At 64.0% G+C, this 54,250-nt stretch carries 61 protein-coding genes and 1 riboswitch (2 of these 62 running past the window's edge); of the genes, 45 read left to right on the top strand and 16 right to left on the bottom strand.

Features of this window, described 5'->3' with window-relative positions:
• From R3C13_RS04150 to R3C13_RS04130, 5 genes are all read left to right on the top strand, one after another.
• Positions 1-89, top strand: partial view of a hypothetical protein gene (locus R3C13_RS04150; protein WP_371309530.1) — the 3' portion only. Its footprint begins 43 nt before the window's first position; 89 of the gene's 132 nt are visible here — the last part of the coding sequence; the start codon falls outside the window, past its left edge; the stop codon is at positions 87-89.
• A gap of 30 nt (positions 90-119) precedes the next feature.
• Positions 120-800 carry a phage shock protein PspA gene (gene pspA, locus R3C13_RS04145; RefSeq protein WP_371309529.1) on the top strand — a complete coding sequence of 227 codons (681 nt, stop codon included), beginning with the start codon at positions 120-122 and terminating at the stop codon, positions 798-800.
• Positions 801-913: 113 nt separating this feature from the next.
• Positions 914-1,171, top strand: coding sequence for an envelope stress response membrane protein PspB (gene pspB, locus R3C13_RS04140; protein WP_371309528.1), 258 nt, complete (start codon positions 914-916; stop codon positions 1,169-1,171).
• Positions 1,172-1,181: 10 nt separating this feature from the next.
• Complete coding sequence (gene pspC, locus R3C13_RS04135) at positions 1,182-1,628, top strand: envelope stress response membrane protein PspC (protein WP_371309527.1); 447 nt, start codon at positions 1,182-1,184, stop codon at positions 1,626-1,628.
• A gap of 46 nt (positions 1,629-1,674) precedes the next feature.
• A complete protein-coding gene (locus R3C13_RS04130; RefSeq protein WP_371309526.1) occupies positions 1,675-1,881 on the top strand; it encodes a hypothetical protein in 207 nt (68 codons plus the stop codon).
• Here the strand turns inward: R3C13_RS04130 and mnmD are convergent.
• Positions 1,861-3,717 (bottom strand): tRNA (5-methylaminomethyl-2-thiouridine)(34)-methyltransferase MnmD, encoded by a 1,857-nt coding sequence (mnmD, locus tag R3C13_RS04125; protein WP_371309525.1) that lies wholly within the window; start codon positions 3,715-3,717, stop codon positions 1,861-1,863. The genes R3C13_RS04130 and mnmD overlap by 21 nt on opposite strands.
• An 80-nt stretch (positions 3,718-3,797) precedes the next feature.
• On the opposite strand from mnmD, the gene R3C13_RS04120 reads away from it, so the two are divergent.
• The 8 genes from R3C13_RS04120 (at position 3,798) to R3C13_RS04085 (ending at position 8,989) form a co-directional block, all read left to right on the top strand.
• Entirely contained in the window at positions 3,798-4,085 is a 288-nt protein-coding gene (locus R3C13_RS04120; RefSeq protein WP_371309524.1) for a GNAT family N-acetyltransferase, read from the top strand.
• Complete coding sequence (locus tag R3C13_RS04115) at positions 4,082-4,357, top strand: GNAT family N-acetyltransferase (RefSeq protein ID WP_371309523.1); 276 nt, start codon at positions 4,082-4,084, stop codon at positions 4,355-4,357. Before R3C13_RS04120 ends, R3C13_RS04115 begins: the two co-directional genes overlap by 4 nt.
• Positions 4,336-4,803 (top strand): YcgN family cysteine cluster protein, encoded by a 468-nt coding sequence (locus tag R3C13_RS04110; protein ID WP_371309522.1) that lies wholly within the window; start codon positions 4,336-4,338, stop codon positions 4,801-4,803. The genes R3C13_RS04115 and R3C13_RS04110 overlap by 22 nt, the downstream gene beginning before the upstream one ends.
• 147 nt (positions 4,804-4,950) lie before the next feature.
• Complete coding sequence (locus R3C13_RS04105) at positions 4,951-5,850, top strand: tyrosine recombinase XerC (RefSeq protein WP_371309521.1); 900 nt, start codon at positions 4,951-4,953, stop codon at positions 5,848-5,850.
• A gap of 104 nt (positions 5,851-5,954) precedes the next feature.
• A complete protein-coding gene (locus R3C13_RS04100) occupies positions 5,955-6,485 on the top strand; it encodes a rhodanese-like domain-containing protein (RefSeq protein ID WP_371309520.1) in 531 nt (176 codons plus the stop codon).
• 121 nt (positions 6,486-6,606) lie between these two features.
• Positions 6,607-7,620: an NADP-dependent oxidoreductase gene (locus R3C13_RS04095; RefSeq protein ID WP_371309519.1), complete on the top strand. Its 1,014-nt coding sequence runs from the start codon at positions 6,607-6,609 to the stop codon at positions 7,618-7,620.
• Between the two features lie 97 nt (positions 7,621-7,717).
• A complete protein-coding gene (locus R3C13_RS04090) occupies positions 7,718-8,530 on the top strand; it encodes an enoyl-CoA hydratase/isomerase family protein (RefSeq protein WP_371309518.1) in 813 nt (270 codons plus the stop codon).
• A gap of 6 nt (positions 8,531-8,536) precedes the next feature.
• Positions 8,537-8,989, top strand: a complete 453-nt coding sequence (locus R3C13_RS04085; protein WP_371309517.1) for a GNAT family N-acetyltransferase — start codon at positions 8,537-8,539, stop codon at positions 8,987-8,989.
• 3 nt (positions 8,990-8,992) lie between these two features.
• Here the strand turns inward: R3C13_RS04085 and R3C13_RS04080 are convergent, their stop codons facing one another.
• The gene (locus R3C13_RS04080; RefSeq protein WP_371309516.1) at positions 8,993-10,036 is read right to left on the bottom strand and encodes a pyridoxal-phosphate dependent enzyme; all 1,044 of its coding nucleotides are present in this window, start codon (positions 10,034-10,036) and stop codon (positions 8,993-8,995) included.
• 276 nt (positions 10,037-10,312) lie between these two features.
• Positions 10,313-10,391, top strand: a riboswitch (SAM riboswitch).
• Between the two features lie 73 nt (positions 10,392-10,464).
• Between R3C13_RS04080 and metA the strand changes: the two genes are divergently transcribed.
• The 8 genes from metA (at position 10,465) to R3C13_RS04040 (ending at position 16,956) form a co-directional block, all read left to right on the top strand.
• The gene (metA, locus tag R3C13_RS04075) at positions 10,465-11,382 is read left to right on the top strand and encodes a homoserine O-succinyltransferase (RefSeq protein ID WP_371309515.1); all 918 of its coding nucleotides are present in this window, start codon (positions 10,465-10,467) and stop codon (positions 11,380-11,382) included.
• Positions 11,383-11,426: 44 nt separating this feature from the next.
• On the top strand, positions 11,427-12,593 hold the full coding sequence (locus R3C13_RS04070; protein WP_371309514.1) for an acyl-CoA dehydrogenase family protein: 1,167 nt from the start codon (positions 11,427-11,429) through the stop codon (positions 12,591-12,593).
• 125 nt (positions 12,594-12,718) lie between these two features.
• Positions 12,719-12,919: a hypothetical protein gene (locus R3C13_RS04065; RefSeq protein WP_371309513.1), complete on the top strand. Its 201-nt coding sequence runs from the start codon at positions 12,719-12,721 to the stop codon at positions 12,917-12,919.
• Positions 12,894-13,802: a lysophospholipid acyltransferase family protein gene (locus R3C13_RS04060; RefSeq protein WP_371309512.1), complete on the top strand. Its 909-nt coding sequence runs from the start codon at positions 12,894-12,896 to the stop codon at positions 13,800-13,802. The genes R3C13_RS04065 and R3C13_RS04060 overlap by 26 nt, the downstream gene beginning before the upstream one ends.
• A 13-nt stretch (positions 13,803-13,815) precedes the next feature.
• On the top strand, positions 13,816-14,931 hold the full coding sequence (locus R3C13_RS04055) for a DUF3667 domain-containing protein (RefSeq protein ID WP_371309511.1): 1,116 nt from the start codon (positions 13,816-13,818) through the stop codon (positions 14,929-14,931).
• Positions 14,932-14,941: 10 nt separating this feature from the next.
• Positions 14,942-15,289: an MmcQ/YjbR family DNA-binding protein gene (locus R3C13_RS04050; protein ID WP_371309510.1), complete on the top strand. Its 348-nt coding sequence runs from the start codon at positions 14,942-14,944 to the stop codon at positions 15,287-15,289.
• Between the two features lie 30 nt (positions 15,290-15,319).
• A complete protein-coding gene (locus tag R3C13_RS04045) occupies positions 15,320-16,489 on the top strand; it encodes an acyl-CoA dehydrogenase family protein (RefSeq protein ID WP_371309509.1) in 1,170 nt (389 codons plus the stop codon).
• 5 nt (positions 16,490-16,494) lie between these two features.
• Positions 16,495-16,956: a YaiI/YqxD family protein gene (locus tag R3C13_RS04040; RefSeq protein ID WP_371309644.1), complete on the top strand. Its 462-nt coding sequence runs from the start codon at positions 16,495-16,497 to the stop codon at positions 16,954-16,956.
• 19 nt (positions 16,957-16,975) lie between these two features.
• Here R3C13_RS04040 and R3C13_RS04035 read toward each other — a convergent pair whose 3' ends face one another.
• A complete protein-coding gene (locus R3C13_RS04035) occupies positions 16,976-19,534 on the bottom strand; it encodes an alpha/beta hydrolase fold domain-containing protein (RefSeq protein WP_371309508.1) in 2,559 nt (852 codons plus the stop codon).
• A 192-nt stretch (positions 19,535-19,726) separates the two neighbouring features.
• On the opposite strand from R3C13_RS04035, the gene R3C13_RS04030 reads away from it, so the two are divergent.
• Entirely contained in the window at positions 19,727-21,814 is a 2,088-nt protein-coding gene (locus R3C13_RS04030) for a M13 family metallopeptidase (RefSeq protein ID WP_371309507.1), read from the top strand.
• Positions 21,815-21,841: 27 nt separating this feature from the next.
• Here R3C13_RS04030 and R3C13_RS04025 read toward each other — a convergent pair whose 3' ends face one another.
• On the bottom strand, positions 21,842-22,243 hold the full coding sequence (locus tag R3C13_RS04025) for a PaaI family thioesterase (protein WP_371309506.1): 402 nt from the start codon (positions 22,241-22,243) through the stop codon (positions 21,842-21,844).
• A 207-nt stretch (positions 22,244-22,450) separates the two neighbouring features.
• Here R3C13_RS04025 and R3C13_RS04020 point away from each other — a divergent pair, with 207 nt between their 5' ends.
• The 5 genes from R3C13_RS04020 to rpoN all read left to right on the top strand — a co-directional run bounded on the left by R3C13_RS04020 (position 22,451) and on the right by rpoN (position 26,676).
• On the top strand, positions 22,451-23,065 hold the full coding sequence (locus tag R3C13_RS04020) for a ribonuclease D (RefSeq protein ID WP_371309505.1): 615 nt from the start codon (positions 22,451-22,453) through the stop codon (positions 23,063-23,065).
• A gap of 85 nt (positions 23,066-23,150) precedes the next feature.
• A complete protein-coding gene (lptC, locus tag R3C13_RS04015) occupies positions 23,151-23,825 on the top strand; it encodes an LPS export ABC transporter periplasmic protein LptC (RefSeq protein WP_371309504.1) in 675 nt (224 codons plus the stop codon).
• Positions 23,812-24,336 carry an LptA/OstA family protein gene (locus tag R3C13_RS04010; protein ID WP_371309503.1) on the top strand — a complete coding sequence of 175 codons (525 nt, stop codon included), beginning with the start codon at positions 23,812-23,814 and terminating at the stop codon, positions 24,334-24,336. The genes lptC and R3C13_RS04010 overlap by 14 nt, the downstream gene beginning before the upstream one ends.
• A gap of 93 nt (positions 24,337-24,429) precedes the next feature.
• Positions 24,430-25,164 (top strand): LPS export ABC transporter ATP-binding protein, encoded by a 735-nt coding sequence (lptB, locus tag R3C13_RS04005; protein ID WP_371309502.1) that lies wholly within the window; start codon positions 24,430-24,432, stop codon positions 25,162-25,164.
• A gap of 21 nt (positions 25,165-25,185) precedes the next feature.
• On the top strand, positions 25,186-26,676 hold the full coding sequence (rpoN, locus tag R3C13_RS04000) for an RNA polymerase factor sigma-54 (protein WP_371309501.1): 1,491 nt from the start codon (positions 25,186-25,188) through the stop codon (positions 26,674-26,676).
• On the opposite strand, the gene R3C13_RS03995 is transcribed toward rpoN, so the two are convergent.
• The 5 genes from R3C13_RS03995 to R3C13_RS03975 form a co-directional block, all read right to left on the bottom strand.
• The gene (locus R3C13_RS03995; RefSeq protein ID WP_371309500.1) at positions 26,669-27,481 is read right to left on the bottom strand and encodes a S1/P1 nuclease; all 813 of its coding nucleotides are present in this window, start codon (positions 27,479-27,481) and stop codon (positions 26,669-26,671) included. The two genes, rpoN and R3C13_RS03995, sit on opposite strands and share 8 nt — an antisense overlap.
• 26 nt (positions 27,482-27,507) lie before the next feature.
• Complete coding sequence (locus R3C13_RS03990; RefSeq protein WP_371309499.1) at positions 27,508-28,353, bottom strand: ribokinase; 846 nt, start codon at positions 28,351-28,353, stop codon at positions 27,508-27,510.
• Positions 28,350-29,255 (bottom strand): nucleoside hydrolase, encoded by a 906-nt coding sequence (locus tag R3C13_RS03985; protein ID WP_371309643.1) that lies wholly within the window; start codon positions 29,253-29,255, stop codon positions 28,350-28,352. Before R3C13_RS03985 ends, R3C13_RS03990 begins: the two co-directional genes overlap by 4 nt.
• Positions 29,256-29,278: 23 nt before the next feature.
• Positions 29,279-29,803 carry a thioesterase family protein gene (locus R3C13_RS03980; RefSeq protein ID WP_371309498.1) on the bottom strand — a complete coding sequence of 175 codons (525 nt, stop codon included), beginning with the start codon at positions 29,801-29,803 and terminating at the stop codon, positions 29,279-29,281.
• Positions 29,804-30,097: 294 nt separating this feature from the next.
• Positions 30,098-31,273, bottom strand: a complete 1,176-nt coding sequence (locus tag R3C13_RS03975) for a hypothetical protein (RefSeq protein ID WP_371309497.1) — start codon at positions 31,271-31,273, stop codon at positions 30,098-30,100.
• Between the two features lie 198 nt (positions 31,274-31,471).
• On the opposite strand from R3C13_RS03975, the gene R3C13_RS03970 reads away from it, so the two are divergent.
• From R3C13_RS03970 to R3C13_RS03935, 8 genes are all read left to right on the top strand, one after another.
• Complete coding sequence (locus R3C13_RS03970) at positions 31,472-32,365, top strand: acyl-CoA desaturase (RefSeq protein WP_371309496.1); 894 nt, start codon at positions 31,472-31,474, stop codon at positions 32,363-32,365.
• Positions 32,366-32,585: 220 nt separating this feature from the next.
• The gene (locus tag R3C13_RS03965) at positions 32,586-34,064 is read left to right on the top strand and encodes a hypothetical protein (protein WP_371309495.1); all 1,479 of its coding nucleotides are present in this window, start codon (positions 32,586-32,588) and stop codon (positions 34,062-34,064) included.
• Positions 34,048-34,386: a hypothetical protein gene (locus tag R3C13_RS03960; RefSeq protein WP_371309494.1), complete on the top strand. Its 339-nt coding sequence runs from the start codon at positions 34,048-34,050 to the stop codon at positions 34,384-34,386. The genes R3C13_RS03965 and R3C13_RS03960 overlap by 17 nt, the downstream gene beginning before the upstream one ends.
• A 145-nt stretch (positions 34,387-34,531) precedes the next feature.
• Positions 34,532-35,203, top strand: a complete 672-nt coding sequence (locus tag R3C13_RS03955) for a VWA domain-containing protein (RefSeq protein ID WP_371309493.1) — start codon at positions 34,532-34,534, stop codon at positions 35,201-35,203.
• A 144-nt stretch (positions 35,204-35,347) separates the two neighbouring features.
• Positions 35,348-36,115 (top strand): VWA domain-containing protein, encoded by a 768-nt coding sequence (locus R3C13_RS03950; RefSeq protein ID WP_371309492.1) that lies wholly within the window; start codon positions 35,348-35,350, stop codon positions 36,113-36,115.
• 215 nt (positions 36,116-36,330) lie between these two features.
• The gene (locus R3C13_RS03945) at positions 36,331-37,542 is read left to right on the top strand and encodes a PAS domain-containing protein (RefSeq protein WP_371309491.1); all 1,212 of its coding nucleotides are present in this window, start codon (positions 36,331-36,333) and stop codon (positions 37,540-37,542) included.
• Between the two features lie 51 nt (positions 37,543-37,593).
• Positions 37,594-37,719 (top strand): hypothetical protein, encoded by a 126-nt coding sequence (locus R3C13_RS03940; RefSeq protein WP_371309490.1) that lies wholly within the window; start codon positions 37,594-37,596, stop codon positions 37,717-37,719.
• Positions 37,716-38,213 carry a GFA family protein gene (locus R3C13_RS03935; RefSeq protein ID WP_371309489.1) on the top strand — a complete coding sequence of 166 codons (498 nt, stop codon included), beginning with the start codon at positions 37,716-37,718 and terminating at the stop codon, positions 38,211-38,213. The genes R3C13_RS03940 and R3C13_RS03935 overlap by 4 nt, the downstream gene beginning before the upstream one ends.
• Before the next feature lie 52 nt (positions 38,214-38,265).
• Here the strand turns inward: R3C13_RS03935 and R3C13_RS03930 are convergent, their stop codons facing one another.
• Positions 38,266-39,048, bottom strand: a complete 783-nt coding sequence (locus R3C13_RS03930) for an SDR family NAD(P)-dependent oxidoreductase (RefSeq protein ID WP_371309488.1) — start codon at positions 39,046-39,048, stop codon at positions 38,266-38,268.
• A 65-nt stretch (positions 39,049-39,113) separates the two neighbouring features.
• On the opposite strand from R3C13_RS03930, the gene R3C13_RS03925 reads away from it, so the two are divergent.
• Positions 39,114-39,512, top strand: a complete 399-nt coding sequence (locus tag R3C13_RS03925) for a YkvA family protein (protein ID WP_371309487.1) — start codon at positions 39,114-39,116, stop codon at positions 39,510-39,512.
• A 7-nt stretch (positions 39,513-39,519) separates the two neighbouring features.
• Positions 39,520-40,179, top strand: coding sequence for a lysoplasmalogenase (locus tag R3C13_RS03920; protein ID WP_371309486.1), 660 nt, complete (start codon positions 39,520-39,522; stop codon positions 40,177-40,179).
• On the opposite strand, the gene R3C13_RS03915 is transcribed toward R3C13_RS03920, so the two are convergent.
• Complete coding sequence (locus R3C13_RS03915) at positions 40,176-41,012, bottom strand: TauD/TfdA dioxygenase family protein (RefSeq protein WP_371309485.1); 837 nt, start codon at positions 41,010-41,012, stop codon at positions 40,176-40,178. The genes R3C13_RS03920 and R3C13_RS03915 overlap by 4 nt on opposite strands.
• Before the next feature lie 190 nt (positions 41,013-41,202).
• Here R3C13_RS03915 and R3C13_RS03910 point away from each other — a divergent pair, with 190 nt between their 5' ends.
• The 5 genes from R3C13_RS03910 (at position 41,203) to R3C13_RS03890 (ending at position 46,493) form a co-directional block, all read left to right on the top strand.
• The gene (locus R3C13_RS03910; RefSeq protein ID WP_371309484.1) at positions 41,203-42,366 is read left to right on the top strand and encodes a phosphoserine transaminase; all 1,164 of its coding nucleotides are present in this window, start codon (positions 41,203-41,205) and stop codon (positions 42,364-42,366) included.
• A 9-nt stretch (positions 42,367-42,375) separates the two neighbouring features.
• On the top strand, positions 42,376-42,768 hold the full coding sequence (locus R3C13_RS03905; RefSeq protein ID WP_371309483.1) for a contact-dependent growth inhibition system immunity protein: 393 nt from the start codon (positions 42,376-42,378) through the stop codon (positions 42,766-42,768).
• A 3-nt stretch (positions 42,769-42,771) separates the two neighbouring features.
• Entirely contained in the window at positions 42,772-44,367 is a 1,596-nt protein-coding gene (gene serA, locus R3C13_RS03900) for a phosphoglycerate dehydrogenase (RefSeq protein WP_371309482.1), read from the top strand.
• A gap of 179 nt (positions 44,368-44,546) precedes the next feature.
• Positions 44,547-45,125, top strand: coding sequence for an acyloxyacyl hydrolase (locus R3C13_RS03895; RefSeq protein WP_371309481.1), 579 nt, complete (start codon positions 44,547-44,549; stop codon positions 45,123-45,125).
• Between the two features lie 75 nt (positions 45,126-45,200).
• A complete protein-coding gene (locus R3C13_RS03890; RefSeq protein ID WP_371309480.1) occupies positions 45,201-46,493 on the top strand; it encodes an adenylosuccinate synthase in 1,293 nt (430 codons plus the stop codon).
• A 3-nt stretch (positions 46,494-46,496) separates the two neighbouring features.
• On the opposite strand, the gene R3C13_RS03885 is transcribed toward R3C13_RS03890, so the two are convergent.
• Positions 46,497-46,853 (bottom strand): nuclear transport factor 2 family protein, encoded by a 357-nt coding sequence (locus R3C13_RS03885; protein ID WP_371309479.1) that lies wholly within the window; start codon positions 46,851-46,853, stop codon positions 46,497-46,499.
• A gap of 2 nt (positions 46,854-46,855) precedes the next feature.
• Complete coding sequence (gene ccrA, locus R3C13_RS03880; protein WP_371309478.1) at positions 46,856-48,115, bottom strand: crotonyl-CoA carboxylase/reductase; 1,260 nt, start codon at positions 48,113-48,115, stop codon at positions 46,856-46,858.
• Between the two features lie 163 nt (positions 48,116-48,278).
• Here ccrA and R3C13_RS03875 point away from each other — a divergent pair, with 163 nt between their 5' ends.
• Positions 48,279-49,163, top strand: coding sequence for an aminotransferase class IV (locus tag R3C13_RS03875; RefSeq protein WP_371309477.1), 885 nt, complete (start codon positions 48,279-48,281; stop codon positions 49,161-49,163).
• On the opposite strand, the gene R3C13_RS03870 is transcribed toward R3C13_RS03875, so the two are convergent.
• Positions 49,109-49,426, bottom strand: coding sequence for a SemiSWEET transporter (locus R3C13_RS03870; protein WP_371309476.1), 318 nt, complete (start codon positions 49,424-49,426; stop codon positions 49,109-49,111). The genes R3C13_RS03875 and R3C13_RS03870 overlap by 55 nt on opposite strands.
• A 94-nt stretch (positions 49,427-49,520) precedes the next feature.
• The gene (locus R3C13_RS03865) at positions 49,521-50,087 is read right to left on the bottom strand and encodes a hypothetical protein (protein ID WP_371309475.1); all 567 of its coding nucleotides are present in this window, start codon (positions 50,085-50,087) and stop codon (positions 49,521-49,523) included.
• Between the two features lie 133 nt (positions 50,088-50,220).
• Between R3C13_RS03865 and R3C13_RS03860 the strand changes: the two genes are divergently transcribed.
• Both R3C13_RS03860 and rimK read left to right on the top strand, forming a co-directional pair.
• Complete coding sequence (locus tag R3C13_RS03860) at positions 50,221-52,215, top strand: methylmalonyl-CoA mutase family protein (RefSeq protein WP_371309474.1); 1,995 nt, start codon at positions 50,221-50,223, stop codon at positions 52,213-52,215.
• 57 nt (positions 52,216-52,272) lie between these two features.
• Positions 52,273-53,691 (top strand): 30S ribosomal protein S6--L-glutamate ligase, encoded by a 1,419-nt coding sequence (rimK, locus tag R3C13_RS03855; protein WP_371309473.1) that lies wholly within the window; start codon positions 52,273-52,275, stop codon positions 53,689-53,691.
• On the opposite strand, the gene R3C13_RS03850 is transcribed toward rimK, so the two are convergent.
• Positions 53,678-54,250 carry the 3' portion of a multidrug effflux MFS transporter gene (locus tag R3C13_RS03850; protein WP_371309472.1) on the bottom strand. Its footprint extends 675 nt past the window's final position, so the window shows 573 of its 1,248 coding nt (coding positions 676-1,248); the start codon falls outside the window, past its right edge; the stop codon is at positions 53,678-53,680. The two genes, rimK and R3C13_RS03850, sit on opposite strands and share 14 nt — an antisense overlap.

The following is a 54,250-nucleotide window of genomic DNA, read 5'->3' as shown; positions in this document are numbered from 1 at the left end:
GCCGCTTTGGCCGCTGGTTGTCGACGCGCCCGGCAGAGACCTGGATGTTCTTTGCTGTCGGCGTCTTCTTCGGCGGCTTCTTTTTCTAATCCCCCTCCCAGACACGAAAGGACACCAAAATGGGTCTGTTCTCCCGCCTCGGTGACATCATCAACTCGAACATCAATGCGATGCTCGACAGTGCCGAAAACCCCGAAAAAATCGCCCGCCTGATCATTCAGGAAATGGAAGACACGCTGGTCGAAGTCCGCACCGCGGCTGCCCGCGCCATGGCCGACAAGAAAGAGATGGAGCGCGACATCGTGCACTTCTCCTCGCTGCGTGACGACTGGGCCAACAAGGCCGAGCTCGCCATCGACAAGGGCCGCGAAGACCTCGCCCGCGGTGCCCTCGTCGCCAAGCAGAAGGCCGAAGCCGAAATCGAGCGCCGCCAGCATGCCATGGCGACCGCGGAAGAAGCCTTTGAAAAGCGCCAGGACGACCTGTCCAAGCTGCAGGCCAAGCTCGACGAAGCCAAGGCAAAGCACCGTGCCCTGATGATGCGCCGCGAGGCCGCCGAACAGCGCATCCGCATCCGCAGCCAGGTCTATGACGGCCGCGTCGACGAAGCGCTCGCCCGCTATGGCAACCTTGAGCGCAAGGTCGACGAGATGGAAGCCTATGCCGACCAGATCCGCGGCAACGAGCCGACCCTCGAAGCCCAGTTCGCTGCCCTTGAGCAGGACGAAAGCATCGAGAAGGAACTCGCGGCCCTCAAGGCGAAGCGTGCCAAGGTGTCCACCAAGAAGTCGGAGGGCTGATCCATGCTGGTTTCCTTCCTGATGCTCGTGGCCTTCCTGGTCCTGTTCTGTTCGCCGGGTCTCATCGCCATGTCGATCGAAGACCGTCGCGCCAAGCAGAATGAGGCTGCCTGATGCCAGAAGAGATTTTCATCCTGGCGATCGTGGCGACCACCTGTATCGGTCTGCCGGCGATGATCCTCCACTACGTCACGCTCTGGCGGAAGCAGAAGACCCTGCTGCCCGACGATGAGCGGATGATGGAAGACCTCTGGCGCTCGGCGCGCCAGATGGAACGCCGCATCGAGACGCTGGAACGCCTGCTCGATGGCTCCGAGGCTGAGGACCCCCGTCGTCCGCCTCGCAGCTCCCGCACCACTTTTGACGATTAGAGGAAACGATATGTCCCGCCACTCCCGCCGATTCCGCGATGCCGTCCATGGCGAGCGAATCTATGATTCTCCCAACCCAAAAAGGTTCTACCGCTCGCGGCAGGACAAGGTGGTCGCCGGCGTCTGCGGCGGCATTGCCGAACGCTTCGGCTGGGAGCCGGTCCTGGTCCGCATCCTATTTGTGCTCGGCACGCTGTTCGGCCTCGGCCCGATTGCGATCGTTGCCTATGTGACCGTCTGGATGATTACGCCGTATGCCCCGCTGGGCATGCCGGCCATGTCGCCGGATGAGGACGCCTTCTGGCGCGGTGTCTCCGACCGCCCGCGCGCCACGTTCGGAACCCTCAAATACACCTTCATGGATCTCGACGAGCGCCTGCGCGACATCGAGCGGAAGGTGACCTCCGACGAATGGCGCCTGCGCAAGGAATTCAGGGATCTCGAGCGCGGCAACTGATCTCTCCCACCCACCAAGATAAGAACTCCGGTAAAGGAACGGAAAAATGAGCAAGGGGACCCTACTGACGAACAACTGGCTGCTTGGCGCTGTCGCCGTGGCCATTCTGATCGGCATTGCGCTGGTTGCCAGCCTGCAGGGACATATGGCCGTCGAACTGGCCGGGCTCGAACTGTCGGTGGCACCGCATGAGGATGGCGGCCTGCGGGTCGCCCTCGCGCGGGCCGGCGGGTCAGGCCTCCTGCCGCTTTAAGGCGCGCAGGAGTAACCGGGCCGGGCTGACCGCTTCAAGGGCGGCCCTGGCCGCCGGGGCCGGTGCGCCGCAAAGGCGGGCGGCGAGGATCGACCCGGCCCACGGGCCCCAGGTGAACCCCCGGGCCCCGAAACCGGAAGATACAAAAATACCAGCAAGAAGAGGGGCGTCCGCATCTGCCGGGCGCCCTTTTCGCATTCCGGCAAACGTCTCCAGGAAGGCGTCATGGTCCGGCATGGCGCCGATCAGGGGCAGGCGGTCGCCGGTCGTCGCGCGCAGGCTGGCGCGGGACGCGACATCAGGCCCCCGCGCATCCCGCACCCAGTACGGCGACAGCGTCTCGACACCCTTGAGATTCTCTTCGCGCGCGGCATCTGACGTATACGGAACGGTCTCCGGTGGCACCTTGTCGAAGGTCGCCCCCCAGAGGCGCCGGTGGCCAAGGGCAAGGGCATAGGAGCCGCTCGCCATGGCGAAAGGCGGGGCATCGGCCGGGCCATCGCAGAAATCAACCTGGCCCATCCGTGCGTCCAGGCCGAGCCACGGAAACGCCATGCCTGCCGCCATGCCGTTCGCGAACACGATTGCATCGAAGGCCTCGCCATTGACCGTCCGGACACGGAGGTCGACCTCCGGCACCGATCCATAGCGCTGCGCGATCCCTTCCAGCAGGGAGGGGACCAGTTTCGCCGGCTCCACGATCAGCGCGCGCTTGTGCAGCAGGCCGCCTCCGGCGAGCGCTTCCAGGTCTTCCAGCGGCAAGGGCGGATCGGCGAGGAGTTTTTCAAACCGGGCCGCTTCGCCCACATCCTTCGGCACCTGCCGCACATCCGTTTCGCTCACGCCCGGCCGGCCGGCATAGGCGGCGCGTGCGGCTAGGTAGGCATCGACCAGCAGGCGGGCCTGCACCGTGTCGCCGGCATCGAGCCGGGGCATGACGAGGCCCATCGGATTGCCGCTGCCGCCGCTCGCCGGGCCCGGCGCCGGATCGAACACGACGGGTTCCGCGCCCAGCTGCTTCAGGGCGTGGGCTGTGCCGGCGCCAGCGACCCCTGCACCGAGGACCGCCACGCGGGGCGCGCGGGGCAGGGGCCCGGCGACGCCATATGGGTCCGGGCGTGCCGCGGGCGGCGTCGGCAGACGCGCTTCCAGCCGCTCTCGCTTTCGTCCATGGCCGGGCGCCTTCGCGACCTCGAAGCCCGCCTCGGCAAGCCCCCGGCGCACGGCGCCTGCGACCGTGAAAGTCGCCGCCCGCGCGCCCGGAACGCTGCGTTCAGAGATCAGGGGAAACAGGCTTTCGGCCCACATCGCCTCGTTCTTCGCCGGGCTGAACCCGTCGAGAAACCAGGCATCGGCATGGTAAATGCTGGCGGGCAGCGTCTCCGCAATGTCGCCGAGATGCAGGGTTAATGTCACCCCGTCGTCTGGCCACACGAACCGGCGAACACCCTTCACCGGGCCTGGCCATATGGCGACCAGCTTCCCGGCAAGTTCCGCCAGTTCCGGCCAGGCCGAGAGCGCCCGCGCCGCATCGTCGGCGGCGAGGGGAAATCCCTCGAAACTCACGAAATGCAGGACCGCCGCCGGGGAAGGCCTGCGCGCCCGCCACAGCTCCCAGGCGGCGAGGAAGTTCAGCCCGGTGCCAAACCCGGTCTCGGCAATCGTGAAGCTCTCGCGCCCGGCCCAGGCTTCCGGCAGGCCGCAGCCGGTGAGGAACACAGCCCGCGTTTCGCCGAGGCCATCGCCGGCCGTGAAATAGACGTCACCGGCCGCGCGGGCGACAGGCGTGCCGTCATCCTTCCAGTCGATCTCGGGCTGTGTCAGCAGGCGGGTCATGGCCCGCCCTGATAGCGGCGGCCCCGTGCTTTGAACAGCGCCCGCTTGCGCCGGAACGCCAGCCGGGCCACTTAAGCGGCATGAGCGACTTCGACATCCGCCGCGAAGACGCGCCCACCAATGGGCGCTACGTGTCCGTGGTGAACGGCCATGAGGCAGAGATGACGTTTTCCAAGGCCGGCGCGACGCGCATCATCATCGACCATACCGAAGTGCCCAAAGCGCTTGCCGGCCTGGGCGTCGGTGTCGCGCTTGTGCGCCGCGCCGTGGAAGATGCGAGGGCGGCGGGGATAAAGATCATTCCCTTGTGTCCCTTCGCGAAGGCGCAGATCGACAAACACCCCGAATGGCAGGACCTGCTGCAATGACTGACATCACCCATGACGAGAACCGCATGCGCTACAGCCTCTTCGAAGACGGGCTCGAGGGCTACCTCACCTATGAGCGGCCGCGTGAGGGCCACCGGCACATCACCCACACGATCGTGCCGGGACCACTCGGCGGGCGTGGCTATGGCCACCAGCTCGTCAAAGCGATCATGCAGGACATCATCCTCGCCGGTGAGACAGTCTCCTCCGAATGCTGGTTCGCCTCGGCCCTGATCGAGAAAAAGGCGGAATGGTCCGTCATGCAGGCATGAGCATGCCGTTCTGGAAACAGAAGACGCTGGCGGAGATGTCGCGCGAGGAATGGGAATCCCTCTGCGACGGCTGCGCCAAATGCTGCCTGTTGAAATTGGAAGACGAAGACACGGGCGAGATCGCTTACACCCGCCTGCATTGCCGGCTGCTGGACGCGCAGGCCTGCCGCTGCGCCGACTATAAGAACCGGAAAAAGATCGTCGAGGATTGCGTGATCCTGACGCCGCAGACCGTGGCGGAAATCAACTGGATGCCGCGCAGCTGCGCCTACCGGCTCTTGCTGGAAGGGCAGGACTTGCCGGACTGGCACCATCTCGTCTGCGGCGACCGCAACCGCGTGCACACGACCGGCCATTCCATCCGGGGCCGGACCGTCTCGGAAGACACCGTCTTCGATGAAGACCCCGAAGACTGGATCGTCGACTGGGAAGGCAATGAGCCCTAGGCTTGTGCCCGGCCAACTCATCCTTCGACTTCGCTCAGGATGAGTTCCGCTCCTGCCGCGTGCAACGCAGCTCATGCTGAGCGAAGTCGAAGCATGGCCAGACGGGAGAGAACCTCTCCTTAAGCCTGTCCATGCCACTCTGCTGCGATGGACACGCTCGCCGCCTTCACCTCCTATCTCACCGATGAGCGCCGGATGGCGGAGAAGACGGTGGAGGCCTACCGCTCTGATCTGGCCGGCTTCTTCGGTTTCCTGCGCCTGCACCTTGGCGAGGAACCGACCCTGAAGGCGCTCGGCCGCCTGCGGGCGCGCGACATCCGCGCCCATCTCGCCCAGCGCCGCCGTGACGGGCTGTCGGATGCCTCGATTGCGCGGCTCTTGTCCTCCATCAAGGCGCTCTATCGCTGGCTCGGCCGGGCCTATGATATCCACAATGCGGAAGTGGCTTACCTTCAGGGCCCGAAACGGCCCCAGCGCTTGCCGCGCCCGGTGTCCATCGAGGCGGCGAAGGATCTGATCCAGGAAGCGGAAACGGACCCCGACGCCGAGCCCTGGGTCAATGCACGGGACGCCGCCGTCCTGTCGCTGCTCTATGGCGCGGGCCTGCGCATCTCCGAAGCGCTGAGCCTCACAGGTGCAGACGTGCCCGCGCCGGAGCGCCTGCGCGTCAGGGGCAAGGGCGGCAAGGTGCGCATCGTGCCGCTGATCCCGGCCGTGCGGGACGCGATCGAAGCCTATGCCGCGATCTGCCCCTATGCGCTGACAAAGTCCGGTCCGCTGTTTCGCGGGGTGAAGGGCGGCGCGCTCAGCCCGCGTATCATCCAGGGGCTCGTGCAGAAGCTGCGCGGATATCTCGGCCTGCCCGAAACGGCGACACCGCACGCCTTGCGCCACGCCTTCGCAACGCATCTTCTGGCGGCCGGGGCGGACCTGCGCGCCATCCAGACACTGCTCGGCCACGCCTCGCTCTCCACGACACAGGTCTATACCGGCGTCGACTCCAGCCGGCTGCGCGAGGTGCATGCGGCCGCACACCCGCGTGCATGATCGCCGAAAAGGCCCTCCAAACGCCCCATGAATCGCCATTCATGCCCATTTTCCTGCCTTAATCGCGCGTAATGATTCACATGAGCGCAACAGGGAGTCGCGTCATGGGCGCAAAGCGGAACACGATCCTCGGTATCCTGACCATCGCAGCTTTTATCGGCTGCGGCCTGATGGCCAATGCGCAGGAGCGGGACTCCTTTATCGACTATGACGGCTTTCTTGCCGTGAGCGGTGAGGTTCAGGCCTATCGCGCGGGCCGTCTCGTTTCCCTTGTCGACTTCAACGAGATGAAAGACGATCCGGACACGATCATTCTCGACAGCCGCAGCCCCGGCGCCTTTGCGCAGGGTCATATCGACGGCGCGATCAATGTGAACTTTTCGGACTTCACGGACGACAAGCTCGCCGCCGTGATTCCATCCAGGACGACGCGCATCCTCATCTACTGCAACAATAATTTCGAGGACAATGTCGCGCCCATCATGCTGAAGAGCGCACCGCTTGCCCTCAACGTGCCGACCTTCATCAATCTCTATGGCTACGGCTATACGAACATCTATGAGCTGAAAGGCATGCACTCGATCCAGGATCCGGAGATCAACTGGGTCTCCGACCTCGACCTCTCCGAGCACTAGCGCCCTTCGCTTTTCCCGCCCTGAAATTGCCTGCCTTGCGCGGCGTCAGCCGAAGGAAGGGAAGTGACACGCCCGCGTGTCGCGATAGGGTGGGGCAAAAGCGTGCAAGGGAGGCGCCGGCATGGCGGAGATGCAGCAGATCGTGCTGGCAAGGCATTGCGACGGCCCGCCCGTGCCGGAGGATTTCGCGCTGGAGGCGCTGCCCCTGCCGGAGCCGAAAGACGGCCAGTTCCGCCTGGCCCATGTCTGGAACTCGGTCGATCCCGGCACGCGTTCGCGTCTCTCCGGCGGCGATTCCTATGCTGCCGCCCTGCCGCTTGGAAAGCCGGTGGACGGTTTCAGCGTCGGCGTGGTGGAGGCAAGCCGGCATCCTGACTATCCCGATGGCACAAAGGTCTTCTGCGCCGCCGGCTGGCGCACCCATTCGATCCAGTCCGGCCGCGGCTTCATCGGAAAAGTGCCGGATGTGCCCGTGCCGCTGTCCGCGTGGATCGGCGTGCTCGGCGTGCCGGGGCTTACGGCCTGGTTCGGCCTGAAGGAGACCGCCCGTTTCAGGGAAGGGGACCGCGTGCTGGTCACCTCCGCGGCGGGCCCGGTCGGCGCAACGGCGGGCCAGCTCGCCAAAGCCTGGGGTGCCGCGCAGGTCGTCGGCATCGCGGGCAGCGACGAGAAATGCCGCTGGCTGACGGAAACCGCCGGCTTCGACGCCGCCATCAATTACAAGACGGCGCCGGACCTGAACGATGCGATCCACGCCGCGTTTCCCGAGGGCGTCGACGTGCTGTTCGACAATGTCGGCAATGCGATGGTGAACCGCGTCCTGCCGCAGATGGCGATGAACGGGCGCATCTGCATTTCAGGGCAGGTGGCCGATTACAATGTCCCGCCCGAGAAACGTACCGGTATCACGCACACCGCGCCGTTCATCACCCACCGCATCAATATGCAGGGCCTCGTCGTGTTCGATTTCATCAAAGGCTTTCCCGCCGCGCTGGCAGATATGGCCGGCATGCTGGCCAGCGGAAAATTGCAGGCGAAGGAAGACCGGTTCGACGGCATTGCGGCCATGCCGGAGGCCTTCTGCGGCCTGTTCCGGGGAGAGAATTTTGGCCGCAGGGTTGTGAAGGTGGGTTAGGAGTAGCGCTCATGCTGAGCGAAGTCGAAGCACGAGCGCGGCCGGGCAGATCGCCCTTCGACTTCGCTCAGGGTGAGCTGCCTTTCGGGAGGAAATAATGAGCACTGTATACGACATCACAAAGGACAAGTGGGAGCGCTTCACCTTCGAGCGGAAAGGCCGTGTGCTGACGGCATATATCACGTCGGATCATCCGGTGAACGGCGTCGACGAACAGATGCACACCGAACTGGCGCTCGTCTTCAACTGCCTGCAGCGCGACAGCGAAAGCGACCTCATCATCCTTTCGGCCAAGGGCCGCGCTTTCTGTGCGGGGGGGGATTTCGACTGGTTCGAGGAACAGATCGAGCGCCCGGAACGCTTCCGCGCCATCGGCTGGGACGCCAAGCAGATCGTTGTCACGCTGCTGCAGATGGAAAAGCCCATCATCTGCCGCATGAACGGGGCTGCTGCCGGGCTCGGTGCCACCATCGCGCTCTTGTGCGACATCATCGTCGCCGACGAGACCGCGAAGATCGGCGACCCGCATGTCAAGGTCGGCCTCGTCGCGGGCGATGGCGGCGCGCTGATCTGGCCGCAGCTGATCGGCTTTGCCAAGGCCAAGGAACTCCTGATGACGGGCGACCTTCTCTCTGCGAAAGAGGCCCAGCAACTCGGCCTCATCAATTATGCCGTTCCCGCCGCCGCGCTCGATGCGAAAGTCGAGGAACTTGCGGGGAAGATCCTTGCCAATCCGAAATGGGCCGTGCGCTGGACCAAGACGACCGCCAACATCCCCTTGCGCGCGCTTGCGGCGCAGCTGATGGATGCGAGCATTGGCTGGGAAAGTGTGTCGAACTATCTTGGCGACCGGCGCGAGGCGGTGATGGCCTTCAAGGAAAAACGCGCCCCGAACCTCACCGGAGACTGACCCAAGATGATCCTGCGCGAACCCAAACCGTCGGAACTGCGCAAGCTCTCCGGCCTCTGCTTCCGGTCGAAAGGCCATTGGGGCTATTCCGATGCCATGATGGATGCCTTCCGCAGTGAGCTGACGATCCGGAAGAAAGACCTGGAGACAGATGCCGTCATGCTGTCAGAGGACAAGCGCGGTGTCACCGGCGTGGTGCAGGTGTCGAAGCAGGGTGACGATGCCGTGCTCGAAAAGCTCTTCGTCGATCCGGAGCGGCTGGGGGAGGGGACGGGCTTCAACCTCTATGTCTGGGCCTGCCGGGTTGCGCGCAACAATGGCGCGAAGCGTCTGGTGATCGAGTCCGATCCCAATGCCGTGCCATTTTACACCGGGATGGGCGCCGTGCCGGATGGCGAGGTTGAGTCGCGTTCGATTCCCGGCCGCAAGCTGCCGCGGCTGGTGCATCCCCTTCAGTAGCGGTCAGGTGCCGGTTTTCTCGCGCACGGCGGTATTGGCCATGCGTTGCATCGTGCCGATGACCGGGCCGAGCCGCTCGCGCGCGGCGTCATAGTCGGCCCGTGCCACGGACGGCACATAGCGCGACTCGAATTCTTCCAGATAGCGCTCGTCGCCATCGGCGCAGATGCACACCGCGCTGCTCGGCCGCTCCTGCTGCGACAGCCAGTCGATGGCGCCGAGGATGACGCCGACGCTGGAAAGGCCCACCTGTGCCAGCTCGTGCTCATGCAGCAGGGCAAAGGCGGCAAGCGTCGACGGCTCGTCGATGCGGATCATGTTCGGGTCTGGCTTCATGCCTGAGAAGGACGAGCGCCGCTGGCTGCCATAGCCGGGGATTTTCAGCTTGTTGCCCGCGCCGGGGGCGGCATCGAGGAAGGCGCCGGAGGCGGCCGGCTCCACGAGGTAGAGTTTTGCTAGGCCCGGATGCGCCTTCAGATAGTCGGAAAAGCCGCGCGCCGTGCCGCCGGACGAGGAGGTCACGAAACAGGCATCGAACGGCCCTTCCGCGAAAACTTCCGGCGCGGTCCATGTTTCGTGCGCGGCCGGGTTCAGCGGATTGGAATATTGGTCAAGGAAAACAAGGTCTTCGGCTTCGGCGATTTCGCCCGCCACGCGAACCCGCGCCGCATTGGAGGACTCGCCCGGCTCGCCTTCCGCAATGATCAGGCGTGCGCCCGCCCGCTCGATCCCGGCAGCATTGTAGCCGCTGATGGAGGGCGACGAGACGATGGTGGCCGCGATGCCGAGCCGCTGGCAGATCGAGGCCAGCGCATAGCCATAATTGCCGGAAGAGGCATCGACCACGGCCTTGACCGGGCCGGTTTTCTTCAATGTCTGCGACAGGACATGCCAGGCGACACGATCCTTGACCGAGCCGAACTCGTTGCAGCGCTCTTCCTTGACCAGCAATTCATGGCGAAGGCCGTTCAGGACCAGTTCGTATCGGGTCAGCGGTGTCTTGCCGATCCGGAAGGGGCAATCGGTGAATGCGGTACGTGAGGGCATCGGCTGGTCCCGCCAATCCTTATGGTCGACCCCGCACGCCTAGCAGGCTCACACAAAATGAAAAGTGCGTGAACTGTTTTGCGGCAGTCGGTCGCTGGCGACGACTTTTTCCCCGTCAGCGACGCCACGGAAGGGGACAGTATGAAACGGAAGGGGTTTTTGCCCGGTATTCCGGCCGGAAGCGCCCGAAACTGACCGCGTCAGGTGGACAGCAATTAATCCTCTGGCGGCGCCGGGGGCTGGGGCCTCTTGCCCACGGCGCGTCCCGGCGCTACATGCGCTGTTCGTGGTGATTTGGCCGGCCGGCTTGCAGCCACGTAAAACAAGTCGCTAAAAGGGCCGCGCGAAGGAAGTGAGCACACGTCTCCCGCGTTCCTTTTTCCCGATTTGTTTTTGTCCTGAAGCTGGCCGAAGCGAGAGTAACAGCCGTGCCGATCAAGATTCCGGACACTTTACCTGCCCGTGAGACCCTCCTGAAAGAGGGTGTGGCGGTGATGCGCGAGTCCGACGCAACGCGACAGGACATCCGCCCGCTGCAGATCGGCCTGCTGAACCTCATGCCGAACAAGATCCGAACCGAGACGCAGATCGCCCGCCTGCTCGGCGCTTCGCCGCTGCAGGTGGAGCTGACGCTGGTGCGCATCGGCGGCCATTTGCCGAAGAATACGCCGCAGGAACACCTGATCAGTTTCTACCAGACCTGGGAGGAAGTGGCTGGCCGCAAGTTCGATGGGTTCCTTGTCACCGGCGCGCCGGTCGAACAGCTGCCGTTCGGAGACGTCACCTATTGGGACGAGCTTGCCCGCATTTTCGACTGGACACGGACGAATGTGCATTCGAACCTGTTTATCTGCTGGGGCGCGATGGCGGCGGCCTGGCATTTCCACGGCCTGCCGAAATACCAGCTGGAGCAAAAGGCCTTCGGCATCTACCGCCAGCGCAACCTCGCGCCCGCCTCGCCCTATCTGAACGGCTTTTCGGATGACTTTCTCATTCCGGTGTCCCGCTGGACGGAAGTGCACGCTGACGATGTGCGCGCCCGCCCGGAACTCGACCTGCTGGTCGATTGCCCGGTGACGGGGCCCAGCCTGCTGGAACATGCGCCGAGCCGCAGCCTCTTCATGTTCAACCATGTCGAATATGACAGCTTTTCCCTGAAGGAAGAGTATGAGCGCGATGTGGCGCAGGGCAGCGACATTGCCATCCCGCACAATTACTTCCCCGGCGACGACCCCAAACGCCCGCCGCTCAACCGCTGGCGCAGCCACGCCCACCTCCTCTTCGGCAACTGGGTGAACCAGGTCTACCAGTCGACGCCCTATGACCTGGCGGACATCGGTGCCTGATGGGCAGGATTGCGCGGGCTGGCGCATCGCGTAATTTGCGCGCCATGACACATGCCTTCGCCCCTGAGCCCGATCACGTCACCGAACTCCGCCGCCAGCTGTCCCGCTGGGTGGCGGAAAAGATGCCGCGCGAGAAGCGCCGCGAATGGGACAAGGCCCATACCTGGGACCGGGCCCTCTTCCGCGAACTCGCCGAAATGGGCCTCATCGGCCTCACGATTCCCGAAGACTATGGCGGGCAGGGGGAGGATATCTACGCCGCCGCCGCCGTGATCGAGGAACTCTGCCAGGGTGGCCCCAGCATGGCAGGGCCCTTCATCCATGCGGCCTTCTATGGCGGCCTCAATATTTCCGAGAACGGATCACCGGAACAGAAGGTGGCACTCTTGCCGAAGCTCGCGCGCGGCGAGATGTTCCTCTGCTATGGCCTCTCCGAACCGAATGTCGGCGGTGATCTGCCCAGCGTCGAGACGCGCGTGCGCCGCGAGGGTGGCGAGCTTGTCATCACCGGCGCCAAACGCTGGTGCACCGGCGCCGACTGGTCGGATTACATCTACTGCCTCTGCCGCTCGGATGGGGAGGCGGACAGCCGGCATGGCAACCTCACCTTCGTCCTTGTGCCGACCGATGCGCCGGGCGTCAGCATGCAACCCATCGAGCATGTGAACCTTCGCTACACCGCCTCCATGGATGTCTTCCTCGACGAGGTTCGCCTGCCGGAATCCGCCATCGTCGGCGGGCCGGACAACTGGAACAAGGGCTGGCAGATGCTGGCCGGACGGGCGCTGGACGTGGAAAAGATCGAGATCACCGCCGTCGCCTATGGCATCGCCCGCGCCGCCCTCGAAGAGGCCTGGACCTATGCGCAGGAGCGCGTCCAGTTCGGCAAGCCCATCGGCAAACACCAGGCCATCGCCCACAAGCTCGTCACCGCCCGCACAAAGCTCGCCGCCTGCCGCCACATGCTCTATCACGCCGCCTGGCTCGCCTCGCAGCACCAGCCCTGTTCCGCCGAAACCGCCATGGCCAAGCTGTTCGTCGCCGATACGGGCGTCGAAATCGCGCTTGCCTGCCAGCAGGTGATCGGCGCCTATGGCCTGTCGGACGCCTATGACATTGAGCGCAATGTGCGTGACCTGCTCGGCATGCCCATTGTCGGCGGTTCGTCCGACATGCAGAAGAACAATCTCGCCCGGATGTGGAGGCTCTAGCATGGCATGCGCCGCCCGCCTGACGCGCAGGGACGGAGAAATCCGGCCCTCGTGGAAATTCCGGATTGCGGCCGCGCCCGCCTGCCGCCAGAACGGCATGACTGACGGGAAGGGAGACAGGCGCCGTGTGGCAGGTGTTCAGGATCTTGCGCTGGGTCACGCCCGTGGCGGTCATCGCCATGGTCGGCGCGCATTATCTCTGGCCGGCCGCCTTTCTTCCGGTCTGGGCCTTTGTCATGACCCTTGTGCCGGCCAATCTCGCCCTGTCGGTGGGCGCGTGGATCGGCAGGCGGTGGCGCCGTGACGCCGCCCAAGTCCGCGCCTGAGATCGCCGCCGATCCGGAGCTGTCCTACGCCTCCTATTTCGAGGATCCCGTAAAGCGCCGCTTCATCCGCGCGATCGAACGCCTCTCCGGCCAGCCCAAGCTGAAACAGCTCTACGCCCATTACCGCCAGCACCTCGCTGACGACGTGCCTTTCTTCGAGGCGGCCATCCGCCTCCTGGATCTCGACGTGCAGTTCTCTGCCTCGCGCCTCTCCGAAATCCCGAAGGAGGGCCCGCTGGTCGTGGTGGCGAACCATCCCTTCGGCGTGCTCGACGGCCTTGTCATCTGCTGGCTCGTCAGCCTGCGCCGCACGGATTTCCGGGTGCTGACAAATTCCGCCCTCGACGGCGTGCCCGAGGCGCGGCCGTTCCTCCTGCCGGTGGATTTCTCCGGCACGCGCGCGGCCGTCGCCGCCAATGTCGCCATGCGCCGGGCCGCGCTTGAGCATGTGAAGGCGGGCGGCTGTGTCATCGTCTTCCCCTCGGGCGGCGTTGCCACCACGCCGCGGCCCTTCGATCCGACGGCGGTCGACGATGAGTGGAAGCCGTTTACGGCCAAGCTCATCACCCACGCCAATGCCAGCGTCACGCCGATCTTTTTCGACGGCCAGAATTCACGCCTCTTCCAGATTGCGAGCCATGTCTCGCTGGAGCTGCGCCTCGCGCTCGTCTTCCGCGAAGTCAGGCGCCGCATGGGAAAATCCCTGCGCGTTGAGATCGGCGAAACGCTCTCGCCTGATGATCTCGCGGCGGCGGGCAAGCGGCACAACCTGATGGTATTCCTGCGCGAAACCACCTACGGCCTTGCGCCGGGCCGCATGCCCCTGCGATACACCGAAGCGTCGCGGCGCTTCATGGAGCGCAAGCCTCGCATATTCCGGTAGGGCGGAGGGAAACATGGACACAGATCTCGGGTCGGGCCTCGACACGGCCATCGAACATGCTGGCGCCGATGCGGCTGCGGGCGCTGGCAAGCCTGGCGGTCCCGTCACCGACACGAACTGCCTGAATTGCGGCGAGCCACTTGCCGGCGAGTTCTGCCATGCCTGCGGCCAGAGCGCCCATAGCGTGCGCCGCCCGTTCTGGGCGCTGTTTGCCGAAAGCCTCGAGACCCTGTTCTCGATCGACGGGCGCATCGCCCGCACACTGCCGGACCTGCTGCTGAAGCCCGGCAAGATGACCCGCGCCTATCTCGACGGCCAGCGCGCGCGTTTCATCCCGCCTTTCCGGCTCTATGTCCTTGCCTCGCTCGTCTTCTTCGTCGCGATGCCGCTGCTGATGGGGCACGGCCTGTCCTTCCTCACCGGCACGAAAACCGCCGATTTCGATGAGGCCCGCGCCGAAATCGAGCGGGCGCATGATGCGGGCGACATGACGGATGAAGCGTATGAAGTCGCGCTCGAATCCGTCGCAGCGGCGGAAGATGGCTGGAAAGAGGGCATTCCGGGGCTCGTCACGCCGGATCAGCCCGAAGGCGAAGCGGATGCAACCGGCGAAACGGCCGAAACCCTGCCTGGTGGCGAATGGGAAGGCCCGATCCCCAAGGAAGCGGCGGATGCCATCCGCGAAGCCAGTGCCAACGGAAACAAGGACGCCGCCCGTCTCCAGAAAGTGATCGACAATCCCGAGGAGCTGGGCGAGCAGACCATGCGCTGGATCCCGCGCCTCATGTTCGTGATGTTGCCGGTCTACGCGGCCCTGCTGGCGCTGACCTATCTCTGGCGCAGCCAGTTCCTCTATTTCGACCATCTCATCGTGTCGCTGCACTTCCACTCCGCCCTGTTCTTCGCCATGGCGTTGGGGGGTGCCTTGTCGCCGCTTATCGGGCTCGGCTGGGTGATCTTCCTGCTGATCATCTATTCCAACTGGTATCTCTATCGCATGAACCGCGTCGTCTACGGACGCGGCGCAATCACGTCGATCCTGCGGGTCATGACGCTCGATACGGTCTATTTCTGCGCCCTGATGAGCGGCCTCCTGCTGGCCGTCATTCTCGGCGCCCTGTCGCTCTGAGGCGGCCACGATGATCACGGAAGCGAAATTTCGAAAGATCGCCCTTGCGCTGCCCCACGCGCTCGAAAAGCCGCACTTCGACCGGGCCGGCTTCCGCGTCGACGTGCCGAAGGGAAAGATGTTTGTAACGCTCGCCGGTGACGGCAAGAGCTGCAATGTCTTCCTCGCCGTGGACGAGCAGGCGATGCTGACGGGCGCAGAGCCGGCCATTTTTTCGAAGGTTCCCAACAAATGGGGGGACAAGGGCGCGACGACCATCAGGCTCGCCGCGTGCGACGAGGCAACGCTGCGATCGGCGCTCATCATGTCGTGGCGTCATGCCGCCCCGCCGAAATATCATGGCGAACTGACCGTTTGAGCGGACGCAGAAAAGGCGTAGGCTGGCAGCATGCCCGATACGATCCCGCCGATTGACCCCCTTGCCGCCGCCCGCGCCCTTGCGCCAGAACTTGCTGCGCGTGCTGCAGAGATGGAAGACGCCCGCCGCCTGCCGGCAGACCTTGCGCAGAAGATGGCCGAGGCCGGCCTCTTCCGCCTTGTCACACCTGCCCGCTTTGGCGGCCTGGAACTGGATCCCCGCACGCTGGTCGAAACCGTGGAAATTCTGGCCGCCGCGAATGCCAGCGCCGGCTGGTGCGCCATGATCGCGGCGACCACGGCGATGAATGCGGCCTGGATGGCACCGGAGCATGCCGAAGAAATCTATGCCGATCCGATGGCCATCACCGGCGGCGTCTTCGCGCCCATGGGCCGGGCCGTGGTGGAGGAGGGGGGCTATCGCGTCACCGGCCGCTGGCAATGGGGCTCGGGCTCGGCCAACTGCACCTGGCTCTGCGGCGGCTGCACCGTCTGGGAGAATGGCGAGATGCGCCGCATGGCCAACGGCGCACCGGAAACCCTGATGGCGGTCTTCCCGGCAGGCGAGGCCACGCTCAACGACACCTGGCACGTCATGGGCCTGAAAGGTACCGGCTCCGGCGACATCGAGGTGAAAGACGTCTTCGTGCCGGAGGGGCGCACCTTGCGCCTTGTCGGCGGCGCGCCGCTGGAAACGGGCCCGCTCTACAAATTCCCGGCCTTCGGCCTGCTCTCGCTCGGCGTCACCTCGGTCGCCCTCGGCAATGCGCGCGGCAGCCTCGACACATTCCGCGACCTTGCCATCGCCAAGAAAAACCAGGGCTCTGCCAAGACCCTCGCCGAGCGCGCCACGATCCAGGCCGCCTATGCCGAAGCGGAAGCCAGCTGGCGCGCCGCCCGTGCCTATCTCTTCGCCGAGATCGACCGTGTGTGGGAGATCGCACAGCAGCCGGGCGAAATCCCCATGGAAATCCGGGCCGATCTGCGCCTTGCGTGCACGCACATGGTGCGCACCTCCGCCAATATCTGCCGTACACTGTACGACCTTGGCGGCGGCGCAGCCCTGTTCGAAACCTCGCCCCTCCAGCGCCAGTTCCGCGACGCTCATGCCGCGACCCAGCATATCGTCACCGCGCCCGCGACTCTCGAGCTCACCGGCCGCGTCCTCTTCGGCCTGCCCACAGATGGCGGCATGATTTGACCAGCCTGACGGTTCTCGTCGATGCCGATGCCTGCCCGGTCAAGGAGGAGGTCTATCGCGTCGCGCTCCGCCACGGCGTGCCCGTCATCATCGTCGCCAATGCCTATCTTCGCATTCCGGAGCATCGCCTCATTTCGCGCCAGGTCGTCACCGACGGGTTCGACGCCGCCGACAACTGGATTGCCGAGCGGGCCGATGCGGCAAGCCTCGTCATCACCGCCGACATATTGCTGGCCCAGCGTGCCCTCGAAAAAGGCGCCCGCGTCCTCTCGCCCACAGGCAAGCCCTTCACGGATGCCTCCATCGGCAATGCCGTCGCGGTCCGCGCCATCCATGCGGATCTTCGCGCGGGGCTTGGCGAGAACGCGCCGCGTGGCGCGCCGCCTTTCTCCAAACAGGACCGCTCGCGCTTCCTGAACGCGATGGAGGTCGAAATGGTCGCCCTGAAAAAGTCGGCGGGCGCCTGACCCGCTGACTTTGTCAATCTCAGGCTGGCACGGCTTCGCGCGGCTGCGCTGCCTTGCTGGTGCGGAACCCGTGATAGCCGGACGCCGCGATCTGGTCGCTCAGTATGCGGTAGACGTCGACGCCGCCGATATAGGCCATGAAGGTGCGCGGCTTTCCGGGTACGTTGGCGCCGATATACCAGCTGTTCGCCTGCGGGAAGAGCGTACTGTTCGCCACCGCCTCATTGTGCGCGGCCCATTCGTCTTCCGCCGCTTCCGTCGGCTCGATCGTGGCCAGCCCGTTCTTGCGCATCCAGGCGATGCAGTCGCTCACCCAGTCGACATGCTGCTCGATCGAGACCAGCATGTTGGAGAGGACCGACGGGCTGGACGGGCCGGTGATCGTGAACAGGTTTGGGAAGCCTGCGACGCCGATGCCCAGATAGGTGTGCGGACCGTTCGCCCATTTGTCGCGCAGGGCGAGGCCACCCTTGCCGCGAATGTCGACATTCATCAGCGCCCCGGTCATGGCATCGAAGCCCGTGGCGAACACGATGGCGTCGAAGGCTTCCTCGCCGGCCCCCGTGCGGATGCCGTTCGGCGTGATGCACTCGATGGGCTGCTTGCGCACATCGACCAGCGAGACATTGTCTCGGTTGAAGGTCTCGTAATAGTTCGAATCGAGACAGGCGCGCTTGGTCGCGAAGGGATACGAGTCCGGCATCATGGATTTCGCCGTTTCCGGATCCTTCACCCGTTCGGCGATCTTTTCACGGATGAAATCCGACGCCCAGTCATTCGCCTGCTGGTCGGTCAGCGTGTCGGTATAGGCGCCCGACAGGGCCGTCAGGATGCCCGTTTCCCACGCCGCCTCATAGGTTTTCCGCCGCTCTTCCGGCGACACCATATGCGCCGACAGCATTGCACGCGGCGGGTCCGGAATGCCGGCCGGATGGTATTTCTGCGCCTCGCGGTATTCGCGGTAATGCTCCTTCATCTCGGAAATTTCCGAATTGGTGAGCGGCCGGTTGCCGGCAGGTAGCGAGAAGGCGGGCGTGCGCTGGTAGACGGTCAGCTGCTTTGCCTGCTCGGCAATCAGCGGGATCGACTGGATCGCGGAGGAGCCTGTGCCGATCACGGCCACACGCTTGCCGGTAAAGTCGACGCCCTCATGCGGCCATTTTCCGGTGATGTAGGTCGGGCCCGCGAAACTGTCGGCGCCCGCAATATCCGGCGCCTTCGGCACCGACAGGCAGCCGGTCGCCATGATCAGATATTGCGCCGAAATCGCCTCGCCGCCATCGGTATAGACAGTCCAGCGTCCGGTCTCCTCATCGTATACGGATCGTGTCACGCGCGTGCCGAAGGTAACGTCCTTGCGCACGTCGAACCGGTCGGCGACATGTTCCGCATAGCGCAGGATCTCCGGCTGGGTCGCATATTTCTCTGACCACACCCAGTCCTGTTCCAGTTCCGGCGAGAAGCCATAGGAATAGGCCATGCTGACGATATCGCAGCGCGCGCCCGGATAGCGGTTCCAGTACCAGGTGCCGCCGACGCCATCGCCCGCCTCGATCACGCGCACCTTGAGCCCCATCTCGCGCAGGCGGATCAGCTGGTACATGCCGGAAAAGCCCGCGCCGACCACCACGGCATCGGCCTCGGAGGACGTCGCAAGGTGGCGCACGATCTGCTCTCCGGCAAACTCGACGGCCTTTGCCTGCGCCGGCAGCATGCCCGGCATGGCGAAGAAATTGTGCATCTGCCGGTCGAACTGTTTGAACACCACCGGTACGCCCGCCGCGCGCAGCTTCGCCGCATAGGCCTCGCTCTCTTCGCGCAGCACGTCGTATTCCGCGGTGATCATCACCGCCGGCGGCAGGCCGGCAAGATCGTCCGACCGCAGCGGTGAGGCATCCGGCTTCAGCCGGTCCGCCGTGTCCGGTGCATAATGCTCCCAGAACCATTGCATCAGCGGCGTGTTGAGCAAGAGCTGGTTGTTCGGGTCGGCATAGCCGGGCGTCGCCATTGCACCGTCCGTCACCGGATAAACCAGCAGCTGCAGCGCAATCTCCGGCCCGCCCGCGGCCTTCGCCTTCTGGCAGACGATCGCGGCAAGGTTGCCCCCGGCACTGTCCCCGCCGACCATCAGCGGCACGTCCGCCCCGGCCAGCGCCTTCACATTCGCCTTCGCCCAGAGAAGTGCATCCCAGGCATCATTGGGCGCGGTCGGATACCTGAACTCCGGCGCCTTGCGGTAATCCACCAGCAGCACGGTGCAATTCGTCCGCTCCGCCAGCTGGCGGCCCAGCGTGTCATACTGGTCGATGTCCGACAGCACCCAGCCGCCGCCATGATAATAGACCAGAACGCCGTTCGACCGGGCCGACGGCTTCAGGCTGCGGGCGCGGAAGCTGCCGCCGTCGCTCGTCGGAATGTCGATTTCCCTCACCTCGGCCATGTCCGGGCCTTCGGGATAGAGCGCCGCGATGGCCCCGCCCACCATCCGGGCTTCAACTGGGTCCATCTCGTGCAGTCCCGGTCCGCCGGCGGCCGCCAGCTGCGCCAGCAGCGCCGTTGTCGCAATGTCGAGATTCATGGCGATGTTCCTCCCTGATTTTTTCAGGAGTATTGCGCCACACCCGTAAGGTGACAATCCGCAACGCCGGGGAAGGGGCCCTCAAATTCGGGAAGGGCACCGTTGGTCCCCTGGTTCCACCGATTTGCGCCATGCATTGACAGGAGCTCGGATTTTCATCCAACTCGGCGGCGTGGCGTGGAGATGACAGACATGCGGGTCCGGTTGCTGGCGCTTGCTGTGAGCGTAGTGGGCTTTACAGGGGCGTGTTCCAGGCCGCCGCCGCAGACGCCCGATCCGGTGCAGAAGATATCGCTTCCTCCGACGAGGGTTTATGACGCCGCCGCGATTGACCCATCGGCCGACGCCTGCACAGATTTCTACCAATATGCCTGCGGCGGGTGGGAGACGAGCCATCCCCGGCCGGCCGATTCCGGCAGCTATTACAGGTCATGGACGCAGTATGCGCGCGAGGTCGACGACTATGTGCGCCAGCTGATCGAAGCAGCCGGGTCCGGCGCCGCCGCCGGAGAGGACGAGCGGAACGTCGCCACATTCTTCCAGGCCTGCATGAATGAGCCGGCGATCGAGGCGGCGGGCCTTGCGCCCTTTGCGCCGCTGTTTTCAGAGATCGACGCGCTGGACTCCGCTGCAGGTGCCGGGGCGGCCCTCGGCAAGGTGTCCGGCCGGCTCAAAAAAGATTTCTATACGAAGTTTCCGCTGCTGCGCCTGTCGCCCTGGGCCGATCCTTCGGAAGGCGGCGCGCTGACGCGCATCTTCGTCAGCGGCGACGTGATCGGATTTCCGGCACAGGATTACTATATCGATCCGGGCGAGGAGGCCGCCGCGCTGCGCGCTGCCTATGTCGCATACCTCGCAGGCACACTGACCGATCTCGGCTATCCGGAACCAACGGCTCAGTCCTTTGCTGAGCGGATCCTTGCACTGGAGACCGCGATTTCCTCTGCGGGCCAGTCTGCGGCCGAGGAAAGGAATGAGGCGGCCGGCGCTGACGGGCTCGCAAGCCTTGAAGACGTGGCGGCGGCCTATCCCAATATCGACTGGGCCGGACTGCTGGCGCAGCGGGGCGCCGATCCCCTGCCGGACGCGGTGTTCATCGCCGACGCCGAACAGATTGCGGTCGTCAATGATTGGATGACGGACGAAAATCTTGACGTCCTCAAAGCCTATCTCAAGCTGGCACTTGTCGTCGACTACAACGCCGTCATGCCCGCGACATTCCGCAGCCGGAATTTCGATTTCTTCAGCAGGAAGGTGAGGGGACACGAAAAACCCCCGCCACGCTGGCGCACCTGCGTCGGCCTGACCAAGGTGGTGATGCCGGAAGCCGTCAGCCGCATGTTCATCGCATCCACCGGCATCGGCGAAAGCAAGGCCGCCTCGCTCGGCGTCTTTGCGGACATCCGTGACGAAATGCACCGCCGCATCGACACTGCAGACTGGATCGGCGACGACACGCGCGCCGCTGCGCTGGCAAAGCTCGGCCAGCTTCGGGCGAGCTTCGTTGCCCCCGATGCCTGGCTCGACGATCCCGCCCTGAAAGCCGTTCCGGACGCGGCGGCCGCAACCGCCCTGGACTTTTCAATGTCCCGGCGGCTGCGGGATTTCGCCCAGGCCGGCACCCCGATGGACATCAATGACTGGTTCGATCCGCCGATCTATGTGAGCGGGTTCCAGGTCAACGAGACCAACGCAATCTATGTCACCGCGGCCCAGATGCTGATGCTGGACATCGGCTCCGGCGACCTTGCGGTCGAGTATGCCGGCCTCGGCGTGTTTGTGGCGCATGAACTGTCGCACGGCTATGACCGGCTCGGCAGCCAGTATGACGGCGCCGGGCGCACGCGCGACTGGTGGACAGAAGCCGACGGGCAGGCCTTCGACGGCCGCATGCAGTGCATCGCCGAAGAAGCCTCGACCTATGCCTATCCGTCCGGCGACCCGGTCAATGGAGCCCTCGTCGTCTCGGAAGAAGCCGCCCAGATGACGGGGCTGGACCTTGCCTACGCCGCCTTCCAGCGGGCGAGGGCGGGCAAGCCGCTGCCCGAGCGCGATGGCCTGACGGCCGACCAGCGCTTCTTCACCGCCGCCGCGCAGACCTTCTGCATTCAGGCCTCTGAGGAAAGCTGGCGCTTTATCTCCAGTTCGGACAGCCATATGTGGGGCGCGCCCGGCATCAACATGGTGATGAAAAACTCGCCGGCCTTCGCCGCCGCCTTCAACTGCAAGGCAGGCGACCCGATGGTGAAACCGGAAGCGGACGTCTGCCGGACCTGGTGATCCGGGTCAGCGGCGGGCACCTGAAAATCATAGGCTCATCTGGCTCTGCGTCGTCAGGGCCACCAGCTTGCCTTCCGCCGTTTCGATACGGGTCTGCCAGACCTGGAGGCGGCGGCCGGTGCTGATGGGGGTCGCGGTCGCTGTTAGGACCGTGCCTGCCGGGGCGGCGGCGATCAGATTGGTCTTGCTCTCGGTCGTGGTCGTGCCTTTGGCGCCTTCAGGCAGGTTGAGGAAGGCGCCGAGGGCGCCGGCACAGTCGGCCAGCGTCATCAGGAAGCCGCCATGGGCGATGCCGCCGGCCGTGCAGAGGTCGGCTCGCACGGTGGCGGTCACGCTGACCCGGTCCTTTGTGGCGCCGGTGACTTGAAGGCCGATGACCCCGGCAAAGGGCATGGCGGCGGCGAGGGCGGACAGCTGGTCTGGGCTCATGGCGTTTCATTCCTGGGGGTACTTGGGGGGTGCTGCACCGTGTCCGGAGCCTTGCCGGAGCCTCTGCGGAGGATTTTCCGGAGTGCCGGCGCGGCGCAAAATTCTGCAAACACGTCACTCTTTCCCACACCCCGCTGTGGGACAAGCCGTCACCGCGGGGCAGGGGCGGACACTTGCCCTTAACGCCTGAAGTGCTAGAGGCCGGACATGAACGGCATCACACTCCACAAGGGCGACCTGCCGGCTGGCCTCGATTTCGGCCCCGTCGTCGCCATCGACACCGAGGCCATGGGCCTCAATCTGCAGCGCGACCACCTGACCCTGGTGCAATTGTCGTCCGGCGACGGAACGGCACATCTGGTGCAGCTGGGCCGCGATTATGACTGCCCGAACCTCAAGGCGCTGCTGACCGATCCCAAGGTCGTCAAGCTGTTCCATTTCGCCCGGTTCGACGTGGCCATGATGCGCCGCTGGCTGGGTGTGGACTGCGCGCCGATCTGGTGCACCAAGATCGCCTCGCGCCTCGCCCGCACCTATACCGACCGGCATGGCCTGAAGGATGTCGCCCGTGAAGTCGCCGGGGTGGAGCTGTCCAAGGCGCAGCAGAGTTCCGACTGGGGCAGTGCCGAGCTGAGCGATGCCCAGATGCAGTATGCGGCCTCGGATGTGCTGTACCTGCACCGGATCAAGGAGGGCCTCGAGGCCATGCTGGTGCGCGAGGGCCGGATGGGGCTCGCCCAGGCCTGCTTCGACTTCCTGCCCGTGCGGGCGCGGCTCGACCTGGAAGGCTGGGCCGGCGAGGACATTTTCGCGCACAGCTGACAGAACTGTCATGCCTTCGACGCTTTTGTTGCAGACATATCGAAGGTAAACACTGCAAGTTCTTGCACAGGTTCCGCCGTTTTTCATGGATGTAGCAACGCATCACGACCCGGTCTCCCTCTGGGCCCCCCGCCGCCAGCTCACGCTGGCGCAGGCGCGCCGGAGGTCGGAACGTGTGCGCCTTCTGCGAATGGCGTTTGTGGCCTGCGCGGCGATTTCCATCGGGTTTTTTGCCGGTCACATCATCAAGAGCGCCCTCAGCCGCGATGCGGCGCCCGTTCAGGTTTCGGAGGACGAAACGGTGACGATGCTCAATCCACGCTTCACGGGGCGGGATTCAGCGGGGCAATATTTCCAGATTACGGCAGACGCCGCGCGGCGGCGGCGCACGGAGGACCAGACGGTCGACTTGGTCGGTCCGGTCCTGCGCGATGAAACGGGCAGCGAAGTGCGGGCCCCGTCGGGCATGTACAATCGCGATGCCGGCATTCTCGAACTGTATGAAGACGTGCGCATCAGCGATAATACGGGCTATACGTTCCGTACTACCGGTGCGCGCGTGCATGTCGGGGAAGGGCGGGTCGAAGGCCTCTCGCCATTGGAAGGCACCGGTCCCCTTGGCGATATCCGTTGCGACTCGTATGAAGTTCTGGAAGACGGAAACCGGATTGTCTGCAAGGGCAATGTCCGGACAGTGATCTATCCCGCGCCCGCGGAAGAGGCGCAGACAGGTGAAGGTGAAACAGATGGCTCCCACTAAGGTATTCGGGGCACTGGCCGCGCTGGCGTTTCTGGCTGCGCCGGCCTTTGCGCAGATTTCGTCGGAAGGCGGGCCGATCTATATCAATTCGGACCGTACCGAGAGCCTTGAGCGCGAGCGCAAGGTGCTGCTGATCGGCAATGTCGACATCCAGCAGGGCACCGCCCGCCTTCGTGCCAACCAGGTCACGCTGGTCTTTGCGGGCAAGCAGGGCGGCAATGGCCCAAGCGGCCTCGGCGGCAGTTTCGGCCAGATCCAGTCGATGATCGCCGAGGGCGAGGTCTTCTATGTCACCCCCGAGCTGAAAGCCAAGGGCAACCGCGGCGTCTATGAAGCTGCGGCAGACACGATCACCATGACCGGCGAGGTCGCCCTGATGCGGGGCCGCGACGTTGCTGAGGGTGAAACCCTGAAACTGGAGATCGGTAACCGGCGCACGACGCTCGATGGCGGCACCGGCCGCACCCGCATGATGATCGATCCGGATGCCCAGGGCGGCGAGACCAATTAAATTTGAAAAGGATCGTGAAACCGATCTTAAGCATATCAGATTAAGCAGGAACCGGGGCAACAATTCCCCGCAATGCAAGGGATTCCAACAGAGATGACCGAGTCGGCCGAAGGCCTTGTCGCGAAGAATATTGCCAAGTCCTTTGGCAAGCGACAGGTCGTGCGCGATGTGTCTCTGTCCCTGCAGCGTGGAGAAGTGGTTGGCCTGCTTGGACCCAACGGGGCCGGCAAAACGACCTGCTTTTACATGATCATGGGCCTGATCGGTGTCGATTCGGGAACCATCTCGATCGACGGCGAAGATGTAACCCGTCTTCCGATGTATCAGCGCGCACGCCTTGGCGTGGGCTATCTTCCGCAGGAGGCCTCGATTTTCCGGGGCATGACGGTGGAAGAAAACGTCATGGCGGTGGCAGAACTGGTCGAAAAAGACCGCGCCGCCCGTATGGCACAGGTCGATAGCCTGCTCAGCGAACTGCATGTGGAACACCTGCGTGGACAAGCCGCCACTTCCCTTTCCGGGGGTGAACGGCGCCGCGTGGAAATTGCCCGTGCGCTCGCTTCCCGTCCGAGCTTCATGCTACTGGACGAACCGTTCACCGGTATCGACCCGCTCGCCATCTCCGACATTTCCGAACTGGTCCGCTATCTCAAGCAGCGCGGCCTGGGCGTCCTGATCACGGACCACCAGGTGCGCGAGACGCTTCAGATCGTCGACCGGGCCTATGTGATGTATGATGGTGAAGTCCTCTTCAACGGCACGCCTGAAAGCGTGTTGAAGAACGAAGACGTGCGCCGGGTCTATCTGGGTGAACAGTTCGCCGCTTGATCGAAGGGCGCGGGCTAGGGAATGAAACAGTCACTCGACATGCGCCAGGGCCAGTCCCTGGTAATGACGCCGCAACTGCAGCAGGCGATCAAGCTGCTTCAGCTTTCCAACCAGGAACTTGCCGAATTCGTCGAGGCCGAGATCGAGCGGAATCCGCTGCTGAACAAGAGCGAGGAAAGCGACAGTCCGTCTTCGGAAGGCGAGGAGCCGAAGCGCCGCGAACAGTTGTCGCTGGACGATTCTTCCGGCCTCGGAGAAGCGCGCGACCAGCTCGATGCGCCGGGTGAAGATGTTTATGAGCCGGGCACCGGATCGGATGCGGCCATGCCGGCCGGGGCCTCCGGCCCGTCTGCCAAGGCCGACTGGTCGGGTATCGGCGGCGGCAATGGCGGCGGTGAAGATTATGATTTCGCTGCCAATCTGTCCTCGGATGTCACCCTGCATGAGGCGCTGCACGAGCAGCTGAACCTTGCGGGCCTTTCCAATGCTGACCGCCTGATCGCGGCGCGTCTGATCGACGAAACGGACGAGGCCGGCTACCTGCGTGCTCCGCTCGAGGATATTGCCGAAGCGCTCGGCGCCGATGTCGCCAATGTCGAGGCGGTGCTTCATGTGTGCCAGGGGTTCGAACCGACGGGCGTGATGGCTCGCTCCATTCCGGAATGTCTCGCGCTGCAGCTGAAAGAGCGCGGCCGCTACGATCCGGCCATGGAGGCGATGATCGAGAATCTCGCCCTCGTCGCCAAGCATGACCTGAAGACGCTGTCGGACCTTTGTGGTGTCGGCAAGGAAGATCTGATGGACATGATGGCGGAGCTGCGCCAGCTCTCGCCGAAGCCCGGCGCCGGCTTCTCCAGCGATACCACGGTCGCCGTCGCCCCTGATGTCTTTGTCCGTGAGCTGCCGAATGGCATGTTTGCTGTGGAACTGAATTCTGACACGCTGCCGCGCGTGCTGATGGACAAGGCCTATTATGCCGAAGTCACGGCCCTGCCGATGCGCGACAAGGAAAAGGAATTCATTTCCGAATGCGCGGCCTCTGCCACCTGGCTGATCAAATCGCTGGACCAGCGCGCGCGCACCATCCTGAAAGTTGCAAGCGAGATCGTGCGCCAGCAGGACGCCTTCTTCGCGCACGGCGTCGCGCACCTGCGCCCGCTGAACCTGAAACAGGTTGCGGACGCCATTGAGATGCACGAGTCGACTGTTTCGCGCGTTACGACCAACAAATACATGTCGACCCCGCGCGGCATGTTCGAGCTCAAATATTTCTTCTCCGCCGCCATTCCGGCCACAGGGGGAGGGGAGGCCCACTCGGCCGAAGCCGTCCGTCACCGGATCAAGCATCTGATCGAAAACGAGGATAAGGACGAGGTCCTCTCCGATGACCAGATCGTCGAAATCCTGACCGGCTACGGCATCGACATCGCCCGCCGCACGGTCGCGAAATACCGCGAAAGCCTGAACATTCCGTCCAGCGTGCAGCGCCGCCGGATCAACCGCGCTAGTTAGCGCAGGCAGCCTCCGGCGCCACTTCTTCGGCGCATGCAAACATGTCGTTCAGATAGGCCGCCAGTCGCACGCCGCCTTTTGAGAGCTGCTGGCGCAGCGGGGCACGGGTGGCGTAGATGTATTCCCATTTCAGGATCTGGTGATCCGGATAGATCGTGTCGCGCAGTGCTGCGCTCTCATCAATCCACTGCTCCGGTTGGGCGACAGACCAGACAAGCAGGTCTTCCGTGGTGATCTTGCTTGTCAGCCAGTCCGTCCATTCCGTGTACGACAGTTCCTCATAATTGATCAGGTCTTCGTCCCAGACCGCGTGCAGATTGGTGAGCTTGTCGAAGAAATAGCACGTGAAGAAATTGCCGCCACGGTCCTTGCCATTGCCGGCGTGAAGCGGCTGGTGCAGGTCGCCGACGATGTGGATGATGAAACGCAGGGCCAGCTGGCGATCTTCCAGCGAGGCGGCTGGGTCGGCTGCAATCGCGCGGAATTTGGCGAGCGCGGTCATCGCGTCGCCTTCTGGCGGAGCGCCGACTTCGTGATAGTGCTGGCCTTCAGGCACGGTCACATAGTGCCAGGGATTGGCTTCCGAGCGCCAGAAATCGGACGGGTCCGAGCGCATGAAGTCCGGCCAGTCGGCGGCCTCGGCCATGCCTTCCGGACCCAGAATATCTTTGACGGCCGCGGCGGCTTCGTCGGTGAGATACCGGTCTGCAATTTCGGCGACGACGCGGTGGCCCGTCTTGCCCCACGCAAAGGCGGGGGAGGCGGCGGCGCAGGCGAGGATCAGGCTGAGGATCAGGCGGTGCATGGGAAGGTCTCCGGGAGTAAGGGGGATCAGGAGGTGGCGAGGAGGGCGTCGACCTCGCGGCGTGACGGCAGGCTGGGCTGGGCGCCGGGGCGCGTGCAGGAGAGAGCGCCGGCTGTGACGGCAAAACGCAGGGCCTCGTCCGGTGCGCGGCCTTCCAGCAGGGCGACCGTCAGCGCCGCCGTGAACGTATCGCCCGCGCCGACCGTGTCGACCACATGCACCTTGGGCGGGGCGGCAAGGGCGATATCTTTCCCCCCCCGCCAGAGCACGGCGCCTTCTGCGCCCAGCGAAACCGCGACAAAGGCACCGGACGCGTGCAGCCGGTCGCCATAAACGGCGGCCTCGGTCTCGTTGACGCTGATGAGATCGGCCTCGGCCAGCAATTCGTCCGGCACGGGCAGGGCAGGGGCGAGGTTCAGGCTGACAAAGCCCGTCGCGCGCCGCATGGCCGCGATCAGGACCGGAACGGGCACTTCGAGAACGCCCATCATGTGCTCGATCGGCAGGAAATCGACATCGTCCGGACGCAGGGAATTGTTCGCACCGGGGCAGACGACAATCTGGTTTTCACCATCAGCAGAAACCGCGATCAGGGCCGCGCCGGTCGTCTCGCCATTGATGTGGGATACATTGGAAAGCTCGACGGCGCCCTCCTGAAGCAGGTGCAGGGCTTCGGTTGCCATATCGTCCGCGCCGACCGCCCCGACCAGCTGAACCTCCGCGCCGAGCCGCTTTGCAGCCAGTGCCTGGTTCGCGCCCTTTCCGCCGGGGTGGCGGGCGAGGCGGGCATTGGTCACGGTTTCGCCGGGCCGGGGCAGGTGCGGCCCCGTCGCCACGATGTCGAGATTGATGGATCCGACGACAGTGATCATGCGGCCTCCAGTATCCGTTCAATCAGGCCGAAGAATTCATCGGCATCGGCCGCGGTCACCCAGTCATGCGGGCCGCCGGCAGAAAAATCCGGGCAGGTCTGGCCAAAGCGGTCGCCGGCGTCCGTCACCACGCTGACCGTCGCAGCGCGCGTCTCGAAGATGTGCGGGGCGAGCAGCCAGGCGACCGTCGACGGGTCATGCATCGGTGATTTGCGCCCTTCCTTCCAGCGGCCCTCAAGTGCGTTTCCAGCTTCCAGCAGGCGCACCATGATCGAGGCCTTCTCGGATTTCAGCGCTTTCAGGCGGTCAATGCGCGGCAACTCGGCGCGCACCGTATGGGTCACGTCGAGGCTCATCACCGTCGCCGGAATGCCGGAATTGAACACGATGGCCGCGGCATGCGGATCGGCAAAGACGTTGAACTCGGCCGTCGGCGTGATATTGCCGCCCTCGCTGTCCGCGCCGGCCATCAGGACAAGCCGTCCGATGCTGGCGGCAATCGACGGGTCCAGCACCAGCGCGGCCGCGATATTGGTCATCGGGCCGGTGACCACCAGGATGTATTCCTGCGGCTTTGCCGCGCCCAGTGTCTTGATGAGGTGGCTGACGGCGTGTGCGGGTTCCAGCGGGCGGTCCGGCTCGAACGGGTCGAGCCCGGCAATGCCGCTGTCGCCGTGGAAGTCTTCTGCCGTGACCGGCGTGCGCAGCATCGGGCCGGGGCAGCCGGCAAAGACCGGCACGTCCATCCGGTCCATCAGCTGGCACAGGATGCGTGCGTTTCGGCTGGTGAGGCTCAGCGGAACATTGCCGGCGACCGTTGTGATCGCGCGCACGTCCAGCTGCGGGCTCAAGAGGGCCATCATCAGCATGACGGCATCGTCGACGCCGGGGTCGCAGTCGATGATCAGGGGAGGGGGGGCGTAGGTCAGGATCTTGCCGCTCTCAGTTCGGCGATGGCCTCAAGGAAGGGCTGTTCGAGGGGCGGGCTCTCCATGGGCTGGCCGAGCGCCTCAAGCGCCATGTCCGCGGTGACGCGCTGCTTCTTCCGCCCCACCAGTCGGGCGATCATGCGGCTCGTGGCAATCGTGCGCCCGCCGGAAACGAAAGCGTGGCGAAAGCACATATAGGTGCCGTCCCAGCCGACCATCTGGGTCTGCACCTCGAATGCCTGCGGGAAGCTGATCGAACGGAAATAGGTTAGCGATTCATGCTGGATAACCGGCACCCAGCCATGCTTGCGGAAGACGCGCATGGTGCCGGAACGGCCCATGAAATTCATGATTCCGAGGTCCGTGAACGAGGCGTAGCGCGAATTGGTCATATGGCCGAGCATATCATGGTCGCCGATCCAGACCTTCGAGCGGATCGTGTGCACGTCCATGAAATGGGTGCGCTCTTTCGAGAAATAGGAAGCCAACAGGATCCGAAGGAGCCGGAAAAACAGGTTCATGGGGCCGGGGCTACTCCTGCACAGGATACAACACATGACGGCAAGGCGCCCCGTAACGCACAAGGCGCTGCGGCCCAACCCTCCTTGTCTGACTATGCGTTGCGCCGCGATGAATTCAAGCCGCTACCCGCAACGGGACCATGGCCCAAAAAAAGAGGGGCCAGCTTTTGGGCCGGCCCCGTCAAACAGTTTAAGATGGAGAAGCACCAAAACAGTTGCTTCACCCTGCCTATGCGCGAGCGGCAAAAAGAGTTCCCGCATTTCGCAGAAAAAGCTTCAGGTTCCGGGTTCCTGTCAGTTGCCTGTATGAGGCCGGCGGCTGAACAGGATCAGCAGGGCGACGAGGCCGATGGATGTGCCCTGGCTCGAGAACAGCTCCAGCATGACGGCGAAGAACCAGGACGGCAAATTGGTGCGTGACTGGGCCTCGGTCAGGATATTGCCCGAGCCCAGACCCAGCAGTTCTGCATTGGCCGCATCGATGCGGGCCTGCAGGTCGTCGCGGCGTTTGGCGAGGCCGAGTTCGTTCTGGGCGTCGCGATAGGGCTTCTGTTCAGTCCGTCCGACCCGCTCGACTTCCGCGATGTAAGCCTCCAGCCCTTCGACTGAGCGGGTTTCGGGCGGAATGCCCTCCAGCTGGCGGCGCCAGTCGGTGATCTGGGCTTCGAGAATGTCCCGGTTGGTGCCCGCGCGCGTCAGTTCGGCGGCGGCGGCCTGGTTGTTGGCGGAGATATAGGCTTCCGTGCCGATGATGGAGGTCGCCATGCCGGCAAGGGCGAAGAGCAGGGCGCGCCAGCCTTCCTTCATCCGCTTGTTGGCCGTGTGCCAGTAGAAGAAGGTGAAGCCGCCGAACGAGATGACCGCCGCGATCACGCCGGTCCAGCCCCAGACATTCGATTGCAGTGGGTCGGCGACCGAACTGGAAAAGGACTGGTAGTTGGCAAAGCCCGAAAGGCCCGCTGCGGCAAGGCCCGCGCAGAGAAATACCAGCGAAAGCAGGGCGATGATCAGCTTCTCGCCGTTAAAGGGCTTCTTTTCTTTCGGCTTGGGCGGCGGAAAGCGGACATCCATGCGGTCGGAATGGTCGAGCGTGTGGACCTTTGGTTTCTGTTTCGCGAGGGCGCGGCCGGGCCGGATCGGGGCTGGGCTGAAGTCTGCCGTCACCGGTTCGGGAGGAGGCTCATCCTCATGAATGATCTCTGCATCGAGTTCCGGAATGGCCGGGAGCCGGTCGCGCGCGGCGTCTTCCTTCAGGCGGATCAGGTCAGCGAAACTGCCATGGCTTTCGCAGGCGCTGCACCAGAATGTGCCGAGGTGCGGATGCAGGATGAGCGTGTTGTCGCCGGACGCGCGGCAGTCGGCCGTCAGGTCGCAGGTCGTGCGGACTTCGGTTTCGTCCTGGCTCGCGGAAAAGTCGATGCCGAGCTTTTCGAGCTGTGCGATTTCCCGAAGAAGGCGCTCATCCGCCATGAAGACTGCCCCCGCTTGAATCCGGCATTCCCGCTGGCCCTTGTCTATCCGAAACAGATTTCCTGCGTCACCCCTGCGGTACACGCAGCTTTGCGCTTTACCCCGTTGAAACACCGCTTAATTATGTCTTAACACGGTGTGCCGGAGAATGCCGGCATGAGCCTTCGCGGCCGCGGAGGCGAGGAGGGAAAGAAAACCATGACACTGCCGCGCTCGCTCGCGATTCCGAAAACCTGGAAGACGTTTAACTTCGCCAGTTTCTTTTCGGCGTTCGGATATCCTGTCCTGGGGGTGGCGCTGTTCGTGACCATGGCCCTGCTGGGCATTTTCCTGAGCGCGCTGACGCTGCACTGGTGGTATTTCGCGATTGCCGCGGGCGTCGTCGCGTTCACGATTTTCGTGTGCAATGCCGGCATCGGTCCGCTGCACCGCATCCTGCAGCACCGGGCGGGCGAACTGGCCGTGCCGGGACAGATCATGACGATGGTCAATCTGATGATCGCCATGCAGGGCAATGTGAAGGACTGGGTGAACTATCATTCCCAGCACCACCGCTTTTCGGACAAGCCCGGCGACCCGCACAACCCGTTCGAATCCAAGCGCTGGGCCTGGGTCGGCTGGATCCTGTGGCGCGACAAGAAAGATACTGCGCGCCCCCTGGCGATCTGGCTGAAGAACCAGCCCGTGATTGTCTGGATGGACCGTTTCTACAATGAAATCAGCCTTGTCATCCATTTCGTGATTCCGGCGATCGTCTACCTGATCGTGTGGGCAGCGGGCGGCTCGCTGGTGCTGACGGCGCTGATCCATGCGAGCGTGGTGATCGGCCGGGCGATCCAGTTTCACGCGACGGTGTATGGCATCAACGTGCTGGGCCATCTGAAGACACCGGTCTGGGCTGACCACATGATCGGGCTGCTGACGGGCGGGGAGGCTTTCCACGACCATCACCATGACCAGCCGGTGAGCGCGCTGCACCGCCCGCGCAAGGGCGTGTGGAACCGGATCGTGGACTATAACGGCTCTATCCTCCTCGCGATGGAGAAGATTGGCTGGGTGCGTAATCTGAAAATCGCACCGCAGTTCGCGTGACATTTGATGCGGATAAGATCCGGAATATTGTAGGGAAAACAATCGGAAGCGGTCCGAACTGATTTCGGACCGCTTTTTTGTTGCGGCTGGCTGGGAACGTGCCAGACGCCGCCTTGCGGGTGGTGGATGGTTCGCTATAGATGGGGCCACCGCGCCAACCGCCGGACCTGGCCTCAGGTTGGCCCTGTACAATCGGACAGACCATTTTCGGGGGCAGACAATGGTTCAACTGCGCGTAATTGCCATCGCACTTCTTTGCGTATTCCTCATTCCACTGAACAGTCAGGCACAGGGGTTTGAAGAACGCTATTCCGGCACACTGCAATGCCCCGGCGGCAATGAAACTGTCCAACTGCACCTGCACTACAATGACGGGCTCACAGCAGCTACAGGCGACGCAATTTACCAACTCTCCGGACGCCGGGGAACGCGCAATCTCGTGCTGCGCTCGGACGATGGAACGCAGTTCACCGCGACTGGCGAGCACGCGGGCAGTGCGCCCGTCACGATCACTCGTTCGGCCAGCGGCTATGTCAATTTCCAGAGCCCAGCAGATTACTGCCCTGGACAGGCCTGTCTCGACCTGCAGCGCGGCTCCATTGATACCACAAAGTTCCATCCGCTGCCCTGGATCGGCAAGAGACCCGACACGGTCATCGACGGACGCACCTTCTGGGATGTGCTGGAGCTGACCTCTGACGAACAAACCGATGCAGAGTATACGGCGAATTGGAACGCCCTGATTGAGGGGTGCACATTCGAGCCGGTTACGGTGGACTATTATGTCAACAACGACACGCTCAGCCGGATATCGCATCGAAAATTCATCGTCGCAACGGAAGGGACATGCAGCGACGGGCGGATTATCAAGGCCTATTCGGAACGCTCCGGCCTGCTTTTTGCGCACACGGACCTGCCAAGCGAGAGAGACCGCGTCGTCACCTGGCGCGGCAATGCCTGCCTGCAGAAGCCGGACGCCGAATCCTTCTTCTATTGCGATGTGCAGGATGGCGGACTGATCTGCCACGTCGAACGGGCCGATCCGTCCTTTTCCTGTGCCTCGCCTGCGCCGGAGATCGAGCGGCGCATTTCCTTCCGCAAGCAGCTCCAGTCAGAGCCTGTCTGCAGACAGGAGTGGAACTTATGTGCAAATCCGGTCTGGCGTCCGGAAGATTCCGTATTTGGAAGTTGCATGGGTGCGAGCGGTGCCTACGAAACGGTCTGCAGCGGCGGTCCCGGAACGGCCAGCCTCATCGGCCCGCCGACTTCCCTCACGCTGCCTGAGGAACTGGCTTTTGCGCAGGGCGCGGCGGCCAGCACCCCCCTGACCGCAGACACCATGATCGAAGTCCTCGATGCCTCCACTGGACATACCATCCTCGTGCCCGCCGGGCGGTTGGCGGAGCAGCGCCTGCAAGCCGCCGAAGCGGAACGTCTGGCCGCACAGAAGCGTGAGGAGGAACTTGAAGCCTACAGGAAAGCCTACGCCGCCAACCGCGCCGCGGAAAAAGCCGAGGAAGAAGCCAGGCATCAGGCTGAACTCGAAGCGGAAAGGGCAGAATTGGACCGCATGCTGAAAAGCGGCGGCGTCCCGGCGCCTCTGGCCGGTTATGCGCAGTTCACAATGACGGCCTATGTGGGGCAGGTCAAAGAGCCGGCCGGAAAAAAAAAGCTGGCACGCAATGTACGTCCGCTATGACAACACCGATCCGGCGCACGCCTTTGAAGGGTTCACATATTTCGGACTGGGCGCGACGGTGGGCGGCAATGATTGCGCGGGTCTGTTCAGACTGGCCGACGGCGCGGTCGACCCGGACAGTCTGGTCTATTTTGATCGCGCCGCCTGTCCGGCCGATGTTGTGGTGACATTCGAAAATGACCGGCCGGTCATGAGTCTGCGTGGCCCGAACGGCAGGACAGGCGATGCGCGAGCTCTAACCCCGACGCCTCCAGCCGTGACGGGGGCCATTCCCATGCCGGACAGCTGGGACAAGATCGTGGCCCAGTACACTCAGAACTAAAGGCGGGGTGGCGACTTCGCGCTTGCGGGCGGAAACAATCCGTCTGATCAAAAGCGATTCCTGATTCGGAAGTTTTTTCTTGCGCCATCCAAATTCCTCCCCATCTCCTCACGCACGGCCGGGGGGCAAACACGGAGGATTCCGCATGGCCCAACCCAAGACGCATTCCTATATTCTTCTCGACCGGACAGGCTCCATGTCCTCGATCTGGGTCGAGGCGCTGAGCTCGGTGAACGCCTATGCCGGGGGCATCTCCTCGCAGGCCGGCGACATCGAGCCGGACATTACCCTCGCCGTCTTCGACGCCCAGGACGGGCTGCAGTTCGACGTTCTGCGCCGTTCGGTGAAGGCTAGCGGCTGGCAGAACGTGACCAACAATGAAGCGAGCCCGCGCGGCATGACGCCCCTGTTCGACGCCATCGCCCGCATCATTGCTCTCGCCGAGGCCGACAATCCCGACAAGGCGGTCATCGTCATCATGACGGACGGGGAAGAGAACGCGTCCCGCGAGGTGAAGAAGGAAGGCGTGAAAGCGGCCCTCGACCGCGTCGAGAAACGTGGCTGGGAAGTCGTCTTCCTCGGCGCCGAGTTTGCGAACTTCGCGGATGCCGACGCCGTGGGCATCGCGTCTCACCGCTCCATGGCGATGTCGGCGCCGATGATGCGCGGCTCCATGGAAAAACTCGCGCGCAAGTCTCAGGCCTATTACCAGAATGCCGAAGCGAACGTCATGTTCGACGAGACCGACCGCGCCGAAGCAGGCGAGGCCGATGTGCAGAAGCGCAAGAGCACCGGCTTCTTCAAGTCGAAGAAATAGTCCGAATCTGAACACCCGTTCAGCCAGAACGGCCCGCCGGGGAACCGGCGGGCCGATTTCCTTCCAAACAGCTATGTTCGGCCACAGACGCGCCCCAATCCTCGGGAAATCTGCAAGGACAGAAGACCGGGAAAGGGACGCCCCATGAAATCGCTCATCTCATTGCTCGCCGCCGGGACCGCCGCCATCGCGCTGGCCGGCGCGGCCTCCGCCAAGCCTGCGACGCCGACGGATATCGTCGCGATTGATCCGGGTGCGGTACATTCCTACATCCTGCTCGACCGGACGGGCTCAATGTCCGACATCTGGGACGAAGCGCTTGGCTCGGTCAATGCCTATGCCGCGAGCGTCGGCGAGGCGGACGAGGGCGAGATCGACGGCGCCGACATTGAGACGGATGTGACGCTTGCCGTGTTCGACTATCAGGACGGCATGCAGTTCGACGTGCTGCGCGATGGCGTGAAGGCCGAAAACTGGGCGAACGTCACCAATGATGAAGCCAATCCGCGCGGCATGACGCCCCTGTTCGATGCCATCGGGCGCATGGTGAACCTCGCCGAAGCCGACAAGCCGGAAAAGGCCGTCATCGTCATCATGACGGATGGGCTCGAAAACTCCTCCCGTGAACTGACGAAAGAGGGCGCAAAGGCCGCGCTCGACCGGGCCCGTGCCAAGGGCTGGGAGGTCGTCTTCCTCGGCGCAGAATTCGCGAGCTTCGATGATGCGGAAGGCATCGGCATGGATGCCTCCAAGACCATGGCGGTCGGGCAGGGCAGCATGCAGAACTCGATGTCGGCCCTCGCCAAGAAATCCCGTGCTTATGGCAAGGGCGAGGAAGCCGAGATCGAATTCAACGAACAGGACCGCGCGCTTGCCGATGAGGAAGGCGTGAAGGAACGCCAGGGGCAGTAGGCCCCGTCACGGAACGAGGCCGGGCCGCCTCCGCCGTGACCCCCTGCACGCGACACGCCCGGACCCGGAAGCCCGCTCCCTGCCAGGTGGAGCGGGCTTTTTGCTGCACGTTGGCCAGTCTGGTTGACGGGCGGTTAACTCCTGCTGAGCAGTATGCACGCTGATCCCGTGGGTCTTTGAGTCCATGGCAATATTCTCTGTTCCGGTGACACAGTATGGCTCAGGCGACCCACGATACGAATGAAGTGCCCTTCAGCTTCGACGAGCTGTTCTTCTCCCGCACGGACGAGGCGGGCATCATCCGCTTCGGCAACGCCGTGTTCCAGCGGGTCTCCATCTATGAATGGGACGAACTGCTGAACAAGCCGCACAAGATCGTGCGCCACCCGGATACACCGCGCGCCGTGTTCCATCTCTTGTGGGATACAATCAAGGGTGGATGGCCGATCGGGGCCTATGTGAAGAACCGGGCGAAGGACGGGCGCCACTATTGGGTGTATGCCATCGTGACGCCGGTCGAGGGCGGCTTCCTGTCGGTGCGCCTGAAGCCTTCGAGCGATGTGTTCAAGGTCGTGCGCCAGCTCTATCCGGAATTCTCGGCGATGGAGCGGCAGCAGAAACTGGAACCCGGCGAGAGCGCGGGCCTGCTGATGGAGCGGATTCAGGGGCTCGGTTTCGAGACTTATACCGCCTTCATGACCGCCGCGCTCGGCAAGGAACTCGCCGCGCGTGACGCGCAGCTGGGCAACCCGGCCGATCCGACCCTGCGCCATTTCGACCTGCTGCTCGACTCTGCCCGCCACCTGCAGATCCAGGCCGGCCGCATCATCGATGCCTACAAGCTGAACGAGATCGTGCCGACGAATTTCCGGATCCTTGCCTCCCAGCTCGGCCAGGAAGGCGCCGCGATCGGCGTCATCTCCAACAATTATGCCATGCTCTCCGAAGAGATGCGCGGCATTCTCGAAACATTTGTGGCGTCGGCCAAGGACGTCGAACAGGCGATCAGCGTCGGCTATTTCATGGTGTCGACGGTGCGTGTGCAGCGCGAACTGGTCGACTATTTCGTTACGGAATCCGATTCCGCCGCGAACATCACGGAAATGGACCTGTTGAGTCGTCAGCGTGCGGCCTATATCGCCCGCGCCAAGGCCGGCTTGCAGGAGATCGGCGCCAAGGTTGCCGGCTTCCGCCAGTCCTGCCTGGAGCTTAACCGGCTGGCCACTGGCCTCGAAGTGATGCGGGTGATCGGCAAGACGGAATGTTCGCGTCACCTCGCCGTGAAGGACCGGGTCGACAAGCTGCTGAGCGACCTACAGGTGTTCCAGCGGACGATTGCCGGCGCACTGCGCGAAATCGAAAGCCTGAACAACACGATCGAGGTCGAGACGGACCTCCTGATCGAACAGGCTGACGCAGCCGCATAATCGCGCCGACCGGACGTGACGCTGGGCCGCGGTCTGGATAATCTGCCGCGCATGACCCGCCGCAAGCGCTCATCCATCCGACAGGGAACCTGGCGCCGGGTGCTGGCCTATGGGGCGGCGCTGGCTGCAGGCGCGGGCGTGCTGCAATGGCCGCAACACAGGGAGAGTGTCGCATGAGTTCGCTGTCAGGTGATCTGACCGGAGGGTGTGCCTGCGGGCGGGTGCGATACAGGCTGAAAGTTGAGCCCATGATCACGCATTGCTGCCATTGCACCTGGTGCCAGCGGGAAACCGGGTCGGTGTTCGTGATAAATGCCGTGATCGAGATGAGCGAAGTGGAATTGCTCGGCGACGGACCCGAAATGGTGCTGACACCCAGCGCAAGCGGCAAGGGCCAGCCCATCGCGCGATGCCCCGAATGCCGGGTCGCGGTCTGGAGCCATTATCAGAACGCCGGAGCGCTTGCGGCTTTCATCCGGGCAGGCACGCTGGACGATAAGTCTGCCGTCGCGCCGGACGTGCACATATTCACGTCAAGCAAGGTTCCCTGGCTGGAACTGTCCGACGGAAAGCCCGTCTTCGCGGAATTCTATCCCAACCCTCGCGCCGTCTGGACGCGCGAGGCCAGCGCGCGCTGGAGCGCAATGATGGCAATGCGGAAGGCGCAATAAAAAACCCGCTCTTTCGAGCGGGTTTTTTGGCTGCGCGGCGCGCGCGGCAGCCTCAGCGCGGCGCCATGCGGATGGCGCCGTCGAGGCGGACGTCTTCGCCGTTGAAGTAGCCGTTGCGGCACATCTCGACGGCGAGCGAGGCGTATTCGTCCGGATTGCCGAGGCGGGCCGGGTGCGGCACCTGGGCGCCGAGGGCCTGCTTCACCGGCTCGGGCGCGCCCTGCAACAGCGGCGTGTTGAAGATGCCGGGCAGGATCGTGTTGACGCGGATGAATTCGCGGCTGAGGTCGCGGGCGATCGGCAGGGTCATGCCGACAACGCCGCCCTTGGAGGCGGAATAGGCGGCCTGGCCGATCTGGCCGTCTTCGGCGGCGACGGAGGCGGTGTTGACGATGGCGCCGCGGTCGCCGCAGGGCAACGGGTCGAGGCTCATCATGCCGGCGGCGGATTTCGCGATGCAGCGGAAGGTGCCGACGAGGTTGATCTGGATGATCAGGTTGAACTTATCGAGCGGGAAGTGGCTGATCTCGCCCGTGTTCTTGTCGCGGCTGGCGGTCTTGATGGCGTTGCCGGTGCCGGCGCAGTTGACGAGGATCCGCTCCTGGCCGATGGCGGCGCGGGCCTTTTCGAAGCCGGCGTCGACGCTGGCATCGTCGGTGACGTTAACCTGGCAGAACACGCCGCCGAGTTCCTTGGCGAGCGCTTCGCCTTTTTCGGCGTTGAGGTCGAACAGGGCGACCTTGACGCCGTAGCTCGCCAGTTTGCGGGCCGTGGCGGCGCCGAGGCCGGATGCCCCGCCGGTGATGACCGCCGAAATCGAAGAATTGAGTTCCATGGGCGCTGCCCTCCCTTGTTTCGTAAAACTTTGCAGATCATCTATAGTGCTGACAGGAGGACGCAATGTCTGACGCAGCGGAAGTTATCAATACGGTTCTGGACGCGGACGGGAAGTATATCCCGCGGTCGATCGAGCGGGATGCGCGCACGGCCACCGGGCTGGTGCCGAAGCTGTTGCGCGTAGCTGGCCGGATCCCGTTTGCCGACGACCTCGCGGCGGCCTATTTCGCCGCCATCGACCCGAAGACGCCGCTGAAGGCGAAGGCGGTGCTGTTCGCGGCCGCGGCCTATTTCGTGACGCCCCTCGACCTGTTGCCGGACTTCATCGCCGGGCTTGGCTTTACCGATGATGCCACCGTTCTGGCCACCGCCATCGGCGTTGTCGGCATGCATATCAAGGACCACCACCGGGCCGCGGCGCGGCGCCTGCTGCGCCTGCCGGAACCGGTGAAAGAGGACTGATCCCGACATGACTCCCGACCTTATCGCGCTGACCAGCGCGCTCGTTCTTGGCGTGCTGTACTGGCTGCTATGGTGCTGGCGCGAGGATGGCGGCCTTCTTAAGACGCTGGTGAAGACCGGCTCGACGGCACTGCTCGCGCTGTTTGCCTACCTTGCCGGCGGGCCGTGGCTGCTGGTGGCGGGGCTGGCGCTGTCGTCGGCGGGCGACTTGTTCCTGGCGCTGGATGGGCGGGATGCGGACAAATGGCTGAAGCCCGGCATGGGGGCGTTTTTCCTCGCCCATGTCGCCTATATCGCCCTGTTCTGGGGATTGCCTGTGTCGGGCGGGAACTGGCTGGTGCCGGTGGCGCAGGTCGTGCTGGCGCTGGCGGGCGTCACCTATGCGCGCTGGCTGTCGCCCTCGCTGGGAGAGATGCGGATACCCGTGTTTGCCTATACGGGCATCATCCTCGGCATGGGGGTTCTGGCCCTGAGGCTGGACCCGCAATACCTGGCTGTGACGCTGGGCGCGATGATGTTCGTTGCCTCCGACATGATCCTCGCGCTGCAGCTGTTCACGCGCCCGGCAGGGGAGGCGCCGAGGGTTGTGCCGTCAATCCTGGTCTGGGGGCTGTATTACGGCGGACAGGCGCTGATCGCCTGGGGCGCGGTGCACCCGTTCGCCTAAAAGGGCCGGTCGCCGTCCACCGTGGCGCGGCGCATGTGGCGGCGGTGGCCGTGATAATCGTTGAGGGCATAGTGCCAGACACAGCGATTGTCCCACATGGTGACGTCGCCCGCCTGCCAGCGCACGCGGCAGGTGTTGCGCTCTTCCTTTGAGAGATCGAACAGGTAATTCAGCAGCGGCCGGCTTTCCTTGCGGCTCCAGCCGGCAAAGCGCAGCGTGAAGGCCGGGTTGACGAAGAGGCCCTTGCGGCCGGTTTCCGGATGGGTGCGGATGACGGGATGCTCGTATTCCGGGGCATCCGGCGCGGCGGTCGCGTCCATGGATTCGCGCACGGCAGCGGAATAGCCGTCGGCGCCATATTCCTTGCTGGCCGTGTGGATGGCCGTCATGCCGGCCAGGGTTTTCTTCAGGCCCTCGGACAGGCGGTCATAGGCCGCCTGCTGGTCTGCGAACAGCGTGTCGCCGCCATAGGGTGGCACTTCGATGGCATGCAGGATGGAGCCGAGGGCGGGCGTCTCCAGGAAGCTCATGTCGGAATGCCAGCCGCCGCCGAAATTGGTTTTCTCTTCCGGCTCCTTGATGATTTCGAGGAGTTCGGGATGCCCCTCCATACCCTTGACGTAAGGGTGAATGTTCAGCGTGCCGAAGCGGCGGGCGAAGGCCTTGTGCTGGTCCGGCGTCATGCCGTTCTGGCCGCGCAGGACGATGACCTTGTGGTCGAGGAAGGCCTGGTGGATGGCGTCGAACTCGGTATTCGACAGGCCTTTCTTCAGGTCGGCGCCGAAGATTTCCGCGCCGAGCGTGCCGGTCAGGGGCTGGATGGTCAGGCTCAAGGGTTCCTCCGTTTTCCCGGCGCTTGCTGGCGCTCTTTTGCCGGAAGCTTAACAGGTTGCGGCATCAGGTCACGCGCTATCGCGTCACGAAAATGCCGTTTGCAAGCGTCCCCGAAATATGAGACAGACGCCGTGGGCCAGGCGCCCCCAACGGCGCCCAGCCTATCTGTAAGGATAGGAGTAAAAACAGATGACGACTGTCGCTAAGCCGAACGTGCGGCCAGATTGCCCGCACTTCTCGTCCGGACCTACCGCCAAGCGGCCGGGCTTTTCCCTTGAAAAACTGAACACTGCCGCTCTCGGCCGCTCGCACCGTTCCTCGGATGCGAAGAAGAAGCTGAAAGAGGCGATCGACCGCACCAAGACCATTCTTGGCCTGCCGGACGGTTATCGCGTGGCCATCGTGCCCGCGTCCGATACCGGCGCCGTGGAAATGTGCATGTGGTCCATGCTGGGCGCAAAGCCGGTGGACGTCTTCGCCTGGGAAAGCTTCGGGCAGGACTGGGTGACGGATGCGACCAAGCAACTGAAGCTGAAAGACTGCAACACCCATGTCGGCGATTATGGCGAGCTGCCGCCTTTCGAAAAGGCGCGCGACGATGCCGACATCATCTTCACCTGGAACGGCACCACTTCCGGCGTGCGCGTGAAGAATGCCGACTGGATCAAGCCGAACCCGGATCGCGTGGTGATCTGCGATGCGACCTCGGCGGCCTTTGCGCAGGATATCGAGTGGGAAAAGCTCGATGTGGTGACCTATAGCTGGCAGAAAATCCTCGGCGGGGAAGCGGCCCATGGCATGCTGATCCTTTCGCCCAACGCCGTGAAGCGGCTTGAGACGTTCACGCCGGACCGTCCGCTGCCCAAGCTGTTCCGCATGACCAAGGGCGGCAAGCTGGACGAGGCGCTGTTTGAAGGCGCGACGATCAACACGCCCTCCATGCTGTGCGTGGAAGATTACCTGCAGGCCCTCGACTGGTGCGAGGAACTGGGCGGCTGGAAAGCGCTGAAGGCGCGCTCCGACGAAAGCCTCGACGTGCTGACCGACTGGGTGGCGAAGACCGATTGGGTGGAGTTCCTTTGTCCGGATGCGGAGGTTCGCTCGAACACGGGCGTCACGTTCAAGATCACCGACCCGCGCGTTGCGGGGATGGATGAGGCCGGCCAGCGGGACTTCGTCAAGAAACTGATGAAGCGCCTCGAAAAGGAAAACGCCTGCTTCGACGCCGCCGGCTATGCCAAGGCCCCTCCGGGCCTGCGCATCTGGGTCGGCGCCACGGTGGAGCCCGACGACGTCCGCAAGCTGCTGCCCTGGCTCGACTGGGCCTTCGCAGAAGAAGTGGCCGCGCTTTGAGGTGCTGAAATGCCAACTCTCGAGCAATTGTCGGGAGAGCGCTGGCCAGATCCCGAACCTGACGCCACGCCACTCGTAAAAAAGTGCGCAAGGTACGTGCGTGCAGACCTCGATTCGATCAGCGACGAAGGTATCCGGCTGTTAGTGGGCCAACGGATTTATCTGAAGCATTTGCTTCCAGTGGCGTTGGAACGACTTGATCAAAACCCCTGGCTCTCAGGCGATTTTTATCAAGGCGACCTACTCAAAGCCGTTGTCGGCTCTTCGAATGATAAGGACGCGGACAACTTCCGTATTCAGATCAAGGACGTCGCAAGAAAAGCACTCCAGCTCAAAATTCCAGAACACACGCCGGACGATGTTGTTTCGGCAATCAAGCAACTTCTAAAAGAGACACATTAAGCCATGCCCAAAGTCCTTATCGGAGACAAACTCTCCCCCGCCGCCGTGGAGATCTTCCATGCCCGCGGCATCGAAACCGTCACCAAGACCGGCCTCGACACGGCCCAGCTGATTGCGGAGATTCCGGAATATGACGGCCTCGTCGTGCGCTCGGCCTGCAAGCCGAACGCCGAGGTCATCGCTGCGGCGAAGAACCTGAAAGTCATCGGCCGGGCCGGTATCGGCGTCGACAATATCGACATCAAGGCCGCGACCGCCAAGGGTGTCGTGGTGATGAACACGCCGTTCGGCAACGCCATTACCACGGCCGAGCACGCCATCGCGATGATGTTTGCGGCCGCCCGCCAGATCCCGGCGGCGAATGACGAGACGCAGGCCGGCAAGTGGCCGAAATCCGGCTATATGGGCATCGAGGTGTCCTACAAAACGCTCGGCCTGATCGGGGCAGGGAATATCGGCAGCCGCGTCGCCGAGCGCGCCATGGGCCTGAAGATGAAAGTCGTCGCCTATGACCCTTTCCTCACCGAGGAGCGGGCAGTTGAGATCGGTGTCGAGAAAGTGGAGCTCGACGATCTGCTGAAGCGCGCCGATGTGATCACGCTGCATGTTCCGCTCACGGACCAGACGAAGAATATCCTCAGCCGCGAAAACCTCGCCAAGACCAAGAAGGGCCTGATCCTGGTCAACTGCGCCCGTGGCGGCCTGGTGGACGAAGAGGCTGTGGCCGAGATGCTGGAAAGCGGTCATCTCGCCGGGGCGGCATTCGACGTGTTCGCGGTGGAGCCGGCCAAGGAAAACGTCCTCTTCGGCAAGAAGAACTTTGTCGCGACGCCGCACCTTGGCGCGGCGACCAATGAGGCGCAGGAGAATGTGGCCCTTCAGGTGGCCGAGCAGATGTCGGACTATCTGCTCTCCGGCGCCGTCACCAATGCGCTCAACATGCCGTCCATCACGGCCGAGGAAGCGCCGCGCATCAAGCCGTTCGCGGTGCTGGCTGAAAAGCTGGGCGCCTTTGCCGGCCAGATTTCGGACTATGGCTATGATGAAGTCGTGATCGAGTATGAGGGCGAAGTTGCCGACCTCAACCGCAAGCCGATGACGGCGGCGCTGCTGGCCGGCCTGCTGCGGGCTTCGCGCGGCGATGTGAACATGGTGTCTGCTCCGGCGATCCTCGCCGACAGCGGCGTCAAGCTGACCGAGACCAAGACCGAGGGCAGCCCGATCTATGACAGCCTGATCCGTATCAAGGTGAAGACGAAGGCGACGAAGAACTCGCCGGAAGGCGGCTGGCGCACGCTCGCCGGAACGCTCATCGCCGGCCATCCGCGCATCGTCGAGGTGAAGGGCATGGCGCTGGAAGGCGATTTCTCGCCGGTCATGCTCTACGTCAACAACCTCGACAAGCCGGGCTTTATCGGCGCGCTTGGCCAGATGCTGGGCGAGGAGAAGGTCAACATCGCGACCTTCCACCTCGGCCGCACGGCAGCCGGCGAGGAGGCGATCGCGCTGGTCGGGATCGATTCGGAGCCGTCGGCCGGCATGATCGACAAGCTGAGCGCCCTGCCGCAGGTCCGCTACGCCAAGGTGCTGACGTTCTGATAGCGGCAACACGCCTGCAGTGACTGAGAAGACGGGCGGCCCGAGGGTCGCCCGTCTTTGTTTTCAGGCCCGTGGCGCGAAAGTCACCAGACAGGGCAAACTGGCACAGCGTGTCCGGACGACCCTTGACGGGGAAGCGCCGGGCGCCTTTCTCGCCTGTAATGATTCAGGGAGTTTCCATGCGCCGCTATCTCGTCCCCGCCGCCCTTGCCGCCGCTTCGTTTGCCGGTCCGGCTTCTGCCGACCTTGTCAGCGAAGTGCGCCTTGGCGTGATGCAAGAGAATGTCTGCGTCCTCGATTGCGACAATGCCAACAAGGAGCCGGGCCAGAGCATCAATGGCGACCTGTTGTTCAATTCGCCGGGCTTCCTGAAGTTCGCCTGGAGCCCGAAGCCCTACATCATGGGCAGCGCCAATCTTCAGGGCGATACCAATTTCGGCGGCGTCGGCCTGCACTGGTCGTTCCCGATCGCGAAATCGTGGCACTTCGAGCCGAGCTTCGGCTATGTCATCCATGACGGCGAGCTCGAGAGCCCGTATCCGCAGGGCGATCCGCGCGGCGATGCCTTCACCGAGGATCATGTGCTGCTGGGCTCGCGCGACCTTTTCCGCACGACGCTGGGCCTGCATCATGACCTGAGCGACACCTGGGGCGTCGAGCTGATGTATGAGCATCTCAGCCACGGCCAGGTGCTGGGCGACGGCCGCAATCAGGGCCTCGACAATATTGGCGTGCGCGTCAGCTACAGCTTCAACTAGGCCTGCGCGCCAAAGCCCCCTTGCTTTTCCGGCGTGAATCCTGCCCATGGGCCGCGAACGATTGAGGAGCGGCACATGGCAGGGGTTGTGGTCGTAGGCGCCCAGTGGGGCGACGAGGGCAAGGGCAAGATTGTCGACTGGCTGTCGAGCCGGGCCGACGTGGTGGTCCGCTTCCAGGGCGGGCACAATGCCGGCCACACGCTGGTAATTGACGGCAAGGTGTTCAAGCTGGCGCTGCTGCCGTCTGGCCTCGTGCGCGGCGGCAAGCTGTCGGTGATCGGCAATGGCGTCGTGGTCGATCCGTGGCACATGCTGACCGAGATCGAAGGGATCCGGGGGCAGGGGGTGGAAGTTTCACCCGAGAGCCTCGTTCTGGCCGACAATGCCTCGCTGATCCTGCCCTGGCACAAGGACATCGATGCGGCCCGTGAAGGCGCGCTCGGCGCCGCGCAGATCGGCACGACGAAACGCGGCATCGGCCCGGCCTATGAAGACCGCGTTGGCCGCCGGGCGATCCGCGTCGCGGACCTGGCCGACCCTGCCGCCCTCGACATGAAAATCGAGCGCCTGCTGGCGCATCACCGTCCGCTGCGCGCGGGGCTGGACCTGCCGGAGCCGGATGGCGAGGCGCTGAAGGCGGAGCTGCTGAAGATCGCACCGCAGATCCTCGCCTATGCCCAGCCGGTCTGGAAAGTTCTGGACGAGAAGGTGCGCGCCGGGCGCCGCATCCTGTTCGAAGGTGCGCAGGGCGTGATGCTGGACGTCGACCACGGCACATATCCCTTCGTGACCTCGTCGAATGTGGTGGCGGGCAATGCGTCTGCGGGTTCGGGCGTCGGACCCGGCGCGATTTCCTATGTGCTGGGGCTTGCGAAGGCCTACACGACGCGCGTCGGCGCCGGGCCGTTCCCGACCGAGCAGGACAATGAGATCGGCCAGCGCATGGGCACGGTGGGCCATGAGTTCGGCACCAATACCGGCCGGGCGCGGCGCTGCGGCTGGTTCGACTCGGTGATGGTCAAGCAGGCCTGCGCAACCTCGGGCGTGAGCGGGCTCGCGCTGACCAAGCTCGACGTGCTGGACGGGTTCGACGAGATCAAGGTGTGCGTCGCCTATCGCCTGAATGGGCAGGAAATCGACTATTTCCCGGCCGGGCTGACGGATCAGGCAGCGGTGGAGCCGGTGTACGAGACGCTGCCCGGATGGACGGGCTCGACGCGCGGCGCGCGCAGCTGGGTCGACCTGCCGGCGGAGGCGGTGAAATATGTCCGGCGCCTCGAAGAACTCGTCGGCAAGCCCTGCGCACTGGTCTCGACCAGCCCGGAACGCGAGGATGTGATCCTCATGCGCGATCCGTTTGAAGGCTGAGCCTCAGCGGTAGGCCGCGACCGACAGGTAGACCTCACCTTCCTCGTTGAAGAGGAAGGTTTCGGCGACCTGCTGCTCACGGTGGTTCGTGTACAGAATGGTGACAGCGTCCGAGCTGACGAGTACGTCGTCGAGCGCGAAGAAAAGCTGCGGCGCGCTGCCCAACGCCGTGGTCCAGTAGGCCTGCAGCGCCTTCTTGCCTTTGACGCAGGTGGCATCATTGCCCATCACGAGCGAGATGCGCGGGCTGTGGAAGACGACGTCGTCGGCATAGTGCGACAGGATACGGTCGATATCCCGGTCGTTCCATGCCGACAGCCAGTCGTTTGCAAACTCCTCCGCGAAGGCGCGGGTGAGCATGATCAGCCAGCCTGTCCGGTGACTTCCAGGATGTCTTCCACCGTGCGCAGGCCCGGCTTCGGTGCCGTCACGAGCACGGCCATGTTTCCGGGCAGGTGCTTGTTGTCGAGCATCTTCTCATGTGCGGCCGGGATGTCGGCCCAGGGGAAGACTTCCGACATGCCGGGGTCGATACGCCGGTTGATGACGAGCTCGTTGGCGGCGGAGGCCTGTTTCAGGTTGGCGAAGTGGCTGCCCTGCACGCGCTTCTGGCGCATCCAGAGGAAGCGGGCATCCATGGTGAGGTTGAAGCCCGTCGTGCCGGCGCAGATTACCACCATGCCGCCGCGCTTCACCACGAAGACCGAGACCGGAAAGGTCGACTCGCCCGGATGCTCGAACACCATGTCGACGTCTTTCTTGCCGGTGATGTCCCAGATCGCCTTGCCGAACTTGCGGCTCTCTTTCATGTAGTCGGCGAATTCCGGGCCGTTGACCGTGGGCAGCTGGCCCCAGCAATTGAAGTCCTTGCGGTTCAGCACGCCCTTGGCACCGAGGCTGAGGACATAGTCGCGCTTGTCTTCGGAAGAGACGACACCGATGGCGTGCGCGCCGGTGACGGCACAGAGCTGGACCGCGAAGCTGCCAAGGCCGCCGGACGCGCCCCAGACCAGCACATTGTCGGCCGGCTTCAGGATGTGCGGGCGGTGGCCGAACAGCATCCGGTAGGCGGTGGCCAGCGTCAGCGTGTAGCAGGCGCTTTCTTCCCAGGTGAGGTGCTTTGGGCGCGGCATGCACTGGCGGGCCTGCACGCGGGTGAACTGGGCGAAGGCGCCGTCCGGCGTCTCATAGCCCCAGATCCGCTGGCTGGGCGAGAACATCGGGTCGCCGCCATTGCATTCCTCGTCGTCGCCATCGTCCTGGTTGCAGTGGATGACGACTTCATCGCCGGGCTTCACGCGGGTCACCTTGCGGCCCACGGCCCAGACGATGCCGGCGGCGTCGGAGCCGGCGATGTGATAAGGCTGCTTGTGGCCGTCGAAAGGGGAGACCGGCTCGCCGAGCGCCGCCCAGACGCCGTTATAGTTGACACCTGCGGCCATCACGAGGACGAGGACTTCGTCGGAATCGATCTCCGGCACCGGCACCTGCTCGACCTGCATGGCCGTGCCCGGCCGGCCATGGCGCTCGCGGCGGATCGCCCAGGCGTGCATCATTTTGGGGACATGGAATTCGGGCGGAATCTCGCCCATTTCGTATATGTCTTTGACTTCCCGGCTCATTTCGGAAGGGCCCTCCTTCATGTTTCTTCCCAAGGGCTGCCCCGAGACACGGTCTTTCGCGTGACTTCACAAGGCCCCCGGCTCGCGTCACCTTGGCGTCATGATTGCCCCGATGCAAGATTTTTTGTTGCGGTGCACAAAATGACGCGAGGAGCGTGACAAAATGACAATCGGCCAGACGGTCTTCCTCAATGGGACATTTCGTCCGACGGGCGAAGCAGCGATTTCGCCTTTCGACCGCGGGTTCCTGTTCGCCCATGCCGCCTATGAAGTGACGGCGGTGTATGACGGACGCTTCATCGACCTTGAAGGGCATCTGGCGCGCCTTGATCGCACGCTGGCGGGGATCGACATTCCCAATCCCTATACGGACGATGCCTGGGCCAACCTGCACCTGGAGCTGATCGACCGGAACGGGCTGGAAGAGGGGCTGGTTTACCTTGAAGTGACGGCCGGCGCCTACGGGATGCGCGATTTCGCCGGGCCGGAGACGTTCGCGCCGACCGTGTTTCTCTATGCGGACTCAAAGCCGCTGATCGGCGAGGTGGCGCGCGACGGCATCCGCGCGATCTTCATGGACGATACGCGCTGGAAGCGGCGCGACATGAAGACAGTCCAGCTGCTGAGCCAGGCGCTGGCCTATCGGGCCGCGAAGGGCGAAGGCGCCGAGACGGCCTTCCTCGTGGAAGGCGGAAAGGTGACGGAGGCGGCCTCGGCCAATGCGTGGATCGTCGATGCCGAGGGGCGGCTCATCACGCGGGAGCTGTCGCCATCCATCCTGCCGGGAATTACGCGGGCGGGCGTTTTGTCGCTGCTGGAGGGCACCGGCATCGAACTGGTCGAGCGGGCCTTCACGCCGGAAGAGGCGCAAGGCGCGGCAGAAGCCTTCACCTCGTCGGCTGGCGCAATGATCGCACCCGTGATCGCATTGAACGGACGGCCCGTCGGGGATGGCCGGCCGGGCCGCGTGACCCGGCGGATCCAGCGCCTCTATTACGAGGCGATGGGAGCCGATGTGGCGAAGGTGGCGCCATGGGCGCTCGGCTGAGCGGCAAGAACGGCGCGGACCTTGAGGGCCAGGATCGTGCTGGCCAGCAGAAGCGTCACGGCATTGGCTAGGATCACCGGCATCGCGCCGCTCATCAGGCCATAGGCGAGCCAGCCGGCAACGCCGCTGGTGAACATGGCGTACATGGCGAGGGAAATGCCGTCGGTGTTCCGCGTGCGCAGGACGAGCAGGGCCTGCGGCAGAAAAGACAACGTTGTCAAAAGCGCAGCAACGATTCCGACGGCTTCGATGAATTGGGTCATGGGGGAGGGCTCCAACACGGTATCGCTAACATAGCTCATGCGCGAGCGGGCTGAAACGCCTGTTTCAGCGTGAGTCACATGCGAAACTGCATGACTAATCGAGGTCGCGGAACTCGCCTTCGATGATGTCGTCTGGGCGGTTGGCCGGACCCTGGGATGGGCCGGCGCCTGAGCCAGGCGCGTGGCCGGGCGCGAAAGGCGCTTTCAGCTGGGTGACGATGAAATTCGCCTCGGTCGCGGCAAGGCGCGCGCTCCAGGCGTTCATGCCGTAGACGATGGCTGTCGTGCCCCCGGCGAGGAGAAGGTCGATCCAGCCGAAACCGCGCGCCAGGGCCGTGTCGCGGAACAGTGCAAGGAGGCCCAGGGTAACCACGAAGATGCCCAGAAGCAGGCCGGTTCGCACGGCAAATCCCGGCCAGAAGGCGCCGGGATCGGGCAGGCGTGTCTCGCCGGCCGCGCGAAGGAACCGTGTGCGCTCGATCCACGAGACCAGCATCATTCCCGCGGCCAGAAGGAGCAGGACCAGGAAGCTGCGTTCGAGCACGGCGGCGAGCGCCGCGGCGGCAGGGAACGCGAACAGCGACAGAAGGCGCAGGCGCAGCGCGAGCTGGATCTGGCCGGGAGACAGCGGGTCTGGCGGAAGGTTCGTCATGGACTGCATGTGGCCCACCTGCCCTGCAGCTGCAAGGCGCCGGGCGCAAGACCAAGGTGTGGCCATAGTGCCGCTTGTCAGCCGCAGGCCGGGCGGGCATGTTGCGCCGCAGCAGAAAAGTTTGCGCGGGGAGGCGCACCGCATGGCCGATAGCCACACTCCTATTCAGCACGCCCCTGACCGGCCGTGGATCTTCCGCACCTATGCCGGCCATTCGACGGCGAAGAAGTCGAACGAACTCTACCGGATGAACCTCGCCAAGGGTCAGACGGGCCTCTCCATCGCCTTCGACCTGCCGACGCAGACGGCCTATGACGCCGACCATATCCTGGCGCGGGGCGAAGTCGGCAAGGTTGGCGTGCCGGTCAAGCATCTCGGCGACATGCGCGAGCTGATGGCCGAACTGCCGCTGGAGCAGATGAACACGTCCATGACGATCAATGCGCCGGCGGCCTGGCTGCTGGCGCTGTATGTGGCGCTGGCCGACGAACGCGGCGACGACCGCAAGAAACTGCTCGGCACAACGCAGAACGACATCGTCAAGGAATACCTCTCGCGCGGCACCTATGTGTTCCCGCCGGAGCCGTCGATGCGGCTGATCTCCGACATGGTGACCTGGTGCTATACCGAGGTGCCGAAGTGGAATCCGATGAATGTCTGCTCCTACCATCTGCAGGAAGCGGGCGCGACGCCGGAACAGGAGCTCGCCTATGCGCTGGCGACGGCGATTGCAGTTCTGGACCGCGTCAAAGCTGGCGGGCAAGTTCCGGAATCAGACTTTGATATCGTGTTCGGCCGCATCTCCTTCTTCGTCAATGCGGGAGTGCGTTTCGTAACAGAACTTTGCAAGATGCGTGCCTTTGTGGAACTCTGGGAAGAGATCGGCCGCGAGCGCTATGGCGTCACCGATCCGAAGGCGCTGCTCTTCCGCTATGGCGTGCAGGTGAACTCGCTGGGCCTGACCGAGCCGCAGCCGGAAAACAATGTCTATCGCATCCTGATCGAGGCGCTCGCCGTCACGCTGTCCAAGAAAGCCCGCTGCCGGGCGCTTCAGCTGCCGGCCTGGAACGAGGCGCTCGGCCTGCCGCGGCCCTGGGACCAGCAATGGTCGCTCCGCCTGCAGCAGATTCTCGCCTATGAGACAGACCTCCTCGAATATGAAGACCTGTTCGACGGCAGCCATGTGGTTGAAGGCAAGACGGATGAGCTGAAAGAGCTTGCCCGCGCCACACTGGCGAAGATCGACGAACGCGGCGGGGCGACAAACTCCATCGACTATATGAAGGAGAGCCTGGTCGGCGCGCATATCGAGCGCGTCAAGGCGATCGAGGCCGGCAATCTCACCGTCGTCGGCGTCAATCGGTACACGGAGAGTGAGGCAAGCCCGCTGGGCGCAGGCGACGGTGCCATTCAGACGGTCGATCCGGCGGAAGAGATGATGCAGGTCCGTGAGCTGATGAACTGGCGTGCGACGCGCGACACGAAAGCCGCCAATGCGGCGTTGCATGCCCTCAAGGCCGCAGCGAAGGACGGGGTCAATATCATGGAGCCGTCCATCGCCTGCGCCAAGGCCGGCGTGACGACCGGCGAATGGGGAACGGCGATGCGCGAAGTCTTCGGCGAATATCGCGGGCCAACCGGGGTCGCGCTGGTTGTGACGTCCTCCGGCGAGGAAGACATCGAAGCGGTGCGCAAGGATGTTGACCGTGTGTCGAAGGCGCTTGGCCGGCGGCTCACCTATGTGCTCGGCAAGCCGGGCCTCGACGGCCACTCCAACGGCGCCGAACAGATCGCCGCGCGGGGCAGGGAAGTCGGCATGGATGTCGTCTATGAAGGCATCCGCTTCGCCCCGGCCGAGATTGCGGCGCAGGCCAAGGCGGCCGACGCGCATGTGGTCGGCCTCTCGATCCTCTCGGGCAGCCATCTGGACCTCGTGCGCGAGACGCTCGCCGAACTCCGCAAGGCTGGCCTCGACCATGTGCCGGTCGTCGTCGGCGGCATTATCCCGCCGGAAGATGCACGGGCCCTGCGCCAGATGGGCGTCGCCCGCATCTATACGCCCAAGGATTTCAGGATCACCGAAATCATGGGCGACGTGGTCGGCATTGTCGAGAAGGCCTGGCTCGTGAAAGGCTGAGTTGCCCGGCCTGCTGAGGACGGCTAAGCGAGTCCTTCGCTTTGAAGGAACCCGGCCATGCCGAAGAACGCTCCTTTTGAACTCGGTTGGGAGGAATGGCTGTCCCTGCCAGACCTCGGCCTGCCGGCGATCAAGGCCAAGATCGACACCGGCGCGAAGACCTCGGCGCTGCATGCCAGCGTGATCGAGCCGTTCGGCCCGCCTGCCAATCCGCAGGTGCGGTTCCTGATCCAGCCGGACCCGAACGATCCGTCGCTGGAAGTGACCTGTTCGGCCCCGGTGGTGGACCGGCGGGAAGTAACGAGTTCCAATGGCGTGACGGAGCTGCGTTACGTCATCGAGACTGTGGTCGAGATGGGCACACGCCGCTTCCCGATCCAGCTGACACTGTCGAACCGCGAGACGATGACCTACCGGATGCTGTTCGGGCGCGGGGCGATCCAGCCGGACATGGTGGTGGACGCAAATGAATCCTTCCGCATGCCGGAATTGTCCTACGACCTTTATAAGGGCCTGCCGAAAAAGACGCCGGTGAAACGGCCGCTGCGGATTGCGCTGCTGACGCGGGAGCCGAACAATTATTCCTCCCGCCGTCTGGTCGAGGCGGCGCGGGCCCGCGGGCATGTCATCGAGACGATCGACACGGCGCGCTGTTACATGCAGATCGGCACGCTCTATCCAACCGTGCATTATGACGGCAAGGCGCTGCCGCGATACGATGCGGTCATCCCCCGCATCGGGGCGAAGATCACCGACTATGGCATGGCCGTGCTGCGGCAGTTCTCGAATACGGGGGCGTTCTGCTTGAATGGCGCCGGGTCGATCGGCCGGTCGCGCGACAAGCTGCTGGCCCAGCAGCTGCTGGCGCGCGCGAACATTGCGATGCCTGTGACGGCCTTCGCCCACAGCCCGAAGGATACCAAAGACCTGATCGACCTCGTCGACGGGACGCCGGTGGTCCTGAAACTGCTGACCTCGACGCAGGGGCGCGGCGTGGTGCTGGCCGAGACGCGCAAGGCGGCGGAGAGCCTGGTCGACGCATTCCGCGGGCTCGATGCGGACTTCCTCGTTCAGGAATTCGTGGCCGAGGCGGCGGGCGCCGATGTGCGCGCCTTCGTCATCGGCAACAAGGTGGTCGGCGCGATGAAGCGGCAGGCGCAGAAGGGTGAGTTCCGCTCGAACCTGCACCGCGGTGGTACCGCCTCCAATATCCGCCTCACCGCTGCCGAGCGCGACACGGCGCGGGAGGCGGCGAAGGTGCTGGGCCTCAATGTAGCGGGTGTCGACCTTCTTCAGACGTCTGAGGGTCCGAAAGTGCTGGAGGTGAATTCCTCGCCCGGCCTCGAAGGCATCGAAAAGGCAACCGGCAAGGACATCGCCGCGCTGATCATCCAGCATGTCGAGCGGCAGGTGCGCCCCTTGTCCCGCGACCGCGAGGCGCTGGGCCGACCAAGCCGCCGGATCAACGTGAACTGAAGAGGCGTCCCTTTTCGGTGATGAGGATGACGGCCAGCGAGCAGACGCCGAGACAGACAAAGCCGAGCATGAGGGGCACGGTCGTGCCATTGTACTGGCTGCCTATGGCCATGCCGATGAGGCTGGCCACCGTCGTCGTCGCGAATCCGTAGGCGGCCGAGGCTGTGCCCGCGATCTTGCCCAGCGGCTCCATCGCCAGCGCCGAGAAGTTCGATCCCATCAGACCGAAGCAGGCGAAGGTGAGAATGAACATGGGGTAGAAGCGCGCCAGGCTTTCTCCGAAAACAAGGGTCAGCAGGGCGGACGCAGCCGACAGGAGCGTGAACAGGATCAGCGCGGAATGGCTGATTCTCCGCATGCCAAGCTTTTCGACAAGGCGTGAATTGGTGAAGTTCGCGCCCGCCATCATGATCGCGACGCCCGCGAACCAGAGCGCGAAATCATCGTGCCGGTGGAACACTTCGCGGAAGATCTGCTCCGAGCTTGCGATGAAGGAAAACAGCGCCCCGAACACGATGCCGGAGGCGCACATGTATCCGAATGTGACCGGCGTGCGGAT

This window comes from Hyphomonas sp. (assembly GCF_041398385.1).
GTDB lineage: Bacteria > Pseudomonadota > Alphaproteobacteria > Caulobacterales > Hyphomonadaceae > Hyphomonas.
The sequence above is the reverse complement of the archived record's forward strand: the minus strand, read 5'-3'. Positions and strand labels throughout refer to the sequence as shown.

Excerpts from the sequence above, each read along its gene's own strand:
- R3C13_RS03860 (WP_371309474.1), top strand. The coding sequence starts at position 50,221 with ATGGCCGATAGCCACACTCCTATTCAGCACGCCCCTGACCGGCCGTGG.
- R3C13_RS03905 (WP_371309483.1), top strand. The coding sequence starts at position 42,376 with ATGCCAACTCTCGAGCAATTGTCGGGAGAGCGCTGGCCAGATCCCGAA.
- pspB (WP_371309528.1), top strand. The coding sequence starts at position 914 with ATGCCAGAAGAGATTTTCATCCTGGCGATCGTGGCGACCACCTGTATC.
- R3C13_RS03935 (WP_371309489.1), top strand. The coding sequence starts at position 37,716 with ATGAGTTCGCTGTCAGGTGATCTGACCGGAGGGTGTGCCTGCGGGCGG.
- R3C13_RS04090 (WP_371309518.1), top strand. The coding sequence starts at position 7,718 with ATGAGCACTGTATACGACATCACAAAGGACAAGTGGGAGCGCTTCACC.
- R3C13_RS04080 (WP_371309516.1), bottom strand. The coding sequence starts at position 10,036 with ATGCCCTCACGTACCGCATTCACCGATTGCCCCTTCCGGATCGGCAAG.
- R3C13_RS03930 (WP_371309488.1), bottom strand. The coding sequence starts at position 39,048 with ATGGAACTCAATTCTTCGATTTCGGCGGTCATCACCGGCGGGGCATCC.
- R3C13_RS04110 (WP_371309522.1), top strand. The coding sequence starts at position 4,336 with ATGGTCCGTCATGCAGGCATGAGCATGCCGTTCTGGAAACAGAAGACG.
- pspC (WP_371309527.1), top strand. The coding sequence starts at position 1,182 with ATGTCCCGCCACTCCCGCCGATTCCGCGATGCCGTCCATGGCGAGCGA.
- R3C13_RS03960 (WP_371309494.1), top strand. The coding sequence starts at position 34,048 with ATGTACGTCCGCTATGACAACACCGATCCGGCGCACGCCTTTGAAGGG.
- R3C13_RS03995 (WP_371309500.1), bottom strand. The coding sequence starts at position 27,481 with ATGCACCGCCTGATCCTCAGCCTGATCCTCGCCTGCGCCGCCGCCTCC.
- R3C13_RS04100 (WP_371309520.1), top strand. The coding sequence starts at position 5,955 with ATGGGCGCAAAGCGGAACACGATCCTCGGTATCCTGACCATCGCAGCT.
- R3C13_RS04115 (WP_371309523.1), top strand. The coding sequence starts at position 4,082 with ATGACTGACATCACCCATGACGAGAACCGCATGCGCTACAGCCTCTTC.
- R3C13_RS03895 (WP_371309481.1), top strand. The coding sequence starts at position 44,547 with ATGCGCCGCTATCTCGTCCCCGCCGCCCTTGCCGCCGCTTCGTTTGCC.
- R3C13_RS03920 (WP_371309486.1), top strand. The coding sequence starts at position 39,520 with ATGACTCCCGACCTTATCGCGCTGACCAGCGCGCTCGTTCTTGGCGTG.
- serA (WP_371309482.1), top strand. The coding sequence starts at position 42,772 with ATGCCCAAAGTCCTTATCGGAGACAAACTCTCCCCCGCCGCCGTGGAG.
- R3C13_RS03870 (WP_371309476.1), bottom strand. The coding sequence starts at position 49,426 with ATGACCCAATTCATCGAAGCCGTCGGAATCGTTGCTGCGCTTTTGACA.
- rpoN (WP_371309501.1), top strand. The coding sequence starts at position 25,186 with ATGAAACAGTCACTCGACATGCGCCAGGGCCAGTCCCTGGTAATGACG.
- R3C13_RS03965 (WP_371309495.1), top strand. The coding sequence starts at position 32,586 with ATGGTTCAACTGCGCGTAATTGCCATCGCACTTCTTTGCGTATTCCTC.
- R3C13_RS04095 (WP_371309519.1), top strand. The coding sequence starts at position 6,607 with ATGGCGGAGATGCAGCAGATCGTGCTGGCAAGGCATTGCGACGGCCCG.
- R3C13_RS04130 (WP_371309526.1), top strand. The coding sequence starts at position 1,675 with ATGAGCAAGGGGACCCTACTGACGAACAACTGGCTGCTTGGCGCTGTC.
- R3C13_RS03890 (WP_371309480.1), top strand. The coding sequence starts at position 45,201 with ATGGCAGGGGTTGTGGTCGTAGGCGCCCAGTGGGGCGACGAGGGCAAG.
- R3C13_RS03945 (WP_371309491.1), top strand. The coding sequence starts at position 36,331 with ATGGCTCAGGCGACCCACGATACGAATGAAGTGCCCTTCAGCTTCGAC.
- ccrA (WP_371309478.1), bottom strand. The coding sequence starts at position 48,115 with ATGAGCCGGGAAGTCAAAGACATATACGAAATGGGCGAGATTCCGCCC.
- pspA (WP_371309529.1), top strand. The coding sequence starts at position 120 with ATGGGTCTGTTCTCCCGCCTCGGTGACATCATCAACTCGAACATCAAT.
- R3C13_RS03970 (WP_371309496.1), top strand. The coding sequence starts at position 31,472 with ATGACACTGCCGCGCTCGCTCGCGATTCCGAAAACCTGGAAGACGTTT.
- lptC (WP_371309504.1), top strand. The coding sequence starts at position 23,151 with ATGGATGTAGCAACGCATCACGACCCGGTCTCCCTCTGGGCCCCCCGC.
- R3C13_RS03865 (WP_371309475.1), bottom strand. The coding sequence starts at position 50,087 with ATGCAGTCCATGACGAACCTTCCGCCAGACCCGCTGTCTCCCGGCCAG.
- R3C13_RS03910 (WP_371309484.1), top strand. The coding sequence starts at position 41,203 with ATGACGACTGTCGCTAAGCCGAACGTGCGGCCAGATTGCCCGCACTTC.
- R3C13_RS04010 (WP_371309503.1), top strand. The coding sequence starts at position 23,812 with ATGGCTCCCACTAAGGTATTCGGGGCACTGGCCGCGCTGGCGTTTCTG.
- R3C13_RS04070 (WP_371309514.1), top strand. The coding sequence starts at position 11,427 with ATGACACATGCCTTCGCCCCTGAGCCCGATCACGTCACCGAACTCCGC.
- R3C13_RS03955 (WP_371309493.1), top strand. The coding sequence starts at position 34,532 with ATGGCCCAACCCAAGACGCATTCCTATATTCTTCTCGACCGGACAGGC.
- R3C13_RS03925 (WP_371309487.1), top strand. The coding sequence starts at position 39,114 with ATGTCTGACGCAGCGGAAGTTATCAATACGGTTCTGGACGCGGACGGG.
- lptB (WP_371309502.1), top strand. The coding sequence starts at position 24,430 with ATGACCGAGTCGGCCGAAGGCCTTGTCGCGAAGAATATTGCCAAGTCC.
- R3C13_RS04120 (WP_371309524.1), top strand. The coding sequence starts at position 3,798 with ATGAGCGACTTCGACATCCGCCGCGAAGACGCGCCCACCAATGGGCGC.
- mnmD (WP_371309525.1), bottom strand. The coding sequence starts at position 3,717 with ATGACCCGCCTGCTGACACAGCCCGAGATCGACTGGAAGGATGACGGC.
- rimK (WP_371309473.1), top strand. The coding sequence starts at position 52,273 with ATGCCGAAGAACGCTCCTTTTGAACTCGGTTGGGAGGAATGGCTGTCC.
- R3C13_RS03875 (WP_371309477.1), top strand. The coding sequence starts at position 48,279 with ATGACAATCGGCCAGACGGTCTTCCTCAATGGGACATTTCGTCCGACG.
- R3C13_RS04035 (WP_371309508.1), bottom strand. The coding sequence starts at position 19,534 with ATGAATCTCGACATTGCGACAACGGCGCTGCTGGCGCAGCTGGCGGCC.
- R3C13_RS03940 (WP_371309490.1), top strand. The coding sequence starts at position 37,594 with ATGACCCGCCGCAAGCGCTCATCCATCCGACAGGGAACCTGGCGCCGG.
- R3C13_RS04085 (WP_371309517.1), top strand. The coding sequence starts at position 8,537 with ATGATCCTGCGCGAACCCAAACCGTCGGAACTGCGCAAGCTCTCCGGC.
- R3C13_RS04020 (WP_371309505.1), top strand. The coding sequence starts at position 22,451 with ATGAACGGCATCACACTCCACAAGGGCGACCTGCCGGCTGGCCTCGAT.
- R3C13_RS04055 (WP_371309511.1), top strand. The coding sequence starts at position 13,816 with ATGGACACAGATCTCGGGTCGGGCCTCGACACGGCCATCGAACATGCT.
- R3C13_RS03885 (WP_371309479.1), bottom strand. The coding sequence starts at position 46,853 with ATGCTCACCCGCGCCTTCGCGGAGGAGTTTGCAAACGACTGGCTGTCG.
- R3C13_RS04030 (WP_371309507.1), top strand. The coding sequence starts at position 19,727 with ATGCGGGTCCGGTTGCTGGCGCTTGCTGTGAGCGTAGTGGGCTTTACA.
- R3C13_RS03980 (WP_371309498.1), bottom strand. The coding sequence starts at position 29,803 with ATGAACCTGTTTTTCCGGCTCCTTCGGATCCTGTTGGCTTCCTATTTC.
- R3C13_RS04045 (WP_371309509.1), top strand. The coding sequence starts at position 15,320 with ATGCCCGATACGATCCCGCCGATTGACCCCCTTGCCGCCGCCCGCGCC.
- R3C13_RS04025 (WP_371309506.1), bottom strand. The coding sequence starts at position 22,243 with ATGAGCCCAGACCAGCTGTCCGCCCTCGCCGCCGCCATGCCCTTTGCC.
- R3C13_RS04105 (WP_371309521.1), top strand. The coding sequence starts at position 4,951 with ATGGACACGCTCGCCGCCTTCACCTCCTATCTCACCGATGAGCGCCGG.
- R3C13_RS04050 (WP_371309510.1), top strand. The coding sequence starts at position 14,942 with ATGATCACGGAAGCGAAATTTCGAAAGATCGCCCTTGCGCTGCCCCAC.
- R3C13_RS03950 (WP_371309492.1), top strand. The coding sequence starts at position 35,348 with ATGAAATCGCTCATCTCATTGCTCGCCGCCGGGACCGCCGCCATCGCG.
- R3C13_RS03975 (WP_371309497.1), bottom strand. The coding sequence starts at position 31,273 with ATGGCGGATGAGCGCCTTCTTCGGGAAATCGCACAGCTCGAAAAGCTC.
- R3C13_RS03990 (WP_371309499.1), bottom strand. The coding sequence starts at position 28,353 with ATGATCACTGTCGTCGGATCCATCAATCTCGACATCGTGGCGACGGGG.